The organism is Nocardia sp. GCM10030253 (genome assembly GCF_042675075.1).
GTDB lineage: Bacteria > Actinomycetota > Actinomycetes > Mycobacteriales > Mycobacteriaceae > Nocardia.
Window position 1 is genome coordinate 458,082 of the sequence record NZ_JBHTDL010000008.1, and the last position, 47,995, is coordinate 506,076.

Sequence of the window (47,995 nt, forward strand, 5' to 3'; positions counted from 1 at the left end):
CCGCGGCGATCCGGCGGCATCGGGCACCCGGAGTGTGCCGAGCCGGTACAACCGGCTGGCGTAGTCATGCCGGTGCCCGACGCCGCGCAGTGCACTCCAGCGCTCGCCGAACCGGGTGACATCCTCGATTGCCCCCTCGACTCCGGCCGCCTCCGGAGCGACCTCCGCCAGCGCCTCGGCGACGGCGTCCACACAGCCGGCCGCAAGCTCGCCGAGGTATAGGTCGCGACCCGCACCACGCATGGCAACGCCGAGCACCGTGTCGTCGTCAGCGTGCACCGACAGGAACCGGGACGGCTCACTCGAGCCGTCGAGACCACCGGCAGAGTTGGCGGTGCCGGTGGTGATCACCGTGTGCCGCAAAGGGTCACGCCGTAGGAATGGCTCCGTCCGCGACCGGAACTCCGCGGGGTCCGTGGTGATCTCGATCCTCATCGGATCAGGCTAGAGCTCTGAACGTGATGTGCGCTCGCCCTTTTCGCGAGTCACCCACCGCACCGATACCGAAGTGACCGTATTTCAGCCGGTTTCGCCCACTCTCGGACCTTCGGCGCGAAGCTTGAGCAAGACCAGCCCCGCTGTGCACGCCAGAATCAGTCCGGCAACCGTGATTTCGACATGCAAGCCGGCGATGCCGAGTATGGCTCCGACGATTCCGCCGACGAAGATCAGCCAGGCCAATGTCCGCGACAGAATCGTGGACACGGTGCGCACTGGCGGGTTCGACACCATATGCTGCGATGTTGCCGAGGTCGCTGGTTCAGCGGCCGCGGACGAGGCATGCAGCGGAGTTGTCGAGTAAGCTCCCATCATCTACTCCTCGATGACGCCGATCAGAGTGTTGCCGTCGCGCAAATCGCACCGCGCGTCTCTCATCTGGGTACAGGCGTCTCACGCGTAACTTTGATCACACGCTAGGCCACAGCACGCGGTTCAGCCACGACACGTGCCCGCGACACGCTGAGTAGACCAATTCGATATCTGAATTATTGACGTTTATGATGCGCGTATTCGGCGCATCGCCAGCGACTTCTCACCTGTGGCCGGGTCGCCCGGCCTCGATTAGTGTGAGCCCCAACTCGATACGTACGAGGAGTGTCTCGGATGGAGAGCAGCAGGGCCAAGATCGCCGGTCCGGCGATCGCCGCGGGCGCGGTCTCGCTTGGTCTCGTTCTCATCGGCGCCTGCGGCGTCGGAAAGCACGACACCTATGTCGCACCGCCGCCGATCAAGTCCGCAGGCGAGGCCATGCCGATGCGGGAAGGCTCCACCGTGACGGTGCCGAAGGTCGTCATTCCGCCGTCGCCCACCTGGAAGGTCGCGCCCAACGCTCCGCGCAGGGCCGCCGGTTTCACCGTGCCGCCGACAGCCACGCCAGGTGAATCGACCACCCGGCCGCAGAGCACGACGACGCTACCAGCCGGCACCACGCCGCCACCGCCTGCGCCGCCACCGATTGTCCCGACCGAGACCGACGAACCGACAACCACCGCTCGGGCGCCACTGACCACCATCGCGCCGACGACGCAGCCCGAGGAACCGACCACCGCGCCGCCACCGGCCGCCGAGCCGCACCACGACGGCGAGTGAGCCACAGCGGTGCGTGAGCTCACGGCCCACGCACCGCCGTAGGGGTCCTAGAGCTCGGCCAGGTCGTAATCGCCGACCCGAGCGGTCAGCACCCGCAGGTGCTCGAGGCCGCCGCCGAGGGTGCGCTCGATCGCGGTGAGCCTGGCCACGTAGTGGCCGACCGGGTACTCCGCGGTGACACCGATGCCGCCGTGCATCTGGATCGCTTCCTGACCGACGTGCCGTGCGGCGCGACCGACCTGCAGCCGGGCCCGCGACGCGACGACCGGGTCGTCGGCGCCATCGGCCAACGAGGCGGTCGCGTAGAGGCTCATGCCGCGCGCGAGCTCCAGCGACACGTACATGTTCGCCGCCCGCTGGGTGAGGGTCTGGAACTTCGACAGCGTGACACCGAATTGCTTGCGGGTGCGCAAGTATTCGGCCGTGAGGCGCAGCGCCTCCTCCATCGCGCCGATGGACTCCGCACACAGCCCGGCGTGGGCATGCACGATCGTCGACTCGATCGCCGGGGCGGCGTCGAGGTTGTCACCGAGCAATTCCGCGGGCGCCTTGTCGAGCTCGATCTGTGCACCACGCTGCCCGTCCACCGTCCGGTACGACTTGCGGACCACACCCGCGGCATCGAGACCGACCAGGAACAGACCGACGCCGCCACCGGGCAGCGCCGCACTGACCACGAGCTCATCGGCGCAGTCGCCGTGCGGTACCGGGTTCTTGATGCCGGTCAGCACATAGGAATCGCCCTCTGCCACCGCGGTCGTGCTCAGCTCGGTGGACGGCCAGCGCACTCCGGGCTCGGCATGCGCGAAAGCCAGCAGCTTGTTGCCCTCGACGACCTCGGGCAGGATCCGCCGCCGCTGTTCGGCACTGCCGACCCGGGCGATCAAGCCGCCTGGCACCAGCACCGCATCCAGGATCGGCTCCGGGGCGAGCCTGCGGCCGACCTCCTCCAGCACGAGGTTGATCTCCACCGGTCCGGCGCCGACGCCGCCGTCCTCCTCGGTGAAGCTCAAGCCGAGCACCCCGAGTTCGGCCAGCTGGCGCCACACGTCACGACTCCAGCCGAGTTCGGTGTCGGTGACCTTCAGCCGGGATTCGGGATCATAATTGCGGGCCAGCAGATCGCGGACGGTGTCACGCAGCATGACCTGTTCATCGGTGAGTTCGAAATCCATGGTGTCGCCTCACAATCCGAGGATCGTGGAGGCGATGATGGTGCGCTGCACCTCGCTCGAACCTCCGTAGATGGTTGTCTTGCGGTAGTTCAGGTAGCCGGGGCCACTGCGTTGCGCCCAGCCGGGCGAGGCGATGTCGTCGGCGTCGACCGGCAGTGCGTCCTGACCCGCGATGTCCATCAGCAGTTCGGTGGCGGCCTGCTGCAACTCGGAGCCGCGCAGCTTCAGCACCGACGAGGCCGGATTCGGCTTGCCCTCGACGGAGTTCGAGACCACGCGCAGCTGGGTGATCTCCAGCGCGAGCAGTTCGTTCTCCAGTTCGGCAATCCTTGCCGCGAAAACCGGGTCGTCCAGCAACGTGCCCGAGCCCGACTTGGTCTGGCGCGCACGGTCTTTCGCGACACCGATCTTGACCTTGGTGCGGCCGACGCCGGTGATGCCGGTGCGCTCGTTGCCGAGCAGGAACTTGGCGTAGGTCCAGCCCATGTTCTCCTCGCCGACCAGCTGATCGGCGGGCACCCGGACGTTCTCGAAGAAGACCTCGTTCACCTCGTAACCGCCGTCGATCAGCTTGATCGGGCGAATGGTGACACCGGGGCTCTTCACGTCGAACAACAGGAAGGAGATGCCCGCCTGCTTCTTCGGCGCGTTCGGGTCGGTGCGCACCAGGCAGAAGATCCAGTCCGCGTACTGCGCGAGGGTGGTCCAGATCTTCTGGCCGTTGACGATGTAGGAATCGCCGTCGCGCACCGCGGTGGTGCGCAGCGAGGCCAGGTCCGAACCCGCGTCGGGCTCGGAGAAGCCCTGGCACCACCAGATGTCCAGGGCCGCGGTCGGCGGCAGGAAGCGCTCCTTGACCGCCTGCGAACCGAACTGCGCGATCACCGGACCGACCATCTGGGCGTTGAACGTCAGCGGCTCCGGCACCGAGGCCAGCTGCATCTCGTCCTGCCAGATATGACGCTGCATCGGCGTCCAGTCCTTGCCGCCCCACTCCACCGGCCAGTTCGGCACGGCGAGACCGTGGTCGTTGAGGATCTTGTGGGCGGTGACGATGTCGTCGCGGGACAGTTCGCGGCCGTATTTCACGCGCTCACGAATGTCTTCGGGGATCTCGGTCCGGTAGAACTTTCGCAGCTCATCGCGAAAGGCCACCTCGTCGGGGGACAGACTGATTTTCATACACATCTCCCGGTGTGTCTCGTACGTCCGAGTCAAACCTACCCTCCGGTAATCTCCCATTGTCGACTGGGTCACAGCGAGAGGACACGCATGTGGCCGTCGACTCGACCGGCCACCGTCACCGGCTGGCTCGGCGACGCAAACAACGAGCTGGTACGTTGCTGGGCGTGGGTTGGGGAACCCTGGGGATCGGTATCTAGGAGTAACGAGTGAACCGCAGATCCATCGCACGCGCGGCCGCGGCAGTGACCTCTCTCGGCGTCGGTGCGGTCCTGGCACTCACCGGGTCGGCGGCGGCCGAGCCCGTCGCGCCCTCGCCGGTCGACATCGGACTCGCCGAGCTCACCGACACCGCGGGAACCGACACAGCCGCACAGGCGGGCGTCGCCAGTCTCCAGCAGTACACCGAGCTCGTCGACGTGTCCGAGCTGCGCGACATCGCAGGCACATTCATCCCGTTCGCGTATGCGGCGCCGACCTTCGGCTGCGGCAGCAACGGCCCCATCACCACCATCATCGCCGCGGCCACCACCATCGGCCCGCCCCTGGACGAGGGCGTCAACTCCAACCCGGGCACCCTGCGGTTCAGCGCGACGCCCGCGCACTCGGGTTCACCGCTGGCCTCCGGACTCACGGTGGCCTGGGTCAACATCAACACCGGCGCCAGCGGTATCGACATGCTCGACGACAAGACCGAAATGGGCCTGCCGACACTGTCGAAGACCGTGGCCAGTGGGCCCGGCACCGTCCTCGCCTCGATGTGGGGCATCATCGACTACCCCTTCGCGCACTGCGTGATGACCCCGACGGTCGGGATATTCGAGGTCCCGAATGCGCCAGCACCGGCGCCCGCCGCACCGGCCCCGTCGAACCCGGGCGCCGCGCAGCCCGCCCCCCGGTAGTTCACTCTTCCCCGGCATCATCCCAGCCCCTGCTGCACCGCCCACGGCTCAGCTCCGGCCACGCCTGCCCCGGCCTGATCGAGTCCCTTGACGGGTTAGATGCTCGATCAGCCCATTCTCGTAGCCCACGAGGCGATTCTCAGCGCAGTTTCGCGAAGAAGGCGCGTATGTCGGCGGCGTGCATGTCCGGAAGTTCCATGGCGATGAAGTGGTTGCCGGTGTTGCCCTCGGGCCAGTGCGCAATGGTGTTGTCGCGCTCTGCAAGCCGCAGCATAAGGGCGGAGCCGCCCCCGTAGACGCCGGTGGGGACCAGCTTTTGGCCGACGGGCCAGGTAAATGCGCCGTTGCCGTCGAGTCCGACGTACATCGGCCAGGATGATGTGCCCGCGGTGTTGGTGAACCAGTACAGGCTGATGTTGGTCAGCAGGTGGTCGCGGTCCATTACGTCTTCGGCCAGGTCGGCCAGCGGGGTGAATTCGTCGAACTTCTGCATGAGCCAAGCCAGCAGGCCGACCGGCGAATCGGTCCATGCGTGCGCGAAAGTCTGTGGTGCCGCGTGCAACAGGACGTGGTGGTCGACACCGCCGGACATCCACTGCTGCATCTGATCCCATTCGGCGCGTTCATCCGGGGACATGGTCGGCACATCGGCCTCGGTCGGCAGCCCGATACCGCCATCTATGTGCACGCCGACCACCCGATCTGGCGCGGCGATCGCCATCTCGGGCGCGACGTAGGCGCCCAGGTCGCCACCCTGCGTGCCGTAGCGCTGGTAACCGAGCCGGTCCATCAGCGTCACCCACATCTCGGCGACCCGGCGCACCGTCATTCCGGTCTGCTTCGGCCCTTCGGAGAAGGCGAAACCCGGCACCGACGGGACGACGACATGGAACGCCTGTGCCGGATCGAGACCGTACGCCCTCGGGTCGCTCAGCTGACCGATGGTCTTGGTGAACTCCACGAACGTGTTCGGCCAGCCGTGGGTCAGGATCAACGGCAGCGCGTCCGGCTCCGGTGAGCGCACATGCAGGAAATGCACATCGAGGCCGTCGATTTCGGTGATGAATTGCGGGAACTCGTTCAATGCCGCTTCCTGCGCCCGCCAGTCGTATCCGGTGCGCCAGTATTCGGCCAGTTCCTTCAGGTAGTCGACCGGTATGCCGCGCTCCCGGCCCGCGCCGGGCAGCTGGGCCGACCAGCGAGAGCGAGCCAGCCGGTCGATCAGGTCGTCGACGTCCGCCTGCGGAATGTCGATCCGGAAGGGGCGAATGGCTTTGCGGTCGAAGTTCATCGGTGGGGCTCCTTGCGTGTCGGTCATTCGGTTCGTGATCGACGGTAGAACCCATCTAGGACTATCTATGTCCTAGTTATCTGGAATCCTGAAAATCATGAACGACACCCCCGCTCGACTGCTTCGACTGCTCTCGCTGCTGCAGACGCCTCGCGAATGGCCGGGCAGCGAATTGGCCGACCGTCTCGGTGTCACCGATCGCACCGTGCGCCGCGATATCGACCGACTGCGCGAACTCGGCTACCCGGTCGAAGCGACGATGGGTGCGATGGGCGGCTACCGGCTGGTCGCGGGCACCGCGATGCCGCCGCTGCTGGTGGACGACGACGAGGCGGTCGCTATCGCGGTCGGCCTGCGCGCCGCCGCGGGGTATGCCGTCGCCGGTATCGAGGAGGCGTCCGTGCGCGCACTGACCAAGCTGGAGCAGGTGCTGCCCGCGAAACTACGCCGCCGCGTGCACATCCTCGGCACCGCACTGGTCCCGTCCACCGCGGACGGCCCGACGGTCGCCCCGGAGGTCTTGACCGTCCTGGCCGCCGCCGTAACCAACAGGGAGCGAGTACGTTTCACCTACCTCGACGGCGCCGGAGCCGAATCCAAGCGCCACGCGGAGCCGATGGGCTTGGCAACCTCGAACCGCCGCTGGTACCTCGTCGGCTACGACATCGACCGCAACGGCTGGCGGATCTACCGCGTAGACCGCATCGAACGCCCGAACGCCACCGGATCCCGATTCACCCCACGCGAATTACCGGCCACCGACGCGGCCGCATACGTGTCCGGCCGCCGAACCGACTGGGGCACACCGACATTCCGCCTCTCAGTGACGATCCGAGCGCCAGCCGGTCAGATCGCGGGACGACTCGGCGACGCTCCCGGGGAGCTGACCGCGATAGACGACACCACCTGCCGCTTGGAAGGCACCCGCGACGACTCCCCGGAATGGTTGGCACACAGACTGATCGCGCTCGGAGCGGACTTCCAGGTCCACGAACCACCCCAACTGATCGAGCGGCTACGCGCGACAAGGACTCGCATCGACCGAGCAATCGGCCTATAAGACCCAGGACCCCGTGACGCGCCTCCCGTTCGGCACCCCGATCACAGCCGCACCTCGTCTTGGGATCCGCACCCCTTGCGGGCGCTCATAGCGAGTGCGGATCCCAAGCGATTCGGTTGTGGTGGAACTGCATTTGCGATGACTACACCTCGGCGGATTTCGCGACTGGCATGGGCTCTTCGACCGAGGAGGAGACCCGCGCGGGGCGCAGGGCCAGTGCGGTGACGCCCGCGGCGAGGGCGGCGACGATGCCGAGGATGAAGGCTTGGTCGGAGGCATCCAGGGCGGCTTGCAATGTTGTCGGTGAGCCGACGATGGCGATCAGGAGGGCGGTGCCGAGCACGGCGCCGAACTGGCGGAAGGCGGCCCCGACCGCGCTGGCGGAGCCGTAGCGGTCGGCCGGGACGTTGGCTACCGCGGCTGCGCCGAGGGCGGGGAAGGCCAGGCCGATGCCGATGCCGACCAACGACTGGCCGGGGAGCCAGGTGCCGAGGAAGTCGGGCTCGGCGCCGCCGCCGCGCAGGACGAGCAGGCCGATCGCATAGGCGATGGTGCCGGGGACGATTACCGCTCGGTGGCCGAAACGGTCCGCGATGCGTCCTGCGGGGATGGCGACCACGGTGGTCAGCAGCGGGCCGGGCAGCACGGCCAAACCCGCATTCAGAATGCTGTATTGCCATACGCCGGTGAGGAAAAGGATGTTGCCGAGCATCATCGAGAAGAAGGCGAGTGCGAACAACATGGTGCCGATGTTCGCGATCGCGAAGCTCGGGATCCGCATCAGCGCCGGGTCGACCACCGGTTGCGGGTGAACCAGGCAGCGGCGCACCAGCCAGCCGATCAGCACAGCCGCGGCGACGAAGCAGGCCACCGTGTCGAGGCTGCCCCAGCCCCAGCTGTCGCCCTCGATGATCGCCAGCGCGAGCACGCCGAGTCCGGCCGCGGACAGCCCCGCGCCGAGCAGGTCGGGCAGGCCGGTCGCGTTGTCGTCCTTGCTTTCCCGGAGCCCGGCCCGACCCGCGGCGACGATCAGCAGCCCGATCGGAATGTTGATCAAGAAGATCCAGCGCCAGTCCGCGATCTCGATGAGGAACCCGCCGAGCGGCGGTCCGGACCCCGCGGCCAGCGCCGCCGCAGCGCCCCAGATCCCGACGGCCGCCGCCCGCCGCTCGGAAGGGAACTCGGGCAGCAGCAGCGCCAACGAGACCGGCGCGATGATGGCCGCCGCCACGCCCTGCAGCGAGCGGGCGCCGACGAGCAACTGCCAGTTCGGCGCTACCGCGCATGCGATCGATGTGATCACGAAAAGGCTTGTCCCCCAGAGCAGCACGCGCTTGTGGCCGAGCCGGTCGGCGAGGCCGCCCGCGGGCACGAGCAGCGCGGCCATCGCGATGAAGTAAGCGTCGAGCACCCAGCTCAGCTGCGCTCGGGAGGCGCCGGGGAACGAGGCGGCGATATCCGGAAAGCTGACATTGACGATCGAGGTGTCGAGGAAAGCGAGAAACGCGCTGCCACAGATGGCCAGCAGCGCCAGCGCGCGTCGTTGCAACATGCAACCAGACGCTAGGCGGCGTCGTTGCATTTTGCAACGGCTATTCTGGAGGGGATGAAACACGACGATCTGCTGGCGAGTAATTGCGCGATCGAACGTTCCGGCGCCGTGCTCGGCGAGCGATGGGTGATCGCGATCCTGCGCGCGGCGTACTTCCGGGCCCGTACCTTCGAGGATTATCAGCGCAAGACCGGTATCGCGCGCAACATCCTGACCGAACGACTCAATCGCCTGGTCGAATTCGGCATCATGGAACGCCGTGAATACGCCTCCGGTCCGCACCGCGCCCTGCACGAATACCGGCTCACCCCGGCCGGGATGGATCTCTATCCTGTCATCGCCGCCATCCTGGCTTGGGGCGAGAAGCACACCGGCCTGATCAACGGCGCCCCCACCGAACTGCTGCACCGCACCTGCGGCGAAGTGACGCACGCCAAAGTGGTGTGCGACTGCTGCGGCGAGGAGCTACGCCCACACGATATCGAGGTCCGTCCCGGCCCCGGCGCGAGCAAACCAGCGCCACCGTGGACGCCGATCGGCTGACGCTGCCGCCCAGGCGGCTAGCGAGACAGCCGAATGCGCAGGATCGCGCCACCCTCGGTGCCCGCGAGGAGTTCGTCGGGGCGCCCGGGTACGGCCACGACAGAGGTCATCGGCTGGCCGGTCAGGACGGTGCAGGCGGCATTCGTGTCCGGGTCGATGCGGACAAGTTGGCCGGAGATGGTGGTGACGTAGAGGATGCCATCCCGGTCGACCAGATCGTCGGCGAAGTCGGGGATACCGGGCAACGTCGAGGACAGGTCGGCGACGACGGATCGAGCGGCCGGGTCGTCGATGGACATCCGCAGTACGCGGCCGAGCGGATTTCCATTGGACGTCAGGTAGATCGAACCGCCGCGAACGACGATGCCGTTCGCGACGGCCGTCGCGGCCCGCGCGGTCCAGTCGGTGTCGACGGTGCCGTCCCGGCGGATGCGGGTCACGCCGGACGCGCCTGCCACATAGAGGTTGCCCGCGGTGTCGAAGGCCGCGCCGTTGGGCATGGTGAAACCGGAGACGAACGTCTCGGGCCTCGGGTCGGGGGCGGCGGGATCGAAGCGGACAACACCGCCCGGTCGCAACACGCTGGTGGGTGAATCGCCGTAGACGACATAGAGCAAGCCGTCGGGTCCAAGACGCACGGCACCCGGATATTCGACGGGTACTCGCGCGGTCAGTGCGCCCGAGCTGTCGTAGCGCTGGACTTCATTGCGGTAGAGGCGCGATACCCACAGGTTGCCCTGCGCGTCGTAGCCCACGTTTTCCGACCAGTCGAGGATCGGGACACCGGCGGGTACCGCGGTCGCGGCCAGCGCGGGAGCGCACGCGGCAATCGGTTCTGCGGCGACAGCGGACGGCGTACCGACCCCACCGCAGGCGATAGCGACCAGCGCGGCAATCGGCCAGCAGTGATGGATTCTGCGCACCCGGCACCTCGGTTCTCGAGACGAACACTGATCGTCCGGCAGTCTAGCCACCACGCGGATTCGGCCATGAAGTCGACTGATAGGCACCTGATTTGGCACTATCTGTAAATGCCATTTTTCGTCGGCGCTCGTGGCCGCATGCACTATCGGCGGTGGCCGGTCGAAAACGACCGCGACAGGGCGGGCGTAGTCGTACTACTGACCGGCATCGGGCAGCACAGCGGGCACTATCACCGCTTCGCACGGACGCCACGCGCGGCCGGAATAGAGGTGTGGGCGCTGGACACCTCCGGATACGGACTGAGCGAAGGCGATCCCAACAACCCAGGGACCCTCGCCGAACTGGTGGCGGACGCGACCATGCTGATCGAACTGGTGCAGGCCGAGCTGCCCGGCACACCGCTGATCCTGATGGGTCACTCGCTCGGGGCCGTCACGGCGCTGGGCACGCTCGGCGCCGCGGTGCCCGACAGGGGCTCGGCGACCGACGATCTGAACGCGGTGGAAGCGGACTACCCGCGGGCTCCGAGCCTGTCGCCGAACACCCTGGTCGGGCTGGTGTTGTCCGGGGTACCGAAACGGGCACTCGGCGGCGGCGCGCCCGGCGCGCCCGGATCGCCACTGCCGAGCTCACTTCCGGTGCTCGCCTTGCACGGCGTCGAGGACCGTCGCGCACCGATCGATGCGATGAGGGTCTGGACTCGTCGCCACGAATCGGTAGATTTACGCGAATACGCCGACGCCGGGCACGATTTGCTGCACGAGCCGGTGCACGCGCGGGTCGCTGTCGACATCGCGGAGTGGGTGCAGAGTGTCGTCGTGGGGTTGGCACGACACCGATGAACTGAACGCAGCACGATGAGGAAGGGGGACGCCGAGATGCGGTCGAACGTGACAGCCCTCGACACCGCGGTCGATGAGGGCGAACTGTGGATCGACGGCCTATTGGTCGCCGAGGGCGCGCCCGAGCGGTGCGCCCGCCGCTACGAGCAGCTCGCCGATCAGGTCGAGGCGCAGATCCAGCAGCTCGGCGCCGCCACCTCGCTGCCCGGGTTCGGCGGGTTCGGCTCCGGTGACGCGCTGCGCCGCGGCTTCGAGGACAAGGCCGACACCGCGGTGGCGCGGCTGCGGGAATACGCCGATACCGCCAGGGAACTCGCGCGCACCTTCCGTGCGGCCGGCGCGGCGTATACGCAAGCCGACGATGACCTCGCGGTGGCGGTCGATCAGACCGAGGTAGTGGGGGTCACGCATGCGTAAGCTGCCGCGCACCGCCGAACGCGGCGCCCATCGCACCGATCCCGACTATGCGCCTAACGTCGAGATCTTCGACAACCTGTCGCACCAGGACATCCACGCCGGGGTCCAACTACTGAATCCCGCCGTGCTCACCGCGGGCAGGCAGGCCTGGCAGGGTTCCGCGACCGGGCTGGCCGAGGCGGTCGAGCAGGCCCACACCGAGATTCGATCCGCCATCGCCGACGGTTGGCGCGGGAGCGCGGCACGGCAGGCCGCAGACGCCGTGCACCAGTTCGAGCAGTCCGGGCAGCAGCTGGCCGATGTGATGGCGACGGTGGCGCAGCGGCTCGGTCAGGCGGGCGATGCCGCGGAGGCACTGCGCGCCGCGGTCGTCGAGCCGTCCGGCGCCACACCGGATCTGACCGCCGCCCTGCTCGATCCGGGACAGGCCACCAGCAATGTCGCCGCGCAGAAGACCACCGAGCACTCCCGCCAGGATGTCGTGCAGGCGATGGACAGCATCTACACGAACGCGTTCATCCCCAGTGGGTCCGGAATACCGGCCTTCCCGGATGGCGCGACAGGTGCCGCACCCCAGACACCTGGAAGCACCGCGTCCGCGCCCGCCGCGACAGCGACTGCCGAAAGCAACACGGGAACGCTTACCGCAACGCAAATCTCGACAGCCACTCCCCTGGCTGCCGCGCCGGAGTCGACGGCGGTCGAAGCGACCGCACCGGCGGCAGCCGCCGAGACGACACCCGCGTCGGTTTCTCCGGCCGCCGCCGGTTCGCTCGGCAGCACCGGCGCTGCCGACCCGACACCTGCCGCGCCACGGGTTGTCGCGGCCGCATCGGAAACCCCGGTAGCCGGACCTGCGACGATCACCCCCGGCCGCAGTCCGCGAACGACCTCCGGCACACCCGTTGTCACCGCCGCCACGGCCGTGGTCACCCCGACCGCCCCCGGCTCGGGCGGCAACGCCAACACCTCCGACGACGAACGCAAACGCGAGGAGCGCCGCAAGGACGCCAACGCCGATGCGGTCACCGGCATGGGCGCGGGCGCGATGGGCGGCATGATGGGCGGCGCGCTCGCCGCCGCCGACACGCCTCGCCAGTCCGCGAGCCCACCTCCTCGGGCCGCGCAATCCGACTACGACGACGATGACGGTCTGCACTTCGTCGACGACGAGCTCACCTTCCTCGAACCGGCCGACGAGGCAGGCGAATTGATCGGCGCAATGGATCCGACGACACCGCCGGTACTCGGCGAGTGGACCGAGTACGAGTGAGCTGGACGCTCACGCCGGACCAGTTCGCGCTGGCTTGGGCGCGCACCGACGGTGATCGGATCCCCTACCCCCTTGCTGTCCGGCTATCCGCGCGCGACACCGCCGAGCGGGCGGCGCAACTGCCCGCGCTGAACCGGTGGTGCGACGGTGCGCTCGACGCAGACCTGGAAGCGGCGCTGCGTTTGCTGGCCAGGCCGACGGTGTGTGTAGAGGTATTCGGGCAGCGCGATGATTCGAATTCCGAGGCCGCCGTGCGGCCGGTGCGGGTACTCGGCGCGTCCGCGGGTGACATCGCCGTGGTCGCCGCGCAGCGCGCCGCCGCGACACCCGACCGCGGTGCTGACGTCCGGTTGTTCGTCGGCGCCGCGAAAAACCTTTCCGCCAGGGTGGTTTCGATGCTGCCGGAGAACACCCCCGGCGCAGTGCCTCGGATGACCGCGCCACAGACCAGGGTCAAAGAGGACAGCCGAGACCTGGTGACCGTGCCGGTCGCCGGTCCATCGACACCGTCGCGCATACGCAGACTGCTGAACCAGCCACGCGACGGCATCGGCCAGATCGTGGTCTCGCTGCGCCGAGCCGACGACGAGCTGCGCCCGTTCGGGGTGCTGTGCTGGATCGATGTGGTCGGCGACGGCCGGTACGCGGTGCGCACGGGCGCGGATGTCGACATCGTTCCGGTAACCGCGGAATTGTTCACCGGACAGCTGAGCCCGATGGTCACCGCGGCCGAACGCCGGATCGCCTACGCCGAACGCTGGTGAGCTTCGTTACGGTGGGCGGGTGCCCCTCTATGAATTCGAAGGCAAACGGCCGCAGGTCGATCCGACCGCGTTCGTCGCGCCCAATGCGACGCTGATCGGTGACGTCCGGGTCGAGGCAGGCGCCTCCATCTTGTACGGCGCGGTGCTGCGCGCGGATCTGGCGCCGATCACCATCCGCGAACGGGCCAATATCCAGGACAACGCGGTGCTGCACGTCCCACCGGACGTGCCGATGGAAATCGGTCCTGGTGCGACGATCGCGCACAGCGTGGTGTTCCACGGCGCTTCGGTCGGCGCGGAAGCCATTGTGGGCAACAGCAGCACAGTCCTCGATATGGCCGAGATCGGCGCCGGGTCGATGATCGCCGCCCACTCCCTGGTGCCCGCGCACGCGAAGATCCCCGAGGGTGTGCTGGCCGCAGGCGCGCCCGCCCAGGTCAAGAAGCCGATCGCGGGCACCCAAGCCGAGGGCTGGGTCAAGCTCAACCCGAGCTTCTACGCGGACCTGGCACAGCGCCATCGCAAGGGCATCACCGAGGTCTGACCGCCACTGTGCCGCGTGGTCCAGCGCCCATCACGGCAGCAGCTCGATGACTTCCTCGTCTTCGAGCTGGTGGAAGTCCACGTAGGCGGTGCCGACCCCGCCGAGCGTGCGCGGCACCAGCGGGCAGATCACTTCGTCGGCCTCCGCGCGCACCCTGCGCAGGGCCTCGGCCGAGGACACGGGCACGGCGACCACGATCCGCGCGGGCTGTTGCTGCGCCACGATGCGGCAGGCGACCATGACGGTGGCTCCGGTCGCCATGCCGTCGTCCACGATCACGACCGTGCGCCCGTCCATCGCGATCGGCTTGGCATCACCGCGCAGCACGAGGCGGCGGCGTTCCAGTTCGACGCGCTCGACGTCCTCGATCTCGGCGAACTGCTGCGGCGAAATCCCGGTGTGATCCAAGACATCCCGGTTGAGCACCCGGACCCCGCCCGCGCCGATGGCGCCCATCGCAAGCTCCGGCTGCCACGGCACACCGAGCTTGCGGACCAGCAGAATATCGAGATCGCCGCCGATCACATCACGAACCGCGGCTGCGACCGGAACGCCGCCCCGAGGCAGTCCGAGCACCAGCGGTTCCGACGCACGCAGGTGCTCCAGCTCAGCACCCAGCGCGCGACCGGCCGATGCCCGATCGGTGTAGATCATCCAAAAGAACGCTACTCCGGTACCCGCTCGGTAATCGTGAATCGACGCAATGCCAGGCTCGGGTTGGTGGTGCGCACCGCAGCCAGCTGTTCGAGGTCGATTCCGGCCGTCAGGACACCCGGTTCATCGCCGAGTTCGGCAAGCACGCCGCCGGTCGGATCGATGATCATCGATGCGCCGGCACCGCGCGGCGCGCACTGATCGGCGGCCGCGACGTACATCGTGTTCTCGATCGCCCGCGCGCGCAGCAGCGTCGTCCACTGATCCACCTTCGACGGACCGGGAATCCACTGCGCGGGCAGCACAAGGACCTGTGCGCCCGCCGCGGCGACGCGCCGGACGCCCTCCGGGAAGCGGAGATCGAAACAGGTCTGCATGCCGAACGTCACATCGTCGACAACGAATGTGGCGGGCGTCTCGATCTCGCCCGGCTCGACAATGTCGGATTCGAGGTGTCCGAACGCGTCGTAGAGGTGCACCTTCCGGTACCGCGCGACCAGGGTCGCGTCGGGTGCGAGCGCGACGAGGGTATTGCGGATCCGGTCCGCGCCCGGTGCCACTTCCTCCACTATTCCGGCCACCAGATGCACACCGAATTCGCGGGCGATCGCACCGAGACCGGTGACGAACGGCCCGGTCAACGGTTCGGCGGCGGCCACAACACGCTCGTCGAGCCGGGACACGGCAAACATCGAGTATTCGGGTGCGATGACCACTTTCGCGCCGCGTTCACCGGCCACCCGGACGTGCTCACGCAACGCCGCGAGGTTGGCCGACGGATCGGTTCCCGGCGCAAACTGAACGACCGCGACATCCAGCGCGGATGGCGCCGGGTTCTGATGCATGGACGCACTATCGGGTTGCATAGATCTCACGGTATTGGGCCGGTGGCCGGGACGGCCACCGCGAGGCAGTAAACTCCTGGTCAATGAGTACCAATCAGGTCGACAGCGTTCCTGGCGACAACGACAGGGACAACGACGGCCCGACTTTCGCCGATCTCGGGATCGATGACCGCGTTCTCGCGGCCATCGCCGATGTCGGCTATGAGTCGCCGTCGCCGATCCAGGCTGCGACGATTCCGCCACTACTGTCCGGCGCCGATGTGGTCGGCCTGGCCCAGACCGGCACCGGCAAGACCGCTGCGTTCGCGATCCCGATCTTGATGGGTCTCGAAACCTCCGGCAAACTTCCGCAGGCCCTGGTGCTCGCGCCGACCCGCGAGCTCGCGATCCAGGTCGCCGAGGCGTTCGGGCGCTATGCCACGCATATTCCAGGGCTGCACGTGCTGCCGATCTACGGTGGCCAGGCCTACGGCGTCCAGCTGTCGGGCCTGCGCCGCGGCGCGCACGTGGTCGTCGGTACCCCTGGCCGGGTGATCGACCACCTGGAGAAGGGCACGCTCGACCTGTCGCAGCTGAAGTACCTGGTGCTCGACGAGGCCGACGAGATGCTGAAGATGGGCTTCCAGGAGGACGTCGAGCGCATCCTGAAGGACACGCCGTCGACCAAGCAGGTCGCGCTGTTCTCGGCGACCATGCCCGCGGCGATTCGCAAGATCTCCAAGCAGTACCTGAACGATCCGGTCGAGATCACGGTCAAGTCCAAGACCTCGACCGCGACCAACATCACCCAGCGCTGGGTGCAGGTGTCGCATCAGCGCAAGCTCGACGCGTTGACCCGGGTCCTCGAGGTCGAGTCGTTCGAGGCGATGATCATCTTCGTGCGCACCAAGCAGGCCACCGAGGAGCTGGCCGAAAAGCTGCGCTCCCGTGGCTTTTCCGCGGCCGCCATCAATGGCGATATCGCGCAGAACCAGCGTGAGCGCACCATCGGGCAGCTCAAGTCCGGTGCGCTGGACATCCTGGTCGCCACCGACGTCGCCGCTCGTGGGCTGGACGTGGACCGCATCTCGCATGTGGTCAACTACGACATTCCGCACGACACCGAGTCCTATGTGCACCGCATCGGCCGCACCGGCCGCGCCGGGCGCAGCGGTGAGGCACTGCTTTTCGTCGCGCCGCGCGAACGCCACCTGCTCAAGTCGATCGAGCGGGCCACCCGGCATCCGCTGACCGAAATGCAGCTGCCGAGTGTGGACGACGTGAACGCACAGCGCGTCGCCAAGTTCGGTGACAACATCACCGAGAGCCTGACCTCGTCGAACCTGCAGCTGTTCCGCAGGCTCATCGAGGATTACGAACGCGAGCACAACATTCCGCTCGTCGACATCGCGGCGGCGCTGGCCGTGCTTTCCCGCGACGGCGACAACTTCCTGATGCAGCCCGAACCGCCGGAGCCGGAACGGTCGCGCAGGGAACCGCGCGAGCGCGCGCCGCGTCGATTCGAGGACGAAGAGGGACCGCGCGGCAGCGGACCTTCGCATCAGCGCGGGACCGGCGCCGAACTGGTGACCTATCGGATCAGTGTCGGCAAGCGGCATCGTGTCGTGCCAGGTGCGATCGTCGGCGCGATCGCCAACGAGGGCGGACTGCGGCGCAGCGACTTCGGGCACATCAGCATCCGACCGGATCACAGCCTGGTCGAACTGCCTGCGAACCTGCCCGCGGAAACGCTGGAAGCCTTGCGGCGCACCAGGATCAGCGGTCAGCTCATTCAGCTGACGCCCGATTACGGTCCGCCGGGACAGCGTCCGTTCAACCGCGCTCCGCGGCGTGAAGGCCCCGGCGGCAAGCGCCCCGAAAGGCGCCAGCCGCGCTCCTGAACCGGGGAGGGTTCATCGAGGTCAGGCGCGCTAGCTACAGTGTTGCCGTCCGGCGTGTATTGCAGCGCTAGTCGGCAGCGGGTGTCCCGCGAAGACGGGGGGCGGTGTCCCGCAAAGACACAGGAGGGCCGCGTTTGTTCGTGTTCGGTGATCGTGTCGTTTGCACCGCCGTCGATCTCGTGCGCGCGGCGCGTTGTGAGTTTGCGCTGCTGCGTGCCCTCGATACCGAACTGGGCAATCTCGCGCCCGTCGCGGACACCGCACCCGAAACCGCTGTGCGGCCGCACAGCGGTTTCGACGATTCGCGGGAACGCAGGCTCGCGGATTTCCGGGATCGGTTCGGCAGCACGATGGTGGAAATCCATTGCGCCGCGCGCGAGTCCGACGCGCCATCGGCCCACGTCGCGGCATTGCGTGACGCACACGCCGAGACCGTCGCCGCGCTGCGGGCCGGCGTGCACGTGATCCACGGCGCCACCTTCTTCGACGGGCGATTCTTCTGCTCCTGCGACTTTCTGGTGCGGGCGGGCCACCGGGTCCGCTACACCGTGCACGGCACCGCGGCGGATCCGCCGGATCAGGTCGGTGCGGCACTCGAACTAGCCGCGTGCGCCGAAGCTTTGGACGGCAGCGGCGCACTGACGGCACCTCTGGTCCGGCTGCACGAGGGCGAGAACAGCACCACCCACACGCTCTCCGATCTGGTGCCGGTGTATCTCGCGCGCCGCCGCCGAGTCGAACGCATTGTGGACGACAAGCTGAGCGAACTGCTGCCGGTGCAGTGGGGCGATCCGCGCTATCTGGCCTGTGGCCACTGCCCGACCTGTACCGCGGCGCTCGCGGCGGCGCGCGACCTGCTCCTGGTCGCCGGGATGCCACGCACCACGCGGGCGCGGCTGCGCGAGGCGGGCGTGAGCACCATCGATCGACTCGCAGTCACCGAGAACACCGTCCCTGGCGTGCCGCCGCGGACCTTCAGCGGGCTACGCAAACAAGCCGAAATCCAGCTGTGCCGAGAGGATTCCGGGAAACCGACACATCACCTTGTCGACATCATCGCGCTCGGCGCGCTGCCGCCGCCCTCACCTGGGGACCTCTCGCTCACCATCGATGAGGGTCCGGCCGGGCAGCCGACCGGCGTCGAGGTGGGCGGACCGGGCACCGTCCATCTGGCCTTCCGCATGGAATCCGCCGACGATGCCGCCGGACAGCGCCGTGCGCTGGACGAAGTGCTCGGCTATCTGGAGCAGCGGCGCCGGATGTATCCGGACATGCACGTCTACCACTACTCGTCCGGGGTCCGGTCCGCGCTGCTGCGCTGGACCGGCGCGCACGGCAGCGGCGAGGAAGTCGTCGACGACTTGCTACGCGCGGGCGTGCTGGTGGATCTGTATCCGATTGTGCGCAACGCGCTGCTCATCGGCGAACGGTCCTACGGGCTGAGCCGGCTACGACGGCTGCTCCCCGGCGAGGCGCATTCCTCGATCACCGAACGCGATTGCCTGACCGTGCTGCGGCTGCGGGACTGGCTGGTGGACCGGGCCGCCGAACAGCGGATCGACCCACAGGCGGTGACGCTGGAGCGCGCGAGTTCGTGGTGCCTGGTGACCGAGCCCGACGAGGCGGACCTCGCACCGCCGTCGCGGCCCTCCTCCATCGAGGCCGCACTCGCGGAATTCGCCGCGACACACGACGCACCGCACCATCCGGCCGCGCTGATGGCCGCAGCGCTCGGCTATCACCGGCGCGAACGCCAACCGCTGTGGTGGGCGCACGCCGACCGGCTCAGCCACCCGGTCGACGAATGGGCCGACGCCCCCGGCGTTCTCGTCGCCGACTGGGGCACGGTGGATACCAAATGGCATCGCAGCCCGCACCGGGCGACCATGCGCAGGTACCTCACACTGACCGGTCGGATCGGCATCGGCTGGGGCGCTGGAACGGGATCGAGCGCATCCGGCAATGGCGTAGCGGGCACGTCCGGCGGGCCGGGTCCGCACACCGCGGGCGCGGTGGCGGCGCACACTGTGCTGGCACCGGGAACCACCGTGTACACCTTCTACGACCATCCCGTCGCCGCGGGCATGGTCACCGCGGTCGGACGGCGGGCAACCGCCGTCGCCACGGTGCTCGGCTGTTCGGTGGACGCGGACTTCGACGACACCGTGCGGCTGGAGGAGTTGCTTTCGGAGGGCTGCGAACCCTACGACGACTTACCGACGGCCATCGCGCCCGGATTACCCGTGTGGGACGAGACCGCCGAGACCGCTGTCGAATTCGTCGCCCACGAGCTGCTGATGGCGCTGCCCGAGGTGCCATCGGGCGCGATATTCGACATCCTGGCGCGCCGTCCGCCACGGCTGCACCGCGCGGGCGGCCTCCCCGACGTGCACGGCGACCACGCCGCGGCGATCACCACAGCCATGCGCGAACTGGACAACTCGTACCTCGCCGTACAGGGCCCGTCGGGCACCGGCAAGATCTCCACCGTCGCCCGCGCGATCGAACGCCTCGTCACCAGGCACAAGTGGCGGATCGGCATTGTCGCGCAGTCGCATTCGACTGTCGAGAACATGCTGGACCTGATCGTCGAGATCGGGGTACTGCCCGAACTGGTCGCGAAGAAGGACGTGCAGTCGGTGGCACCGGAGTGGGCCGTGATCGACGGCGCCCGGTACGCGCGATTCCTGGACAACGCCGTCAATGGGTGCGTGCTCGGCGGCGCCCCAGCGGATTTCGCCGACGATGAGTTGGTGTCACACGAGCGCCTCGATCTGCTCGTGATCGCCGACGCGGGCGGCTTTCCGCTGGCCGACACCGTCGCGGTCGCGGTCAGCGCACGAAATCTGCTGCTGCTCGGCGATCCCGCGCCGCCGACCACGCGCAGCGCCCACCCGGAGCCGGTCGGTGAGTCGGTGCTCGGCTGGCTCGCCGAGGGACGCAACACCCTGCCGGCCGAACGCGGCTACTTCCTGGACCGGACCTGGCGGATGCATCCACGGGTCTGCGAACCGATCTCCCGGCTGTACTACGACAGCAGGCTGCGCTCCAACGAAACCGTCACGCTCGCACGGCAGCTCGACGGCGTGCCGCCCGGCGTTGACACCGTGCTCGTCGACCACACCGGCAACTCCATCGAATCGGTGGCCGAGGCGCGCGAGGTGGTCCGCCGGGTGCGCTCCCTGCTCGGGCTACCGTGGACGACCGGCGCGATGACCCGGCGGCTGCATCCGCACGACATCTTCGTCATCGCGCCATACAGCGCCCAGGTCGGCCTGATCCGGACCCTGCTCGCGCGCGCCAAGATCGAGGATGTGCTGGTCGGCACGGCCGACCGCTTCCGAGGCAGGGAGGCCGCGGTCGTGCTGCTCTCGATGACCACATCGAGCCCGGCCGACGCGCCTTATGGCATGGGGTTCCTGCTGTCACGCAGCCTGATCCAGGCCGCACTCTGCCGCGCGATGTGGAAAGCGATCATCATCCGCTCGCCACTGCTCACCGAGTATCTCCCCGCTACCCCGGACGATCTGTCGGATCTGGCGAGCTTCCTGCACTTGAGCTGAAGCGCGGCACGCGAGGTCATGTCGCGCTGCGCAATGCGGCTTGTCGTAATCCGGTGGCCGTCTGCACTCTTCGCATCTGTCGGAAGATCGCGTCGAATACCTATTCCGAGTATGGGTATTACCACCGTGAATTCATCGGATGAACCTAATTCCACAAAACGCCGACCGGCATCCGACTGGAATTTACAGCCAGACCGGTTGGTATTCAATGCGCAATTCAGAGCCTCGAAATAGCCGACAGTTGCGATCTCGAGTGGCGATCCGGACGAGAAACGTACGTCGGCGTCAGCCGAAGCAGTTGCCCTCACCGCGGTAGGTCGGCACCGTCGTCCTAGTGCCGTCACCGTCGACCAGATGGATGCGGTCGAAGCGCTCGCACAGCTCGCCCGCTTTGGCGTGGCGGAACCAGACCCGGTCGCCGATCCGCAGTTCCGCGGCACCGGACAGCGGCGTCTGCACCTCGCCTGTCCCCTCGGTGCCGATCAACCGCAACCCACTGGGCCACACCGGTTTCGGCACCCGGGACGGACCGGTCGGGCCGGAGGCTATGTAGCCGCCCGCGAAGACGGTGGCGATGGACAGCGTCGGCTTGCGCAGCACCGACGTGGCGAAATACAGCGCGGGGCGCGGCGTGAACGAGCGATAGTGGTCGAACAGCGTCGGAACGTACAGCCCGGAGCCGGCGGTCACCTCGGTGACATCGGGGTCGGCGATGCTGACCTCGATCGAGCCGGAACCGCCGCTGTTGACGATCTCCAGCTTGCCGACCACCGAGCGGACCGCATCGAGAACCTGCTTGCGGCGCTTGGTTATTTCGGCCGCCGAGGCCTTCTTCACCAGTCGCACCGCGATATTCGAGTCGGGCAGCCCGGCGATCTGCGCCTCGTAGGTCATCACGCCTACCACCTCGAAGCCGCGCTGTATCGCCGCACAAGCCAAGGCCGCCGCCTGGTCGGGGGTACGAATCGGCGAGCGGCGCACGCCCAGGTGCAGCGGTCCGATCCGCAGCGAGGCGTCCACGTCGAGACAAACCCGCGGATGCACCAGATCGCTGGCGACCGCGGCTCGGATCAGCTCCAGCTGCGCGACGTCGTCGATCATCAAGGTGATGGATTGCCGCAGGGTGTCGTCGGCGGCGAGTTCGGTAAGCGCGGCGCGATCGACGGTCGGATAACCGAGCAGCACGTCGCGGGCGCCACGACGAACCAGCCAGATGGCTTCGGCCAGCGAGTAGGACATGACGCCCGCGAACCCGCCGTCCGCGGTCAAGCCTTCGCCGAGCACTTGCTCCAACACCGCGCGGCAGCGCACCGACTTACTCGCCACGCGCACTGGCACCCCGCCCGCGCGGCGCACCAGATCGGCGGCGTTGGCCCGCAATGTGGGCAGATCGAGGGCGGCCAGCGGCGGGTCCAGCTCGGCCGTGGCCGTATGCAGTGCGACTATCGGCGACGTCGGGGTCACCGGTCCAACTCAACCATCAAACTGGTCAAACGTCCAGTATTGCCGGGCAGCCAGTCGCCAGCGGTGCCGTTTCGAGCGACCTGCAAGCAGTCGCCAGCGGTGCCGTTTCGAGCGACCCGCAAGCAGTCGCCAGCGGTGCCGTTTCGAGCGACCCGCAAGCAGTCGCCAGCGGTGATCAGACTTCGGCAGCCCGGGTGGCCAAGCTGCTGACCAGGTCGTCGAGCACCACCAAGGTGGTCTCGTCATTGCAATCAGCGAGCCAGCGCAGCACGGTGCCCTGAATTACCGACACGGCATAGGCCGCGATGGCATCCACCGGCTCCAGCCACTGCGCGCCGGACTTCTGGGCGCACAGGTCGAGGAAGACCGCGACCTCGGTGTCCATCTCGCGGTACACCGCGGACGCGGCCGGGTCGGCAATACATTCGGTCTGCAATTCCCAGCGCTGCCGCAGCGTCTGCACGGTCTCCTCGTAGGCGCGGATCTGCTTGGTCGGGGCAGCCTTGACCACCGGCCAGTACGCGCTCACACCGGCATGTAGCAGGACCCGCAACGCCCGCACTCCGGTGATATCGAGCGAGGCGGCTGCCTTCTCGACGGCGTCGCAGATGGTCGGTCGCAACCGGCCCTCCACTATTTCTCCACGAACGCTCAACGACGACTCCCTCGGCGAAAGAACTCGCGCACCAACGTCGGCGCGACTCGCTGAACATGGCGGGCCGCTCCCGAGAATCCCCCATTAGGAAATCCACTGGCTGCCCGGTCCAACATTCAGCAATCGTAGAGGCTTTTCGGGGTTTAAGGACAGGTTCAGCGGGTATTACCAGACTGAAAGAATGTTTTGTTACCTAAACGGAATAGCCTTGCGACCACCCGGTGTCCGCCGGAATCGCCTCCCCGGGCGTCACTCTCGGCAATCGCTGCCGCCGGACACACAATCGACCAGACTACGGTCCGCCTCGATTCGTCCTTGCATTCTGTGGGCAATCACACACAAAAACCTCGCAAATCGGTCATCTGGTCGTTCGGTGTTCGATCCGGGAACGACACCATAGCGACACCGACGGAGCGATAGCCTGGATCGGTGACTCTCTCACCCCCCGCCGACCAGTTCTTTCTCGCCGGCACGTTCAACTTCCGCGATGTCGGTGGCCTGCGCACCCTCGACGGCGCGAAGGTCCGCCCCGGTGTGCTGCTGCGCTCGGCCCAACTCAGCGGCCTGGACGCACCCGGCCACACCATCCTGCGCGAACTCGGCGTTACCGATGTGCACGACCTGCGTGGCCCGCGCGAGATCGACCACATCGGGCACGACAATCTGCCCGAGGGCGTGCGCCTGAACATCACACCGTTCGATTCGCGGATGACCGAGGCGCCGCCACACGACGCGCAGACCCATTCCGCGCTGGCACACATGCTCGAGGTCTACCGGATGTTCCCCGCGTTGCCCGAGGCGCATGTCGCGATCGTCGCCATCGCGGAATCGATCGTGCGCGGCGAGGGTGCGGTGCTGGTGCACTGCGCCGCGGGCAAGGATCGCACCGGCTGGGCGATCGCCACGCTGCTGCGCGCGGTCGAGGTCACCGAGGAAGACGTACTCGCCGACTTCCTGCTCAGCAACGCGGCAGTGCCCGCGCTGCGTGCCATGATGTCGACGAAACTGACTGCGGGACAAGAGCTCTCCGATGATGTGCTCGGCGTTCGGGAGGAGTACCTCGGTATCGCGTTGGAGTCGGTGCGCACGATGCACGGCGAGTTCGAGGTGTACCTGAGCGCTATCGGCCTCACCCAGGAACTGCGCATCGAGCTGCGCGAGCGCCTGCTGGAGTGAGCAGACAGACGGACGGTTCGGCGGGCTACTCGGGTAGCCCGCGGCGGACCAGGCCGTCGGCCTCGATGGTCACCTGATCGCCGGTGTGGAACCAGCTTCCGGTGAAACGGTCGGCGGTCGACTTCGGGTCGTTCCAGTAGCGGCGGGTGACATTCGGTCCGCGACAGAGCAATTCGCCGTGACCGACGCGGGCCTTCGGGCCCCACAGCGCCAATTCCGTACCGCCGAAGGGGAATCCGAGCACCGTGTCGGATGCGGTGTCGGTGTCGTCGTCGACGGCCAGACCGATGCCGCTGGTCTCGGTCGCGCCCCACACCGACCACCGCCGCGCCGCGGGGAACAGGTCCCGTAGGGCGGCCGTCAGATCCGCGGGTTCCGCGGGGGCGGCGGCCCGCTCGCCGCGGTGACCGGCATTGCTGACCCGGGCGATGCCGTCGGTGTGCAGGCCGTCGGTGCGCAGCTTCGCCAGTTCCGGCAGCAGCCGGGTGAAGATGCGCGGTGTCGCCGACACCATGTCGATCCGTTCGGCCACCAGGGTCTCGGCGAGCCTGCGGGTGTCCGGCGCGAGCACCACCGTGCCGCCGACCGCGAAGGTCGGCAGCAGCTGGTCCACGCATCCGCTGGCATGCGCCAGCGGCAGCAGCATCAGGTTGCGCAGCCCGTCTGTCGGCAGGTCGAGGGCCGCGACCACCGAACGGATGGCAGACAGCAGGTTTTCGTTGGTCAGCTCGACGCCCATCGGCGCGGCGGTGTCGCTGGTGTAACACAGCAGCGCCAGGTCACCCAGCGCCGCGCCGTCATCGATGAACGCGGCGCCGTCGGGCAGCGGCGCGTCCGATCCGCCCGCGCCACCGATGCCGAGCACGAAATCGGTACTGCTGTCGGCGATTACCCGCTCTGCCACCTCGGCGGACAGGCCGTCGTGCACAAGCACCGGCACCGCGCCGCTGAGCAGCGCGCCGAGAAACGCCTGCACCCACCTGGCGCCCGCGGGCATGTGAATGGCGACCCTGTCGCCGAATCCGATGCCGTGCTCCTGCAGGCCACCCGCTACCCGGGAGGCGGAATGCCACAGCTCCCGGTAGGTGAGCCGGGGACCACCGATTTCCACGACGGCCTCCCGGCCAGCGAAGGCATGCACCTGCAGATCGAGCAGTTCGGTGAGCGCGGGCGTCAGGTTTCCGTAGCGCAGCACGCCGTCGGCGCCGCGAGCCAACGGGTTGTCGCAGGCTTGTGGACGGGTCAGGGGGTATTCGACCAAGAGCTGTGACATGGGTCCTCCGCACACGCCTAGAGCTGGCAGGCTTGTGCGAACTATATGACTCGAGTCACAAATTTTCTGCGATTATGCGGCGAACGTGTCCGGCTTTTCGATTTCCGGCCCTGTTCACTCGCCGGTGTAGGTCGCCTTGCCCGGTCCGACTTCGAGGAAGCTGCGCACCGCGCCGCGCAGGTCAGCGGTGCCGAACAGCGCCCCAGACACCTCCGGAGTCACCGAATCGGCATGTGCCACACCGCCCGAGCGCCACGCCTCGATGATCTGCTTGGTCGCGGCGTGCGCCTTCGTCGGTCCCTGCGCCAGGCGGTGCACAAGTTCCTTTGCCGCGGTGTCGACGTCCTCGTGCACGGCGTTCACCACGCCCCAGTCGGCCATGGTCGCCGCGTCGTAGAGGTCGCCGGTCATCACGAACTCGCGGGCCCGGCCGGATCCGGCGCGCTCGGCCAGCCGCTGCGGGCCGCCCATTGAGGGCGTCAGACCGACAACCGTCTCGACCAGACCGAACTTCGCCTTCGGCGCGGCCAGGATCAGATCGCAAGCCAGCGCCATCTCGAACGCCGCGGTCAGGGTGAGCCCGTGGGCGGCGAACACCACCGGGCATGGCAGCGCTTCCAACGGATGGATGATCTGGGCGAACAGGGTGCGCCACAGCTCGGCGCCCTGCTCGGTGGACAGGCCGTCGAAGACGTGCACGTCCACGCCACCGGACACCAGCTTGCCCTCTGCGCGCAGCAGCAGGGCCCGCGGCGGGCGGGCGGACAACTCGGCGAGATCGGTGACCAGGGCATCGAGCATTGCCTGATCGAAGAGGTTCAGCGGCGGACTGGCCAGTGTCAGGGTGGCCACCTCCGCGCCGCCGTCGGTGGTGCTGCGCTCCAAGCGGGTTGCCTTCGTATCACTCATCCGGCCAGCCTAGAAGGCGCCGGCGGACGCAGTCCGTCCGTAGCCCGCGCCGGACCGAACGAAGGCGAGGCAGCCGGTAAGGAGGACCGCAGCAGCGCGACAGTCGCCTGTCGCCGCTGTCTGCGAGACTGTCCAAGTGACCAAGTCGGCATCCGAAAATGGTTCCTACGTCGAGCTCGGCGAGTTCAAGCGGGACACCAACTACATCCAGACCCGCATCACGGCGAAGGGACGCGACGGCTATCCGGTCGAGGCGGGACGCTATCGGCTGGTGGCGGCGCGGGCCTGCCCGTGGGCCAACCGCACGCTGATCGTGCGCAGGCTGCTCGGGCTGGAGGACGCGATCTCGCTCGGGTTGTGCGGGCCGACGCACGACAAGCTCAGCTGGACCTTCGATCTCGATCCCGGCGGGATCGATCCGGTACTGGGGATTCCACGGCTGCGCGACGCGTTTCTGGCACGCTTCCCCGAGTATCCACGCGGCATCACCGTGCCCGCGATCGTCGAAATCCCTACCGGACAGGTGGTGACCAACGACTACGCGCAGATAACCCTCGACTTCTCCACCGAGTGGACCGAATTCCACCGCCCCGGCGCGCCGCGGCTCTACCCGGAACCGCTACGGGCCGAGATCGACGAAGTGAATCTCGCGGTCTTCCGCGACGTCAACAACGGCGTGTACCGCTGTGGGTTCGCCGGCGCCCAGGACGCGTACGACGCGGCCTACGATCGCCTCTTCACCCGTCTCGACTGGCTGTCGGAGCGACTGGCCGGACAGCGATACCTGGTGGGCGACACCATCACCGAGGCCGATGTGCGGCTGTTCACCACGCTGGTCCGGTTCGATCCGGTGTACCACGGCCACTTCAAGTGCAATCGGAGCAAGCTGACCGAGATGCCAGTGCTGTGGGCCTACGCGCGCGACCTCTATCAGACGCCGGGATTCGGTGACACCGTCGATTTCGGCCAGATCAAGACCCACTACTACGCCGTGCACACCGACATCAACCCGACCAGGATCGTGCCGAAGGGCCCCGAGCTGGCCAACTGGCTGACCCCGCACGGCCGGGAAGCGCTGGGCGGCAGGCCCTTCGGGGACGGCACCCCGCCGCCGCCGCCCGCCCTGGCCGAGCGAGTGCCCGCACTGAACCAACCGGCATGATCGAGCGCCTGGCGGGCCAGGTCCTGTTCGGAACCGATTCGGCTGGGTAGTTCGTTGTCATGACGAGCTGACGGCAGTCGGTGCCATACAGTTCACCCAACACAGGTGGAAGAGGAGGATGACGCCGTGTTCAAAGGTGCGTTCGAGAAGACGGTGGTCGAGCTGCTCGATTCCGGGTCACGCCTGCAAGCGCCCGCTGTCGCCAAATACGTCGACCGACTCCGGCGCTCCCACCCGACCGAGAGCCCCGCGCAGATCATCGAGCGGCTGGAGAAGCAGTACCTGCTAGCGGTGACCGGCAGCGGCGGAGCCGTCGGCGCGACCGCCGCGGTGCCAGGTGTCGGCACCATTGCGGCCATCGCCGCCGTCAGTGCCGAGACGACCTTCTTCATGGAGGCCTCCGCGGTGTTCACGCTGGCGGTGGCGGCCGTGCACGGCGTCTCCCCCGGGGACAAAGAACAGCGCAGGGCGCTGGTGCTCGCCGTCGTCCTCGGTGACACCGGGATGGAGATCGTCGAGAAGACCGTCGGCCACTCCGCGAAAAACTGGGGCACGGTCTTCGCCAACCGCATTCCCGGGCTGTCGAGCATGAACGACTCGTTGCTCAAGCGGTTCATCATCCGCTTCATCACCAAGCGCGCGGCCCTGATGGCGGGCAAGATCGTCCCGGCGGGCATCGGCGCGGTGATCGGCGGCGTCGGCAACCGAGCACTGGGCAAGACGACAATCAACAACGCGCGCAAGGCATTCGGGCCCGCACCGGTGGTGTGGCCCGCCGATCGGAACCTCATCGTCGAGGCCGATCCGCTGACCGCGATCGACCCGGCGAAGCCGCCGACCACACCGCGATGAGCGCGAGCAGGGGACCCGCGTTCACCGTCCGCGGCCTGAACAAGCGGTACAACCTGGTGTCGGCCGTCGAGAACGTGAGCTTCACCGTTGCCGCGGGCACTTCGGCCGCACTGGTCGGTCCCGCGGGCGCGGGCAAGACGACCATCCTGCGGATCGTGCTCGGCCTGCTCGAACCGACCGCGGGGTCGGTCGCGATCGGCGGACAAGGCTTGCCGGGAACCGCGCGAGCGGTGGGCGGCATGCTGGATCCGCGCGGACTGCATCCAGCGCGCACGGCGCGCGACCACCTGCTGGTGTACGCCGCGGCGGTCGACGTCGCGGACGAGCGGGTCGACGAGGTGATCGACCTCGTCGGCCTCGGCACGGCAGCGGACACCAGGGCGGGTGCGCTGACCGCAGGACAGCAGACCCGGGTGGCCTTGGCGACCGCGTTGCTCGGCGATCCGCCGCTGCTCGTTCTCGACGAGCCCGCCGCGGGCCTCGACAACGCGGAACGCGCATGGCTGCAAGAGTTTCTGCGCAGGCATACGCGGCGCGGTGGCACGGTGCTGTTGTCCAGCCAGAGCCTCGCCACGGTGATCCCGTTCGTGGACAATCTCATTGTGCTCAGCGAAGGCTCGGTGGTGTACGAGGGCAGTCCGGCCCGACTGCGCCGCGGCCATCCCGATCGCCTGGTGGTTGCCTCGTCCACGCCGATCGCGCTCGCGACAACGCTGGCCGCGCAGGGCTTCACCGACACGGTGATCCGCCCCGACGGGCGGCTGGCCGTCGCCGAAGCCACCGAGGGACAGATTCACGAGGCGGCGAAGACCGCGGGTGTGCGGCTGGACAGCATCACCCCTGACCCGATCCATCCCGACCGGGTATTGGCCTCGCTCACCAAACCGGCCCGTCCGCAGCCGACGCCGTATCCCGGAGTTGCCGCCCACCTTCCGACGCCGACGCCCTACGGGATTCCACGATGATCGACATCCTGCCCGCGGACCTCGTCCCGGCGGTCAACTCCGAGGTCCGCAAGGTCACCACGCTGCGCCCGAGCCGGATCCTCGGCATCGGGGTGCCCGCGATCGCCCTCGTCGCGAGCGCGGTCACCGCGATCCTCGCCGGACCGGCCGATCCGAAAGGCAATCCCGCTACCGGCGCCGCGACGATCGGCCTGTATCTCGGCCTCGCGGTCGCGATCCTGGTGTCGGGCGCCTTCGGCGCGGCAGGCGCGGGGGCCGAATACCGCTACGCCACCATGTCGGTGACCCAACTGTTCACCTCCGACCGCGAGCGGCTCGTCACCGCGAAACTCGTTGTCACCGCGGGGTTCGCGCTGGCGACCACGTTCGTTGTCGAGTTGGTCGCCATGGCCTGTCTGATCGGGTTCGGGCGCGGAAAATTCGACTTCGGCATCCGCCTGCTCACCGTGCTCGGCGGCGGCCTGCTCGCCGCGGCGTGCTGGTCGTTGATCGGCGTCGGCCTCGGGCTGTTGCTGCGCACCTCGACCGGTGCGGTCGCGACCCTGCTCGGTTGGCTCGTCGTCGTGGAGCCGTTGAGCTGGCTCGTCGCCGAGGGCCTCGGTATCCCGGGCTTCGCCACCCTGCTACCCGGCGCGGCCACCGTCAGCACCGTCGCCGTCGGCTCGTTCACCGACAGCGACTTCCTCGCCCCCGCACCCGCGGCCATCGTGGTCCTGCTGCTGTGGGCCATCGGCGTCGCGGGCGCGGGCTGGTGGTCGGTGCGTCAACGCGAGTTGTGAACCCGGTCGGATAGCTGCCGAGATCGGTGCGCGAACACGAACTGCGGGTCTACTCGGGTAACTGCCGCGACCGCGGATAGTCGATGGCGGCCGACACGAACCGCGAGCCCGCTGCGCCGAGGGCACGGGTGCGATCCGAAGCGCTCGGGCAACTGAGATCGCGGTGGCGCTGCGGGGAACAACAGTGTGTCGGTTCGCGTCGTTAACGTCGACTTACGTACGAACGAAGACGACCGAGATAGGCGAGCACCTGATTTGAGCGAACACCTGATGAGCGTGCGTCCGCGCGGTTGGATGCGCAGGCTGTGGGCCGAGAGCCGGTCGCACGGCGGGCTGCTCGCGGGGATCGCGGCCGCGTTGGCGGTCGGTGCGGTGGTGGAGATCACGGCGCCGCTGCTCACCAAGCGGGCGCTCGACGCGGCAGGGGTCGGTGATACCGACGTTATCGGGGTGGTCGCCGGCCTGCTCGCGGTGCTCGCGGTCGGCCGGTTCGCTGCCGCGTTCGGACGCAGGATGCTGGCGGGGCGGCTGTCATTGGATGTGCAGCACAGCCTGCGGTTGCAATTGCTCGGGTCGCTGCAGCGACTGGACGGGACCGGGCAGGACGCGATGCGCACCGGCCAGGTGGTGTCCCGGTCGATCACCGATCTGCAGTTGGTGCAGGGGCTGCTGGCCATGGCACCGCTGTCGGGGCTCGCGCTGCTGCAGTTCCTGCTCGCGGCCGCGGTGATGGTGTGGCTGTCACCGCCGCTCGCGGCCGCCGCCCTGCTGGTGGTGCCGGTGATCGCGCTGGTGGTGTATCGGATGCGACCACGACTGTATGCCGCGACCTGGTCCGCGCAGCAGCGCGCCGCCGAGGTCGCCCAGCATGTCGAGGAGACCGTCACCGGTGTTCGCGTGGTGAAGGGGTTCGGGCAGGAAGCCCGCATGGTCGAGGTGCTGGAGCGACACGGCAGGACGCTGTATGCCGAGCGCATGCGCGCGGCACGGATCAACGCGCGGTTCGCGCCCATCGTGTCGGCGGTCCCGCAGGCCGGACTTGTGGCGGTGATCGCCTTCGGTGGACTGCTCGCGCTGGACGGCACGATCGGCATCGGCACCTTCCTCGCCTTCGCCGCCTACGTCGCCACCATGACCTCGACCACCCGAACCATGACCTCGGTCGTGATCATGGCCCAGCTGACCCGCGCGGCGGCCGAACGGGTCTTTCAGGTGATCGACACAGCGCCGACGATCGCCGACCCCGCTACTCCCGCCGCGCTGCCCGACGGCCCGCTCGGCATCGACATAGATTCGGTCACTTTCGGATTCGACCGCGACCGCCCGGTGCTGCGCGACCTCGACCTGACGGTGCGCCCCGGCGAGACGGTGGCGATCATCGGCCCCGCAGGTTCCGGCAAGACCACCCTCTCGCTCTTGTTGCCCCGCTTCTACACACCGGACTCCGGCAGTATCCGCCTGTTCGGCACCGAAAACGACACCACCGCTTCGCAATCCGACGCGCATCAGGCGGCTGTCGATATCGCGGATGTCCGAGCCGCCGACCTGCGAAGCGCGATCGGTGTTGTCTTCGACGATCCGTTCCTGTTCTCCGACAGCATCGCCGCCAATATCGCACTCGGCAGCCCGGATGCCACCGACGCCGAGATCCGGCAAGCCGCCGAGCTCGCCGCGGCCGACGATTTCATCACCGAATTGCCCGACGGCTACGACACCGTGGTCGGCGAGCGCGGGCTGACCCTGTCCGGCGGTCAGCGCCAGCGGATCGCGCTGGCCAGGGCGCTGCTGTCGCGGCCGCGCATCCTGGTGCTCGACGACGCCACGTCCGCGGTCGATGCGGTGACCGAGGCCGCGATCTTCGACACACTGCCCGATCAGGGCGGGCGCACGACATTGATCCTGGCCCATCGCGAGTCCACCCTCGCCCACGCCGATCGGGTCATTCGCCTGCCCGCCCCCGCCGTGGCGCACCACCTCGAGCACCTGGATGTCCCCGAGATCCCGGCCCGAATCGGCCGCGGACCCGCAAGGATCGGCGGCCCGGGATCGGTGTCGGGCGCGGCGGCCGATCTCAGCGAAACACCCGAGTTGCGCCGCGATATCGAGCGGCTGCCAGCGGCCACCGAGGAACCTGGCCTGGACCAGCGGCGACTGCGGGAACCCGATCCCGGCTTCCGGCTGGCTCGGCTGCTGCGGCCGGTCCGCTGGCTGGTGCTGATTGTGATCGGCCTGCTCGCGCTGGACGCGCTCATCGGGGTCGCCTTCCCGCCGATCGTCCGCTATGCGATCGATTCCGGTGTCGGCCACGCGGATTCGGGTGCGCTCGCCAAGGCGGCGGCGCTCGGTGTGCTGCTGGTACTTGCGGGCTTGGCGGTGGCCGCGGCGGCGACCGTGCTCACCGCACGCACCGGCGAACGAGTGCTCTACGGCCTGCGCGTGCGCAGCTACGCCCACCTGCAACGACTGGGGCTGGACTTCTACGAACGGGAACTGTCCGGACGCATCATGACCCGGATGACCACCGACATCGACGCGCTGTCGACCTTCCTGCAGACCGGCCTGGCGACCACGCTGATCGGTGGCCTGACGTTGGTCGGCATTGCGGTCGCGCTGCTGGTCATCGATGCGTCCTTGGCCATGGCGGTGCTGGTCGCCTTGCCACCGCTGGCCGTCGCGACCTGGCTGTTCCGTCGCGTCTCGTCGACCGCTTACTCGGTGTCGCGCGAACACGTCTCGGCGGTGAACGCCGATTTCCAGGAGAACGTCAGCGGCCTGCGCGCGGTCCAGGCCAGTCGGCACGAACCGATCGCGGCGCACCGGTTCGCCGAATACTCCGAGCGCTACCGCAACAGCCGGATGCGGGCACAGCGGGCCATCGCGATGTACTTCGCGTTCGTCATCGCCTGGGCGGATCTGGCGCTGGCCGCGGTGGTGTTCGTCGGCGCCCGTGAGGTCGCGGGCGGTACCACGAGTCCTGGCACGCTGATCGCCTTCGTGCTGTACCTGGAGCTGCTGTTCGCGCCGATCCTGCAGCTCTCGCAGGTATTCGACGGGTATCAGCAGGCCAGGGTCGGCCTGCGACGGATCGGGGAGCTGTTGCGCACCCCGTCCTCGATCGCCGCCGATTCCGCGGATGCGATCGCGATCACGGACGGACTGCGCGGCGAGGTCACCGTCGACGGTGTTCGATTCCACTACCCGGGCACCGACGCACCCGCCCTCGATGGCGTCTGTCTGCATATCCCGGCAGGCTCGACGCTCGCGTTGGTCGGCCCGACGGGCGCGGGCAAGTCCACCATCGTCAAGCTCCTTGCCCGCCTCTACGACCTGCCCAACGACCTCGACACAAGCCGAGATCCCGAACACGGCGTCCGGAATCAAGACCACGGCACCGCCGATGGCGGGCGTACCGACAGTCCGGCAACCGGCGCGATCCGGGTCGACGGCGTCGACATCCGTGACTATCGCCTCGTCGACTATCGATCCCGGCTCGGCATCGTCCCGCAGGAAGCTCACCTCTTCACCGGCGATGTCGCGAGCAACATCGCGTTCGGGAAACCGTCCGCGACCGATGCGGAGATCGCCGCGGCCGCGGCGGCGGTCGGCGCGACCGACATGATCGCCGCGCTCCCGCTCGGCATGCGCCAGCCCGTCGGCGAGCGCGGCCGCGGGTTGTCGGCGGGGCAGCGTCAGCTCGTCGCGCTCGCCAGGGCCGAACTGGTCGGCCCCGATCTGCTGCTGCTGGACGAGGCGACCGCGACACTCGATCCCGACACCGAAGCATCGGTACTGGTTGCGAGCCGTTCGCTGGCGCGCGGCCGGACCACCGTCGTCGTCGCGCATCGTCTCGGCACGGCTGCACGTGCAGACGTGATCGCTGTCGTCGATCACGGGAAGATCACGGAAATCGGCACGCACGCCGCGCTGGTGGCCGCTGACGGGCCATATTCCCGGCTATGGGCTGCGGCTCGGGAAACAGGGGGAATATTCTCGGTCACAGACGAGTCGTCACCTATGGGATCGGGACTGTCGGGTGGTCAGTAGATCCGCCGGTTTGCTGCTGGGCCTATCCTCAGATAGGGCGCATCGGCGCGCATCCGCTGATCCCCGTGCCGGGCACGTCACAAACGTCGCAGCGCGAAGAACGAAATGAGGCGAACACCTGCTGTGAGCAGCTCAACTTCCCAGTTCGGACAGAACCAGTGGCTAGTCGATGAGATGTATCAGAAGTACAAACAGGATCCATCTTCGGTAGACGAGAGTTGGCACGAGTTCCTCGCTGATTACACACCCGAAGCCACTGGTGATTCCGGTAACAGCCAGACCGCTACGCCCGCGCAGGCCGCACCGGCGCCGGCACCCGCGGCTATGACCTCCCCCACACCCGCGCCCGCACCGGCCGCTCCGGCGCCCGCCGCTCCGGCACCGGCACCGGCACCGGCACCGGCCAAGGTCACCGCGCGCACACCCCAGACCACTCCGGCGCCCACCTCGAACGCGACGCCCACCTCCGGCGGGCCCAAGCCCGCCGCGGCCGCCGATGAATCGAAGGTGCTGCGCGGCGCGGCCGCCGCGGTCGTCAAGAACATGTCCGCCTCGCTGACTATCCCCACAGCGACAAGCGTGCGTGCCATCCCGGCGAAGCTGATGATCGACAACCGTCTGGTCATCAACAACCACCTGGCCCGCACTCGCGGTGGCAAGATCTCGTTCACCCACCTGCTCGGCTACGCGATCGTGCAGGGCGTCAAGGCCTTCCCGAACCTGAACCGGCACTTCACCGAGATCGACGGTAAGCCGAACGCGATCACCCCGGCGCACACCAACCTGGGCCTCGCCATCGACCTGCCGGGCAAAGACGGCAGCCGGACCCTCGTCGTGGCCGCCATCAAGGGCTGCGAGGAGATGACCTTCGGGCAGTTCCACACCGCCTACGAGGACATCGTCCGCCGGGCCCGTGACGGCAAGCTGACCACCGAGGACTTCACCGGTGTCACCATCTCGCTGACCAACCCGGGCACCATCGGCACCGTGCATTCGGTGCCGCGGCTGATGCCGGGCCAGGGTGCGATCATCGGCGCGGGCGCCATGGAGTACCCGGCCGAGTTCCAGGGCATGAGCGACGAGCGCATCGCCGATATCGGCATCGGCAAACTGATGACGCTGACCTCCACCTACGACCACCGCATCATCCAGGGCGCGGAGTCCGGTGACTTCCTGCGGACCATCCACCAGCTGCTGATCAGCGACGAGTTCTACGACGAGATCTTCCACGGCCTCGGCGTGCCCTACGAGCCGGTCCGCTGGCGCAAGGACGTGCGCGAGCGCGGCGTCGACAAGAGCTCGCGGGTGCTGGAAATGATTGCGGCCTACCGCAACCGCGGCCACCTGATGGCGGACACCGATCCGCTGCGCCTGGTCAAGGACAAGTTCCGCAGCCACCCCGACCTCGATGTCACCCAGCACGGCCTCACCCTGTGGGACCTGGACCGCACCTACAACGTGGGCGGCTTCCACGGCCAGGAGCGGATGAAGCTGCGCGATGTGCTCTCGGTGCTGCGCGATGCGTACTGCCGCCATGTCGGCGTGGAATACACCCACATCCTGGAAACCGAGCAGCTGCAGTGGATCCAGGAGCGGGTCGAGCAGAAGCACGCGAAGCCGACTGTCGCGCAACAGAAGTACATCCTGAACCGGCTGAACGCGGCGGAAGCCTTCGAGACCTTCCTGCAGACCAAGTACGTCGGCCAGAAGCGCTTCTCGCTGGAAGGCGCCGAGGCCGTCATCCCGATGATGGACGCGGTCATCGACCAGTGCGCCGAGCACTCGCTCGACGAGGTCATCATCGGCATGCCGCACCGCGGTCGCCTCAATGTGCTCGCCAACATCGTCGGCAAGCCGTACTCGAAGATCTTCACCGAGTTCGAGGGCAACATGAACCCGGCGGGGGCGCACGGCTCCGGCGACGTGAAGTACCACCTCGGCGCGCACGGCACGTACCTGCAGATGTTCGGCGACAACGAGATCGAGGTCTCGCTGACCGCCAACCCGTCGCACCTCGAAGCGGTCGACCCGGTGCTCGAGGGCCTGGTCCGCGCCAAGCAGGACATCCTCGACAAGGGTGACGGCCCCGAGGGCTACTCCGTTGTCCCGCTGATGCTGCACGGTGACGCCGCGTTCGCCGGTCAGGGCGTGGTCGCCGAGACGTTGAACCTGTCGGGTCTGCGTGGCTACCGCGTCGGCGGCACCATCCACATCGTGGTGAACAACCAGATCGGTTTCACCACGGCGCCGGAGAACAGCCGCTCGACCGAATACTCCACGGACATCGCCAAGTTCATCGGCGCGCCGATCTTCCACGTGAACGGCGACGACCCGGAGGCCTGCGACTGGGTGGCGCGTCTCGCGGTGGACTTCAAGCAGAAGTTCCGCAAGGACGTCGTGATCGACATGATCTGCTACCGGCGCCGCGGCCACAACGAGGGCGACGACCCGTCGATGACCCAGCCGTACATGTACGACGTCATCGACACCAAGCGCTCGGTCCGCAAGGCCTACACCGAGAGCCTGATCGGCCGTGGTGACATCTCCCTCAAAGAGGCCGAGGACGCCCTGCGCGACTACCAGGGTCAGCTGGAGCGAGTCTTCAACGAGGTCCGCGAGCTGGAGAAGTATGTCCCGGAGCCGAGCGAATCGGTCGAGGGCGACCAGCAGGTGCCGACGACCGTCGTGACGGCCGTGGACAAGACGGTGCTGCAGCGCATCGGCGATGCCTTCCTCAATGTGCCGGACGGTTTCAGCGTGCACCCGCGCGTCAAGCCGGTGCTGGAGAAGCGTCGCGAGATGGCCTACGAGGGCAAGGTCGACTGGGCCTTCGCCGAGCTGATGGCCTTCGGCACGCTGATCGACGAAGGCAAAGCGGTGCGGTTGACCGGTCAGGACTCGCGTCGTGGCACATTCACTCAGCGGCACTCGGTGATCATCGACCGCAAGACGGCCGACGAGTACACCCCGCTGCACAACATCGGCAGCAAGAACCCCGGTTGGTTCGCGGTGCACGATTCGGCGCTGAGCGAGTACGCGGCGGTCGGCTTCGAGTACGGCTACTCGCTGGGCAACTCCAACGCACTTGTGTTGTGGGAGGCGCAGTTCGGTGACTTCGTCAACGGCGCGCAGTCGATCATCGACGAGTTCATCTCCTCCGGTGAGGCCAAGTGGGGTCAGCTGTCGGACGTCGTGCTGCTGCTGCCGCACGGCCACGAGGGTCAGGGTCCCGACCACACCTCCGGTCGCATCGAGCGGTTCCTGCTGCTGTGTGCCGAGGGCTCGATGACGGTCGCCGTGCCGTCCACCCCGGCGAACTACTTCCACCTGCTGCGCCGCCACGCACTGGACGGCATCCGCCGCCCGCTGATCGTCTTCACCCCGAAGTCGATGCTGCGCAACAAGGCTGTGGTCTCGGATCTGAAGGACTTCACCGAGTCCAAGTTCCACTCGGTGTTCGACGAGCCCACCTACGAGCAGGGCATCGGCGACCGCAACAAGGTCAAGCGGGTCCTGATGACCAGCGGCAAGCTCTACTACGAGCTGGTCGCGGCCAAGGCCAAGGGCAGCCGCGAGGACATCGCCATCGTGCGGATCGAGCAGCTCTACCCGCTGCCCAAGTTCCGCCTCAACGAGGCCCTCGCCAGCTACCCCAACGCGACCGACATCGCGTGGGTCCAGGAGGAACCGGCCAACCAGGGCGCCTGGCCCTTCTTCGGCCTCAACCTCCCGGAAATCCTCCCCGACCGCTTCACCAAGCTCCGTAGGATCTCGCGCCGCGCCATGTCGGCTCCGTCCTCGGGTTCCAGCAAGGTGCACGCGGTGGAACAGCAGGAAATCATCGACGAAGCCTTCGAGCCGACCAGCTAGTTCGCTGGCTCGTCTATAACCCGATGCCGGGTCGAATCCGCCTCTATCCCAGAGCGATTCGACCCGGCGTTCTGCTATTCAGCTGCCCATTCGACCCGCATGAGAACTCCCACCATCGGGAATAGCTGATACTAATCTGTTGCGCCGTGACCAGCGGCTGCGATCCGCCGGGGCGGCAATAGAATTGGCGGAGCTGAGTAGCATGATGGGTCGGAATCCGGCACAGGCAATGGCCGATGCCATGGCCGACCTTCTACGCCTCGTCAAAGAAGGCAGCGGAGCCGCGCATGATATCCAAGACGGCGTACGACGACCCCTGGGCGATTTGGTCGAAAAAATAAAGCATGCCGACCGGACAGGCTACGTCAGGGTTTCCAACTCCGACTTCGATCTGATGACCGCACGGAACAGAGACACGGCCGATAAAGTAAAGCCTTCGCCCGCCGAAAAAAGTCAAGAATTCAAGACCGACCGGAACGAGGATAGCGGCAGCGCTGGAGCCTCGACCAAGCACGCACCGAGCAGTGTGGCGGAGGTCCGAGACATGCTCCGTGCTCGCGCACGACCGGGAGAGCCTGCGCCACACTGGGAAGTTGATACCGTCCAGGACATGCGCTCGCTATACGAGGACATGTCACGCAATGGCGAACCAATGAATATCGGCACCTATCCCGGAAAAGGTGTACGGCTAGCCGATGGAACAGAAATTAGAATCAGAGACAAAAGCGTGTCCGGCGGAGTTACAATGGACTTGAAAGCCCCAGGCGAACGGAAGCCTTTTAAGGTACATCTGGCGCGCAGCGTGGCTGCACACTACCGAACATCCCATGAACAGGAACCCAGTCGAAGTGAAGTCGGCCATGAATGAGAAGCTGGAGAATTTCCTCCTGTACGGCATATCCGACGATTGGGCGGCGGTCGCCGAGTTCGATGGTAATGTCAAGAAGATTTCACCCGAAATATATTCTCGATCCAAAGTCCTCGAAATAATAAGAGAAATTGCTGAACGTGGATATATCCAGCTCGGCGCATTTCCAGGCGGCGGCCGATCGTGGGAGCCGTGGGATGTTTCCATTGACGTGGCGATGGATCGCATTGCACATGGGTACAACGGGGTCGCGGGCTATATGAGTGTCCCCGAGGACGACATCGGCTCGAATGAGGTGTTCCGGGCAGCTATCACCGACGGCGGGAGGGAGCGCCTGCGCGAGCTCGGCGATCCGTATGAGAAGTACGGAGACCCTTGGTCCGATGACCCATTGCTGCGTGTGGACTTGTGATGCGTAGCTTGTCGGCTGGCCTACTCCCGCGACGGTTCCTGCCGGTTGCCGGTTCGCAGAGCCCGCTCTCGTAGGCGAAGGCGGTCGCGGCCGACCGGCGCTGGTGCTGTGGTCAGCTACCGGTGGTGATGCCGGTGGCGAATTTGACCACGACCTTTTCGTCGGTGACTTCCTGGACCGTGACGTTGACGCCGTTGGTGGGCTGGGTTTCCCCGGCAGGGATGGTGACCTCCTGGCCGCCTACCTTCAGGGTGATCAGGTTCCCGTTTACGGCAACGAGTTCCGCGTCGATGCCGAGGATGGTGGCCTTGGCATTCACGCCGCGAGTGAAGGTGACCGTGCAACCGCCGACGTTGCAGTCGGACTTGGTGCCGGCCCCTTCGACGGTGCAGGCGACCGCGCCGAAGGAGGTGAGCAGGACGAATACACAGAGGGCGATCAACCGTCGAAGAGACATGCCGCCGAGTGTAGAGCGCATCAGGATTTTTCAGGCACGCCTTCTCGTCGAGCGCATGAGCTTCTCGCTCGACGAGTGGCACACCACCCGTCCGGGCTACTCGGCTTACCGTGGCTGCGATTGCGGGCCGGCAGTGCCGAATTCCGGGCCACTCGGAGTGCCGGGCCTCGCCGCCTCCGTGACGCCCGGTACCCGGTCTTGCACAACGTAACTGGCGCGGGTGTGGATGGGCGCGTGCGGCCGTCGGATGTAGGGAACGACGCGGAAGTCGTTGCGCCACACGCCGTGGTCGAGTTCGACGCGAACGTAGCCGCGTTGTGCGTTGAAGAATTTCATATCGGGATTGGCAGCGAGCAGGTTGCGTCCGGTGGCGTTGATGTCGGCGCCGTCGCCGCCGCTTGTGATCGATGTTCCGGTGAATTCCGATGCGACGACAGGTGATTCGGGGTCGGAGTAGTCCCGGCGCAGATCGGCGGCATAGTTGTGGTGCCGGTCGCCGGTGATGACGACGAGGTTTCGGACGCCGCGGTCAGTGGCGGCGCCGAGCACGGTGTTGCGGTCGGCGACGTATCCGTCCCAGGCGTCGGCGCCCAAGTCCGTGCCTGGACCGGGGTCATAGTCGGACTGTCCCATCGCCACCTGATTGCCGATGATCTGCCAGCGGGCCGTGGAGCGGGTGAACCCGTCGACCAGCCAATCTCGTTGCCGCTTACCCAGTATCGTGCGATCGGTCGCGAACCGCTCAGCGCAGTCGGCGCCGATATTGCCGTCGCCACATGCCTGCCTGGAGCGGTATTGCCGGGTATCGAGCATCGTGATCTCGGCGAGGTCACCGAATGCGTAGCGCCGATGCAAATGCATGGTCGGCCCGGACGGCAGCTGCCCGATCCGCAGTGGTTGGTGCTCGTACATCGCCTGGAAGGCAGCGGCTCGGCGGCGACGGAACAGCGCGGGAATGCGATGGATATCGAACCCGAGCCCTGGCGCGTCGGCCGCCCAGTTGTTGTCGACCTCGTGATCGTCCATGGTCACGAGCCACGGGAACGCGGCGTGCGCGGCACGCAGCGGCTCCTCGGCCTTGGCCTGCGCGTAGCGCAGTCGGTAGCCGGGCAGATCAACCGCTTCGTCACGAAACTGCGGCTGCACCGTCATGCCCTCACGACCACGGTTCCAGCCACGCTCGTAGATGTAGTCCCCCAGATGCACGACCAGATCGAGGTCTTCGGCGCTCATATGCTCGTACGCGGTGAAAAAGCCCGCGGTCCACGCCTGGCAGGAGGCGAACGCGAACCGCATGCGTGCGGTGGGCTGTCCCGGCGGCGGCGCGGTGCGGGTCCGGCCGATCGGCGAGATCACCGATCCCGCGCGAAACCGATAGAAGTACCAGCGATCCGGCGCCAAGCCATGGACCTCGGGATGCACGGTATGGGCGAGCGCGCGCGTCGCGACCGCGCTACCCCGCGCCACCACCCGCTGGAAGTACTCGTCATGCGCGACTTCGTATTCCACGGTCACCGGAGCCAGCGCCATCCCGCCGAGCCCGTCCGGAGCAAACGGATCTGGAGCCAGCCGAGTCCACAACACCACGCCATCCGAGGTGGGATCCCCTGATGCCACCCCCAAGCTGAACGGATCCCCCAGCCACCGTGGCGCCCGAAACCGCCCGCTACCAGCCGCCGATGCCCCTACGAGCACCGCGATCGACCCGGCGGTCCCGAATCTCAACAGCTCCCGCCGCGACAGACCCATACGTCAGGGTATATCGACCGGAGCAAGTCCTCCGGGGGTGAATCAGCCGCGCAGGGCGGCGGCGAGTGCGGGGCTGAGCGAAAGCGCGAGGGCGAGTAGGGATTCGACCAGGAGATCTACGAGTTGGTCGCGGGTGATGGTTTCGTCGCGGAGCCAGCTGAGGGTGGTTTCCTCGACGAAGGCGATCCAGCCTCGGATGGCCAGGAGAAGACGGGGGCGGTCGGTGTCGTCGACGGGGACAGGGGCTTCGGTGAGGATGATGCCGACGATGGCGTTGCGCGTTTCCTCTACCAGGGTGACCAGGAGTGGGCTGGTGCTGGCGGGGCCGCGCAGCAGCGCGAGGTAGGACGTGCGGTTTTCGCTGACGTAGGCGATGTAGCGGTCGATCGAGTCGCGCAGCATGTCGAAGGCGCCGAGCGAGCGGTCGGGGGCGACGCGTTCCAGCAGTTCGGCATTCGCATGGTGCACGATCGCGAGCTGGAAATCCTGCTTGGTCGGGAAGTAGTGGAACAGCAGGCCACGGGAGATGCCTGCCTGTTCGGCGATCTCGGTGATGGAGATGTCTTCGATAGCTCGTTCGCCGAGCATCTTGGCACCCAGGGTAATCAACTGCGTGCGGCGCTCGTCCGGGCTGAGCCTGGTGCGCTTCACGGCTTCGCCGGTGCCTTTGCTACTCACGTGACCATCCTACTGAACGGCAGTCAATACTGTTGACTCGTGCTCAATAAGCCCGTACCCTCACCTACATGAGTCGCAAGGTTACAGACAAAGCTGTCGCCAACCGCCCCGCACGACATGTCAAGACGATCATCATCGGCAGTGGGTTCGCGGGCCTCGGCCTGGCCATTCGATTGAGCCAGCAGGGCCGCAACGATTACCTGGTCCTGGAGCGCGGCGGCGATGTCGGTGGCACCTGGCGCGACAACACCTACCCGGGCGCCGCCTGCGACGTGCCCTCGCACCTGTACTCGTACTCCTTCGCGCTCAACCCGAACTGGTCACGCTCGTTCTCCAAGCAGGGCGAGATTCAGCAGTACATCCAGGGCGTCGCCGAGAAGTACAACGTGCGCGACAAACACCTCTTCGACTGCGACGTAACCTCCGCGCGCTGGAACAACGACACCTCGCAGTGGGAGATCGAGTCCAGCAAGGGCAGCTTCACCGCCGACACCGTGGTCTCCGCGGTCGGCGCGCTGTGCGAGCCCGCCCTGCCAGACATCAAGGGCATCAACAACTTCAAGGGCGAAATCTTCCACTCCGCCCGCTGGAACCACGACGCCGATCTGTCCGGTAAGCGCGTCGCAATCATCGGCACCGGCGCCTCGTCCATCCAGATCGTGCCTTCCATCGCGACCGAGGTCGCACAGCTCGACGTCTACCAGCGCACCGCGCCCTGGCTGCTGCCGCGCATGGATCGGCCGTACACGCTGCCCGAGCGATTCGCTTTCAAACACATCCCCGGCGCCCAGCGCCTCTCGCGCGCCGCCATCTACGCCGCCCGCGAAACCCAGGTCGTCGGCCTGGCGAAGATCCCCGCACTGATGCGGGCGTTCGAGCTGATCGCCAAGGCCAAGCTGAAGCTCGAGATCCGTGATCCCGAGCTGCGCGCCAAGGTGACCCCGAACTTCCGGATCGGATGCAAGCGCATGCTGATCTCCAACGAGTACTACCCGGCGCTCGGCCGCGACAATGTCGACGTGGTCACCGATGGCATCGCCGAGGTGCGTGAGAACTCGATCGTCACCAAGGACGGCACCGAACGCGAGATCGACGCCCTCATCGTGGCGACCGGCTTCCACGTCACCGATTCGCCTGCCTACAACACCATCGCGGGCAAGGACGGGCGCACCCTGTCGGAGGTGTTCGACGAGATCGGCCAGCAGGGCTATAAGGGCTCGTCCATCGCGAACTATCCGAACATGTTCTTCCTGCTCGGCCCGAACGTCGGCCTCGGCCACACCTCGATGGTGTTCATGATCGAATCGCAGATCAACTACATCGCCGACGCGCTGGCCACCATCGACCGCATGGGTCTGCGGACCGTCGAAGTGCGCCGCGACAAGCAGGACGCCTACAACGCGAAATTGCAGAGCAAACTGGAAGGCAGCGTGTGGAACACCGGCGGCTGCTCCAGCTGGTACCTGGACAAGCACGGCAACAACACCACGCTGTGGCCTGACTTCACCTTCGAATTCCGTAGGCTCACAAAAACATTCGATGTCGCCGCCTACGAAACGACCAGCGATAACTCCCGAAATAAACTGAAAGTGGTGGCAGGTCAGTGAGCAAAGACGCTTACTTCAAGGGCAAGGTCTGTGTGATCACGGGTGCGGGATCCGGCATCGGCCGCGCGCTCGCCGAGAACCTCGCCAAGCGCGGCGCCGCGCTCGCGCTGTCCGATATCGACACCGAGGGCCTTGCCGAAACCGTGCGCCGCTGTGCGGCGCTGGGCGCCGAGGTGAAGTCGGACCGGATCAATGTGGCCGAGCGCGAAGCGGTGCTGCTCTACGCCGACGACGTGAAGGCACACTTCGGAAAGGTCAACCAGGTCTACAACAACGCGGGCATCGCCTATCACGGCGAGGTGATCCGTTCGGAGTTCAAGGACATCGAGCGCATCATGGACGTCGACTTCTGGGGTGTCGTCAACGGCACCAAGGCGTTCCTGCCGATGTTGATCGAGTCCGGCGAAGGACACGTCATCAATGTGTCCAGCCTGTTCGGCCTGATCGCGGTGCCCGGCCAGAGTGCCTACAACGCAGCCAAGTTCGCGGTGCGCGGGTTCACCGAGTCGCTGCGCCAGGAAATGCTGGTCGGTAGGCACCCGGTGCAGGTGACGTGCGTGCACCCGGGCGGCATCAAGACCGCGGTTGCGCGCAACTCCACCTACGCCGCGGGTATCGACGGCAAGAAGGCCGCGGCGATGTTCGACTCGAAGCTGGCCATCCACACCCCGGAAATGGCCGCGCAGACCATCACCGAGGGCGTGCGCAAGGGACACGGCCGGGTACTGATCGGCTGGGAGGCGAAGGCGCTCGACCTGTTCGTCCGTGTCACCGCCTCCGGTTACCAGCGCATCGCCGCCGTGGTGAACCGCCCGTTCCTGCCCTGATCCCGACAAGGCACAGTCGAGGAAAAACCATGCGCGACATCAACCTGCCACTGCCCGTCGCACGGGTGGTGCTCCGTCCGATCTACCGAGTGACGCTGAACGAGCGGATGCCGTGGCGGTTGCAGCGCCTGTTGCTCGATATCGGTTCCCGTGCGCAGCCGCTGCCCGCGGGAACTCGCGTGCACAAGCTGCGCCTCGGCGGCAGACCCGCCGAACGGATCACTGCGGGCTCCGAATCCCAGCGGGGCGCGGCAGATGCCGCGGGGGGCGCGGTCCTCTACCTGCACGGCGGCGGTTACGCGGTCGGCTCGCTCGCGACGCACCGCTCGCTGGCCGCCCGACTGGCGCACGAAACCGGCTGTACCGTCTACGTTCTCGACTACCGGCTGGCACCGGAGCACCCGTTCCCCGCCGGACTCGACGACGCCGAAATGGCGTTCCTCGAGCTGGTCGAGAGCGTGGGCTACCGTCCGGACCGGATCGCCCTCGCCGGTGATTCGGCGGGCGGCGGGTTGTCGCTGGCCACGGCGCAGCGGCTGATCGCCCAGCACGGACATACCCCGGCCGCGCTCGGATTGATCGCGCCATGGACCGATCCGAACCGGATCCCCGAGCGCGACCGCGATCTGGTGATCAGCAAGCCGTGGTCGCGCGCCTGCGCTGCCGCCTATCTCGGCGGCGGCGATTCGACCGACCCCGGCTACGCTCCGCTGACCGGCGAACTGCACGGCCTGCCCCCGACGTATGTTCAGGTCGACAAGAGCGAGCTGCTGCACACGCAATGCGTCGATTTCGTGGCCGACCTGCGAGCCGCGGGCGCGCACGTCCGGTTCACCGAAACGCAAGGCCTGTGGCATGTCGCGCAACTCCAGGCGGCGCTCGTCGCGCCCGCCGCTGCGGCACTGACCGAGCTGGCCGAATTCTTGCGCGAAGCGATTCAACCGGTCTCCAAGCGCGACCTAGGATAAGCAGCTACCTCGCTGTCGTCGGCTACGCGCAACACCGACGACAGGCCGACGAGACTGCGTACGATTAAGACCTCGATCGGGCTACCTTTTCCGAACCAGACCGCTTTTCGGTGGTCGCGCGGATGGCCCGGTCTCAGGTGTCGTAGATTACTGGCGAGTAAAACCACGTGGAAGGGCACTGATGCGAGAGTTCGAAGTCCCGGCTTCCTACACCATTCCGGAAGACGCGAACAATTCCGATAACGTCTTCCGGCACGCCGAGCAATCGCCGGACGCGGTGCTCTTCAACATCCCGAATGGCAACGGCGGCTTTGCCGATGTGACCGCCGCGGAATTCGCGAAGACGGTCACCGGCGTTGCCAAGGGCATCATCGCCTCGGGCGTCGAACTCGGCGACCGCGTCGCCATCATGGCCCCTACCCGCTACGAGTGGGCCGTGCTCGACTTCGCCATCTGGGCCGCCGGTGGCTGCACCGTCGCCATCTACGACAGCTCCGCGGCCGAGCAGGCCAAGTGGATCCTGCAGGACTCCGCCACCAAGCTGCTGGTGGTCGACAGCGACAAGCACCGCGCGATCATCGACGAGATCGAGGCGGGCGCGCTGACCGATCTGAAGGAAACCCTGCAGATCGACAAGGGCGCGATCGACGATCTGATCACCCGCGGCGCCGAACTGGATGACGAGGCCGTGCACGGGCGCCGCGCACAGGTCAACGCGGCCTCGCCCGCCACCCTGATCTACACCTCCGGCACCACCGGACGCCCCAAGGGCGTCATGCTCTCGCACGCGAATCTCTACGCCGAGTCGAAGTCCGACCGGATCGCCCTCGACAAGTACGTGACCGAGGGCAAGAAGACGCTGATGTTCCTGCCGCTGGCGCACGTCTTCGCGCGCGGCGTGACGTTGGCCGCGTTCGACGCCAAGGTCATCGTCGCGTTCACCTCCGACTGGTCCACCCTGGTCGAGCAGTTCGGCAGCTACCGCCCGCACTTCATCCTCGCGGTGCCGAGGGTGTTCGAGAAGGTATTCAACGGCGCGAAGCAGAAGGCGCATGACGGCGGCAAGGGCAAGATCTTCGACGCGGCCGCCGAAACCGCCATCGCCTGGAGCGAGGCCATCGACAACGGCGGCGCCGGGCTCGGCCTGAAGCTCAAGCACGCGTTGTTCGACAAGCTCGTATACAGCAAGCTGCGCGTCGCACTCGGCGGACAGTGTGAGGCTGCGGTGTCCGGCGGCGGACCGCTCGGCGCGCGCCTCGGCCACTTCTTCCGCGGCGTCGGCGTCACCATCTACGAGGGCTACGGACTCACCGAGACCACCGCGGCTATCACCGTGAACACCCCGGAGAACATCCGGGTCGGCACCGTCGGCAAGCCGATCGAGGGCCACGCGATCAAGATCGCCGAGGACGGCGAGCTGTTGCTGCGCGGATCGGTGGTGTTCAACGGCTATTGGGGCAACCCCCAGGCCACCGAGGAAGCCTTCGCGGACGGCTGGTTCAAGTCCGGTGACCTCGGCGCCATCGACGCCGACGGCTACCTCACTATCACCGGCCGTAAGAAGGAAATCATCGTCACCGCAGGCGGCAAGAACGTCTCCCCCGGGATGATGGAGGACTCGCTGCGGGCCCACCCGCTGATCAGCCAGGTAATGGTGGTCGGCGACGGCCAGCCGTTCATCGGTGCGCTGATCACCCTCGACCCGGAGGCGCTGCCGGGCTGGAAGGAACGCCACAACCTGCCCGCGGACACCCCGATCGAGAAGCTGATCGAGAACCCTCAGCTGGTGGCGGAGGTCGACGCCGCGATTGCCGAAACCAACAAGAAGGTGTCGCACGCCGAGGCGATCAAGAAGATCCGCATCCTGTCTGTCGACTGGACCCAGGAGACCGGCGAGCTGACCCCGAAGATGTCGCTGAAGCGCGCGGTGGTCATGAAGCAGTACGCCTCCGAGGTCGAGAAGATCTACAGCTGAGGTAGTTACGAACAGAGCGTGGCCCGCGACAACTGATGTCGCGGGCCACGCTCTTTCCTGTACGACACCCAGAGTCTCCGATCTAGGCGCTGCTGGAGACATTGAGCCGACCGAAAACGTGTCTCGCCCAGCCCTGTTGCGAAAGTCGGCCCGCCACACCAGCTGTCTTCAGTCTCGAAATCCCTAGAGCGCCATCACAACCAGCCCAACGCCAGAACCCGACACCACGGCGACACAACAGGCATAGCCGTCACCAACAGCCGACCCGCAACACCAACCGTCTCTGATCTCGAAATCCCCACAA

At 67.1% G+C, this 47,995-nt stretch carries 40 protein-coding genes (1 of these 40 running past the window's edge); 24 read left to right on the forward strand and 16 right to left on the reverse strand.

Annotation, left to right across the window (positions count from 1 at the left end):
• Nucleotides 1-435: the 5' portion of a GNAT family N-acetyltransferase gene (locus ACFQZZ_RS20620; RefSeq protein WP_378683009.1), read on the reverse strand. Its footprint begins 399 nt before the window's first position; only the first 435 of its 834 coding nucleotides appear in the window; its start codon is at nucleotides 433-435; its stop codon lies off the left edge, out of view.
• Nucleotides 436-519: 84 nt separating this feature from the next.
• Nucleotides 520-732, reverse strand: coding sequence for a hypothetical protein (locus tag ACFQZZ_RS20625; protein WP_378683011.1), 213 nt, complete (start codon nucleotides 730-732; stop codon nucleotides 520-522).
• A gap of 372 nt (nucleotides 733-1,104) precedes the next feature.
• Here ACFQZZ_RS20625 and ACFQZZ_RS20630 point away from each other — a divergent pair, with 372 nt between their 5' ends.
• The gene (locus ACFQZZ_RS20630; protein ID WP_378683014.1) at nucleotides 1,105-1,590 is read left to right on the forward strand and encodes a hypothetical protein; all 486 of its coding nucleotides are present in this window, start codon (nucleotides 1,105-1,107) and stop codon (nucleotides 1,588-1,590) included.
• Between the two features lie 47 nt (nucleotides 1,591-1,637).
• On the opposite strand, the gene ACFQZZ_RS20635 is transcribed toward ACFQZZ_RS20630, so the two are convergent.
• A complete protein-coding gene (locus ACFQZZ_RS20635) occupies nucleotides 1,638-2,765 on the reverse strand; it encodes an acyl-CoA dehydrogenase family protein (RefSeq protein WP_378683017.1) in 1,128 nt (375 codons plus the stop codon).
• 9 nt (nucleotides 2,766-2,774) lie between these two features.
• On the reverse strand, nucleotides 2,775-3,947 hold the full coding sequence (locus ACFQZZ_RS20640) for an acyl-CoA dehydrogenase family protein (protein WP_378683020.1): 1,173 nt from the start codon (nucleotides 3,945-3,947) through the stop codon (nucleotides 2,775-2,777).
• Between the two features lie 209 nt (nucleotides 3,948-4,156).
• On the opposite strand from ACFQZZ_RS20640, the gene ACFQZZ_RS20645 reads away from it, so the two are divergent.
• On the forward strand, nucleotides 4,157-4,849 hold the full coding sequence (locus ACFQZZ_RS20645; RefSeq protein ID WP_378683022.1) for a hypothetical protein: 693 nt from the start codon (nucleotides 4,157-4,159) through the stop codon (nucleotides 4,847-4,849).
• A gap of 139 nt (nucleotides 4,850-4,988) precedes the next feature.
• Here the strand turns inward: ACFQZZ_RS20645 and ACFQZZ_RS20650 are convergent, their stop codons facing one another.
• Nucleotides 4,989-6,140 (reverse strand): epoxide hydrolase family protein, encoded by a 1,152-nt coding sequence (locus ACFQZZ_RS20650; RefSeq protein WP_378683025.1) that lies wholly within the window; start codon nucleotides 6,138-6,140, stop codon nucleotides 4,989-4,991.
• A 97-nt stretch (nucleotides 6,141-6,237) separates the two neighbouring features.
• Between ACFQZZ_RS20650 and ACFQZZ_RS20655 the strand changes: the two genes are divergently transcribed.
• Nucleotides 6,238-7,200 carry a helix-turn-helix transcriptional regulator gene (locus ACFQZZ_RS20655; RefSeq protein ID WP_378683028.1) on the forward strand — a complete coding sequence of 321 codons (963 nt, stop codon included), beginning with the start codon at nucleotides 6,238-6,240 and terminating at the stop codon, nucleotides 7,198-7,200.
• 142 nt (nucleotides 7,201-7,342) lie between these two features.
• On the opposite strand, the gene ACFQZZ_RS20660 is transcribed toward ACFQZZ_RS20655, so the two are convergent.
• Complete coding sequence (locus ACFQZZ_RS20660) at nucleotides 7,343-8,752, reverse strand: DHA2 family efflux MFS transporter permease subunit (RefSeq protein WP_378683031.1); 1,410 nt, start codon at nucleotides 8,750-8,752, stop codon at nucleotides 7,343-7,345.
• Between the two features lie 54 nt (nucleotides 8,753-8,806).
• Here ACFQZZ_RS20660 and ACFQZZ_RS20665 point away from each other — a divergent pair, with 54 nt between their 5' ends.
• A complete protein-coding gene (locus ACFQZZ_RS20665) occupies nucleotides 8,807-9,295 on the forward strand; it encodes a winged helix-turn-helix transcriptional regulator (protein WP_378683034.1) in 489 nt (162 codons plus the stop codon).
• A gap of 17 nt (nucleotides 9,296-9,312) precedes the next feature.
• On the opposite strand, the gene ACFQZZ_RS20670 is transcribed toward ACFQZZ_RS20665, so the two are convergent.
• Nucleotides 9,313-10,218 carry an SMP-30/gluconolactonase/LRE family protein gene (locus tag ACFQZZ_RS20670; protein WP_378683037.1) on the reverse strand — a complete coding sequence of 302 codons (906 nt, stop codon included), beginning with the start codon at nucleotides 10,216-10,218 and terminating at the stop codon, nucleotides 9,313-9,315.
• Nucleotides 10,219-10,326: 108 nt separating this feature from the next.
• Here ACFQZZ_RS20670 and ACFQZZ_RS20675 point away from each other — a divergent pair, with 108 nt between their 5' ends.
• From ACFQZZ_RS20675 to ACFQZZ_RS20695, 5 genes are read left to right on the forward strand one after another with little or no spacing between them, the layout of a single operon-like run.
• The gene (locus ACFQZZ_RS20675; RefSeq protein ID WP_378683040.1) at nucleotides 10,327-11,061 is read left to right on the forward strand and encodes an alpha/beta hydrolase; all 735 of its coding nucleotides are present in this window, start codon (nucleotides 10,327-10,329) and stop codon (nucleotides 11,059-11,061) included.
• 15 nt (nucleotides 11,062-11,076) lie between these two features.
• Nucleotides 11,077-11,478: a hypothetical protein gene (locus ACFQZZ_RS20680; protein WP_378683043.1), complete on the forward strand. Its 402-nt coding sequence runs from the start codon at nucleotides 11,077-11,079 to the stop codon at nucleotides 11,476-11,478.
• Nucleotides 11,471-12,751: a WXG100 family type VII secretion target gene (locus ACFQZZ_RS20685; RefSeq protein ID WP_378683046.1), complete on the forward strand. Its 1,281-nt coding sequence runs from the start codon at nucleotides 11,471-11,473 to the stop codon at nucleotides 12,749-12,751. Before ACFQZZ_RS20680 ends, ACFQZZ_RS20685 begins: the two co-directional genes overlap by 8 nt.
• Nucleotides 12,748-13,515, forward strand: coding sequence for an ESX secretion-associated protein EspG (locus ACFQZZ_RS20690; protein ID WP_378683049.1), 768 nt, complete (start codon nucleotides 12,748-12,750; stop codon nucleotides 13,513-13,515). Before ACFQZZ_RS20685 ends, ACFQZZ_RS20690 begins: the two co-directional genes overlap by 4 nt.
• Before the next feature lie 19 nt (nucleotides 13,516-13,534).
• Nucleotides 13,535-14,059 (forward strand): gamma carbonic anhydrase family protein, encoded by a 525-nt coding sequence (locus tag ACFQZZ_RS20695; protein WP_378683052.1) that lies wholly within the window; start codon nucleotides 13,535-13,537, stop codon nucleotides 14,057-14,059.
• Between the two features lie 30 nt (nucleotides 14,060-14,089).
• On the opposite strand, the gene ACFQZZ_RS20700 is transcribed toward ACFQZZ_RS20695, so the two are convergent.
• Nucleotides 14,090-14,713, reverse strand: a complete 624-nt coding sequence (locus ACFQZZ_RS20700) for a phosphoribosyltransferase (protein ID WP_378683055.1) — start codon at nucleotides 14,711-14,713, stop codon at nucleotides 14,090-14,092.
• An 11-nt stretch (nucleotides 14,714-14,724) separates the two neighbouring features.
• Nucleotides 14,725-15,579 carry a carbon-nitrogen hydrolase family protein gene (locus ACFQZZ_RS20705; protein WP_378683058.1) on the reverse strand — a complete coding sequence of 285 codons (855 nt, stop codon included), beginning with the start codon at nucleotides 15,577-15,579 and terminating at the stop codon, nucleotides 14,725-14,727.
• 62 nt (nucleotides 15,580-15,641) lie between these two features.
• On the opposite strand from ACFQZZ_RS20705, the gene ACFQZZ_RS20710 reads away from it, so the two are divergent.
• Both ACFQZZ_RS20710 and ACFQZZ_RS20715 read left to right on the forward strand, forming a co-directional pair.
• Nucleotides 15,642-17,438 (forward strand): DEAD/DEAH box helicase, encoded by a 1,797-nt coding sequence (locus ACFQZZ_RS20710; protein ID WP_378683061.1) that lies wholly within the window; start codon nucleotides 15,642-15,644, stop codon nucleotides 17,436-17,438.
• A 140-nt stretch (nucleotides 17,439-17,578) separates the two neighbouring features.
• A complete protein-coding gene (locus tag ACFQZZ_RS20715; protein WP_378683064.1) occupies nucleotides 17,579-21,001 on the forward strand; it encodes an AAA domain-containing protein in 3,423 nt (1,140 codons plus the stop codon).
• 285 nt (nucleotides 21,002-21,286) lie between these two features.
• Here ACFQZZ_RS20715 and ACFQZZ_RS20720 read toward each other — a convergent pair whose 3' ends face one another.
• Both ACFQZZ_RS20720 and ACFQZZ_RS20725 read right to left on the reverse strand, forming a co-directional pair.
• Nucleotides 21,287-22,465, reverse strand: coding sequence for an amino acid deaminase/aldolase (locus ACFQZZ_RS20720; RefSeq protein ID WP_378683067.1), 1,179 nt, complete (start codon nucleotides 22,463-22,465; stop codon nucleotides 21,287-21,289).
• 175 nt (nucleotides 22,466-22,640) lie between these two features.
• Nucleotides 22,641-23,120, reverse strand: a complete 480-nt coding sequence (locus ACFQZZ_RS20725; protein WP_378683069.1) for a TetR family transcriptional regulator — start codon at nucleotides 23,118-23,120, stop codon at nucleotides 22,641-22,643.
• 429 nt (nucleotides 23,121-23,549) lie between these two features.
• On the opposite strand from ACFQZZ_RS20725, the gene ACFQZZ_RS20730 reads away from it, so the two are divergent.
• Nucleotides 23,550-24,296: a tyrosine-protein phosphatase gene (locus tag ACFQZZ_RS20730; protein WP_378683072.1), complete on the forward strand. Its 747-nt coding sequence runs from the start codon at nucleotides 23,550-23,552 to the stop codon at nucleotides 24,294-24,296.
• A gap of 25 nt (nucleotides 24,297-24,321) precedes the next feature.
• Here the strand turns inward: ACFQZZ_RS20730 and ACFQZZ_RS20735 are convergent, their stop codons facing one another.
• Nucleotides 24,322-25,569: a class I adenylate-forming enzyme family protein gene (locus ACFQZZ_RS20735; RefSeq protein ID WP_378683075.1), complete on the reverse strand. Its 1,248-nt coding sequence runs from the start codon at nucleotides 25,567-25,569 to the stop codon at nucleotides 24,322-24,324.
• 114 nt (nucleotides 25,570-25,683) lie between these two features.
• On the reverse strand, nucleotides 25,684-26,478 hold the full coding sequence (locus ACFQZZ_RS20740; protein WP_378683078.1) for an enoyl-CoA hydratase/isomerase family protein: 795 nt from the start codon (nucleotides 26,476-26,478) through the stop codon (nucleotides 25,684-25,686).
• 136 nt (nucleotides 26,479-26,614) lie between these two features.
• Between ACFQZZ_RS20740 and ACFQZZ_RS20745 the strand changes: the two genes are divergently transcribed.
• The 8 genes from ACFQZZ_RS20745 to ACFQZZ_RS20780 all read left to right on the forward strand — a co-directional run bounded on the left by ACFQZZ_RS20745 (nucleotide 26,615) and on the right by ACFQZZ_RS20780 (nucleotide 39,430).
• Entirely contained in the window at nucleotides 26,615-27,640 is a 1,026-nt protein-coding gene (locus ACFQZZ_RS20745; protein ID WP_378683081.1) for a glutathione S-transferase family protein, read from the forward strand.
• A 126-nt stretch (nucleotides 27,641-27,766) separates the two neighbouring features.
• The gene (locus tag ACFQZZ_RS20750) at nucleotides 27,767-28,492 is read left to right on the forward strand and encodes a hypothetical protein (RefSeq protein ID WP_378683083.1); all 726 of its coding nucleotides are present in this window, start codon (nucleotides 27,767-27,769) and stop codon (nucleotides 28,490-28,492) included.
• On the forward strand, nucleotides 28,489-29,457 hold the full coding sequence (locus tag ACFQZZ_RS20755) for an ABC transporter ATP-binding protein (RefSeq protein WP_378683086.1): 969 nt from the start codon (nucleotides 28,489-28,491) through the stop codon (nucleotides 29,455-29,457). Before ACFQZZ_RS20750 ends, ACFQZZ_RS20755 begins: the two co-directional genes overlap by 4 nt.
• Nucleotides 29,454-30,236 carry an ABC transporter permease gene (locus tag ACFQZZ_RS20760; RefSeq protein WP_378683089.1) on the forward strand — a complete coding sequence of 261 codons (783 nt, stop codon included), beginning with the start codon at nucleotides 29,454-29,456 and terminating at the stop codon, nucleotides 30,234-30,236. The genes ACFQZZ_RS20755 and ACFQZZ_RS20760 overlap by 4 nt, the downstream gene beginning before the upstream one ends.
• A gap of 270 nt (nucleotides 30,237-30,506) precedes the next feature.
• Nucleotides 30,507-34,280 carry an ABC transporter ATP-binding protein gene (locus tag ACFQZZ_RS20765; RefSeq protein WP_378683092.1) on the forward strand — a complete coding sequence of 1,258 codons (3,774 nt, stop codon included), beginning with the start codon at nucleotides 30,507-30,509 and terminating at the stop codon, nucleotides 34,278-34,280.
• 105 nt (nucleotides 34,281-34,385) lie between these two features.
• On the forward strand, nucleotides 34,386-38,150 hold the full coding sequence (locus tag ACFQZZ_RS20770; protein ID WP_378683094.1) for a multifunctional oxoglutarate decarboxylase/oxoglutarate dehydrogenase thiamine pyrophosphate-binding subunit/dihydrolipoyllysine-residue succinyltransferase subunit: 3,765 nt from the start codon (nucleotides 34,386-34,388) through the stop codon (nucleotides 38,148-38,150).
• A gap of 139 nt (nucleotides 38,151-38,289) precedes the next feature.
• Nucleotides 38,290-39,018, forward strand: a complete 729-nt coding sequence (locus ACFQZZ_RS20775) for a hypothetical protein (protein ID WP_378683097.1) — start codon at nucleotides 38,290-38,292, stop codon at nucleotides 39,016-39,018.
• Nucleotides 39,011-39,430: a hypothetical protein gene (locus tag ACFQZZ_RS20780; RefSeq protein WP_378683099.1), complete on the forward strand. Its 420-nt coding sequence runs from the start codon at nucleotides 39,011-39,013 to the stop codon at nucleotides 39,428-39,430. The genes ACFQZZ_RS20775 and ACFQZZ_RS20780 overlap by 8 nt, the downstream gene beginning before the upstream one ends.
• A gap of 112 nt (nucleotides 39,431-39,542) precedes the next feature.
• On the opposite strand, the gene ACFQZZ_RS20785 is transcribed toward ACFQZZ_RS20780, so the two are convergent.
• The 3 genes from ACFQZZ_RS20785 to ACFQZZ_RS20795 all read right to left on the reverse strand — a co-directional run bounded on the left by ACFQZZ_RS20785 (nucleotide 39,543) and on the right by ACFQZZ_RS20795 (nucleotide 42,314).
• Nucleotides 39,543-39,887, reverse strand: a complete 345-nt coding sequence (locus tag ACFQZZ_RS20785) for a hypothetical protein (RefSeq protein WP_378683101.1) — start codon at nucleotides 39,885-39,887, stop codon at nucleotides 39,543-39,545.
• A gap of 105 nt (nucleotides 39,888-39,992) precedes the next feature.
• A complete protein-coding gene (locus ACFQZZ_RS20790) occupies nucleotides 39,993-41,636 on the reverse strand; it encodes an alkaline phosphatase D family protein (protein WP_378683104.1) in 1,644 nt (547 codons plus the stop codon).
• 42 nt (nucleotides 41,637-41,678) lie between these two features.
• Nucleotides 41,679-42,314 carry a TetR/AcrR family transcriptional regulator gene (locus ACFQZZ_RS20795; RefSeq protein WP_378683107.1) on the reverse strand — a complete coding sequence of 212 codons (636 nt, stop codon included), beginning with the start codon at nucleotides 42,312-42,314 and terminating at the stop codon, nucleotides 41,679-41,681.
• A 68-nt stretch (nucleotides 42,315-42,382) separates the two neighbouring features.
• Here ACFQZZ_RS20795 and ACFQZZ_RS20800 point away from each other — a divergent pair, with 68 nt between their 5' ends.
• The 4 genes from ACFQZZ_RS20800 (at nucleotide 42,383) to ACFQZZ_RS20815 (ending at nucleotide 47,691) form a co-directional block, all read left to right on the forward strand.
• The gene (locus tag ACFQZZ_RS20800) at nucleotides 42,383-43,921 is read left to right on the forward strand and encodes a flavin-containing monooxygenase (protein WP_378683110.1); all 1,539 of its coding nucleotides are present in this window, start codon (nucleotides 42,383-42,385) and stop codon (nucleotides 43,919-43,921) included.
• Entirely contained in the window at nucleotides 43,918-44,748 is an 831-nt protein-coding gene (locus tag ACFQZZ_RS20805) for an SDR family NAD(P)-dependent oxidoreductase (protein ID WP_378683113.1), read from the forward strand. The genes ACFQZZ_RS20800 and ACFQZZ_RS20805 overlap by 4 nt, the downstream gene beginning before the upstream one ends.
• Before the next feature lie 29 nt (nucleotides 44,749-44,777).
• On the forward strand, nucleotides 44,778-45,716 hold the full coding sequence (locus ACFQZZ_RS20810) for an alpha/beta hydrolase (RefSeq protein ID WP_378683115.1): 939 nt from the start codon (nucleotides 44,778-44,780) through the stop codon (nucleotides 45,714-45,716).
• 181 nt (nucleotides 45,717-45,897) lie between these two features.
• Nucleotides 45,898-47,691, forward strand: a complete 1,794-nt coding sequence (locus tag ACFQZZ_RS20815; RefSeq protein ID WP_378683118.1) for an AMP-dependent synthetase/ligase — start codon at nucleotides 45,898-45,900, stop codon at nucleotides 47,689-47,691.
• Nucleotides 47,692-47,995 lie beyond the last annotated feature (304 nt).

Bases quoted from the DNA above. Each gene is read 5' to 3' on its own strand.
- ACFQZZ_RS20625 (WP_378683011.1), bottom strand. From the start codon at position 732: ATGGTGTCGAACCCGCCAGTGCGCACCGTGTCCACGATTCTGTCGCGG.
- ACFQZZ_RS20630 (WP_378683014.1), top strand. From the start codon at position 1,105: ATGGAGAGCAGCAGGGCCAAGATCGCCGGTCCGGCGATCGCCGCGGGC.
- ACFQZZ_RS20635 (WP_378683017.1), bottom strand. From the start codon at position 2,765: ATGGATTTCGAACTCACCGATGAACAGGTCATGCTGCGTGACACCGTC.
- ACFQZZ_RS20640 (WP_378683020.1), bottom strand. From the start codon at position 3,947: ATGAAAATCAGTCTGTCCCCCGACGAGGTGGCCTTTCGCGATGAGCTG.
- ACFQZZ_RS20650 (WP_378683025.1), bottom strand. From the start codon at position 6,140: ATGAACTTCGACCGCAAAGCCATTCGCCCCTTCCGGATCGACATTCCG.
- ACFQZZ_RS20655 (WP_378683028.1), top strand. From the start codon at position 6,238: ATGAACGACACCCCCGCTCGACTGCTTCGACTGCTCTCGCTGCTGCAG.
- ACFQZZ_RS20660 (WP_378683031.1), bottom strand. From the start codon at position 8,752: ATGTTGCAACGACGCGCGCTGGCGCTGCTGGCCATCTGTGGCAGCGCG.
- ACFQZZ_RS20665 (WP_378683034.1), top strand. From the start codon at position 8,807: ATGAAACACGACGATCTGCTGGCGAGTAATTGCGCGATCGAACGTTCC.
- ACFQZZ_RS20675 (WP_378683040.1), top strand. From the start codon at position 10,327: ATGCCATTTTTCGTCGGCGCTCGTGGCCGCATGCACTATCGGCGGTGG.
- ACFQZZ_RS20680 (WP_378683043.1), top strand. From the start codon at position 11,077: ATGAGGAAGGGGGACGCCGAGATGCGGTCGAACGTGACAGCCCTCGAC.
- ACFQZZ_RS20685 (WP_378683046.1), top strand. From the start codon at position 11,471: ATGCGTAAGCTGCCGCGCACCGCCGAACGCGGCGCCCATCGCACCGAT.
- ACFQZZ_RS20700 (WP_378683055.1), bottom strand. From the start codon at position 14,713: ATGATCTACACCGATCGGGCATCGGCCGGTCGCGCGCTGGGTGCTGAG.
- ACFQZZ_RS20705 (WP_378683058.1), bottom strand. From the start codon at position 15,579: ATGCAACCCGATAGTGCGTCCATGCATCAGAACCCGGCGCCATCCGCG.
- ACFQZZ_RS20710 (WP_378683061.1), top strand. From the start codon at position 15,642: ATGAGTACCAATCAGGTCGACAGCGTTCCTGGCGACAACGACAGGGAC.
- ACFQZZ_RS20735 (WP_378683075.1), bottom strand. From the start codon at position 25,569: ATGTCACAGCTCTTGGTCGAATACCCCCTGACCCGTCCACAAGCCTGC.
- ACFQZZ_RS20740 (WP_378683078.1), bottom strand. From the start codon at position 26,478: ATGAGTGATACGAAGGCAACCCGCTTGGAGCGCAGCACCACCGACGGC.
- ACFQZZ_RS20755 (WP_378683086.1), top strand. From the start codon at position 28,489: ATGAGCGCGAGCAGGGGACCCGCGTTCACCGTCCGCGGCCTGAACAAG.
- ACFQZZ_RS20760 (WP_378683089.1), top strand. From the start codon at position 29,454: ATGATCGACATCCTGCCCGCGGACCTCGTCCCGGCGGTCAACTCCGAG.
- ACFQZZ_RS20765 (WP_378683092.1), top strand. From the start codon at position 30,507: ATGAGCGTGCGTCCGCGCGGTTGGATGCGCAGGCTGTGGGCCGAGAGC.
- ACFQZZ_RS20770 (WP_378683094.1), top strand. From the start codon at position 34,386: ATGAGGCGAACACCTGCTGTGAGCAGCTCAACTTCCCAGTTCGGACAG.
- ACFQZZ_RS20780 (WP_378683099.1), top strand. From the start codon at position 39,011: ATGAATGAGAAGCTGGAGAATTTCCTCCTGTACGGCATATCCGACGAT.
- ACFQZZ_RS20785 (WP_378683101.1), bottom strand. From the start codon at position 39,887: ATGTCTCTTCGACGGTTGATCGCCCTCTGTGTATTCGTCCTGCTCACC.
- ACFQZZ_RS20790 (WP_378683104.1), bottom strand. From the start codon at position 41,636: ATGGGTCTGTCGCGGCGGGAGCTGTTGAGATTCGGGACCGCCGGGTCG.
- ACFQZZ_RS20800 (WP_378683110.1), top strand. From the start codon at position 42,383: ATGAGTCGCAAGGTTACAGACAAAGCTGTCGCCAACCGCCCCGCACGA.
- ACFQZZ_RS20810 (WP_378683115.1), top strand. From the start codon at position 44,778: ATGCGCGACATCAACCTGCCACTGCCCGTCGCACGGGTGGTGCTCCGT.
- ACFQZZ_RS20815 (WP_378683118.1), top strand. From the start codon at position 45,898: ATGCGAGAGTTCGAAGTCCCGGCTTCCTACACCATTCCGGAAGACGCG.